The organism is Streptomyces sp. NPDC027189 (assembly GCF_055566975.1).
Genome location: NZ_JBVHRI010000026.1, coordinates 56,642 through 111,414 on the forward strand (window position 1 = coordinate 56,642; position 54,773 = coordinate 111,414).

A 54,773-nucleotide genomic window follows, 5' to 3' on the forward strand; every position below is an offset into this window, starting at 1 on the left:
GGCGCGGAGGCCACGCTTCCCCTTCAGCGCAACTGGATGATCACGACCGCGGACCGGCCACAAGAATTCCACAAAGAGGACTCCTAGCTTTCCGGGCGTGCGGGCAACCGCCCGTGAACGCAGAGGAGTTCGCCATGCCAAGGACCAGGACAACCGTCGTCTCGCTGGTCGCCGTCGGCACACTGCTCGGTGCCGCGGGCGCCGCGACGGCCGACGACCCACAGCCCACCCCGTCGGGCGCCCCCACCGGGGACGGCGCGTCCGCGCTCTGCAAGCGCGCACCGAAGATCGACCACCGGATCGACCGGATCCTGGACCGGCTGCACGCGGACGCGTCACAGCGTGGCTCCATCGCCCGTCTGGAACAGCGTGTGGCCAACGCCAAGTCGGCGGGACACACGGAGATCGAGACCTATCTGAACGGCCGGCTCACCTTCCGGCGTTCCCTCGTCCCCACCCTGGAAGCGCGACAGAAGGATCTGGCGGACGTGGAGAAGTGGTGCAAGACGCACGACAACGGAACCGACAAGTGATGCGCGCGCGCCACGCGGGCCTGGCCACCGGTGCCGCCCTGCTGCTGCTTTTGACAGCATGCGGAAGCCACGGTGAGAACACCAAGAGCCCCGCGCCTGCCTCCTCCACGGATCTCACGCATCTGCAGAAGCTGGTCGAGGGCGCCGAGTCGGCGGCGAGCTCCGCGGAGTCCGATATGGCACGGGGGTGACGCACGGGGTCGTGACTCGCCGGCCGTCGCCCACGAGCGAGTGGCGCCCCGGGTGCGCTCACGGGTCGTCGCCCACGAGCGGGACCCTCCAGCGAACACTCACGACTCGTCATCGCCGAACGGCTCGTCGCTCCAGCGGAACCATCCGTGGTTCCCCGCGATGTGCAGCAGAAACTCGGGGACGGGACCGTCCGGGGAGAACAGCGAGACATGCCGTCGGATCTCGTCGTACACCGCCTCCCACTCTTCCCAGGCGTCGTCCGACTCCGCCAGCCTGAGCTCGCGCGCGAAGAGCCCCTCGACCTCCGCGAAGGCCGGTCCAGCGGTGAACCTCCCCGACAGCCAGGGGAAGTCGGCCTCCTCGATCAGGATCTCCCCCACGGAGTCCGTCCCGCGCCGTACGTGCCAGATCTCCCCCTCGAACCCCACGTCCACGCTCCTTCGTCCGCTCACCCATGATCCTGCCGAGGATCCCACCCGCCACCGACAGCGGGTGGTGGGTGTCGAGGACGCTCGCGGGAGCTCGGCAGCGGCCGCTCGCCCGCCGCGGAGTTCGGCATCGACCTCGCCACCTCCCGCACGGACCGGCTGGCGAGCACCCTCAAGGCGGCGGCACCCGACGCCGTGATCAACTGCGCGGGCGCGACCGGCGGCGACACCGTGCCCCTGTCCGAGGTCAACTCCCGTGGTCCCGCGGTACTTTGCGCAGCGCTGCGGGAGGCCGCGCCCACCGCGCACCTCGTCCGCCTGGGCTCGGCCGCCGAGTACGGGCCTGGCACCCGGAACACGAAAACGACGGAGTCGGCAGCCACCTGTCCCCTCACTCCGTACGGCGCCACCAAGCTCGCCGGCACGGTCACCACCTCCGGACGCGACGCGGTGGTGCTGCGGGTGGGCAACCCGGTGGGGCCCGGGGCGCCGCCCACCGGGCTGCCCGGCCGGATCGCCGGGCTGCTGGGCGAGGCGGACCGGGATCCGGACGCGGTGATCAGGCCGGGTGACCTGTCGGCGTACCGCGACTTCGCGGACGTACGTGATGTGACTCGGGCGGCGGGCTGGTGCTGGATCGTGGGCATCGTCGGGCTGCTCGACCGGCGACGGCGGCCTGCGTCGGCACCCGACGAAGGGCACGGAGGCAGGGCCGAAGTCCGCCGACGTCGGCGGTTGTTCGGCTAACTGGCCGTCGGGGCGTTGCCGTTGTACGTGCTGCACCAGCCGATCGTCGTGGCGGTGGCGTACGTCGTGGTCGGTACGGGAGCCTCGATCCCGGTCAAATACGCGCTGATCGTGGCGGCTTCGCTCTGCCTGACCCTGGCCGCCTACGACCTGCTCGTGCGGCGCACCCCAATGACGCGTTTCCTGTTCGGGATGCGCCCGGGCGGGCCCCGGCCGACTCCCGACCCTCACGCGTGATGGCATGCCCTGGTCAAATCTGTCAGGCTTCCAGCAAACGCCTTCCTGACCCCAGGGGGACGGCAGCGGAAATCTCTCCCCAGCGATCGGGCAACCGATGCGCACAGCACAGCCCGAGGCCGCCCTCCGGCGCACCCAAGCCGGCAGGGCAGTCACCGAGCAGGCCGGAATCCCGGCCGCCTCAAAGGAGTTTCGCGTGAGACCAACCCCCCGCAAGGCCCTCGCCGCGAGCGTACTCACCGCCGCCGCGTTGGCCGCTGTCTCGCTCCCCGTCACCCCGGCGGCAGCGGCGTCGCCCGTGGCCCCTCAGGCCGCCGCCTGCACCCCGACCCAGGTGGTCAGCAACGGTGGCTTCGAAAGCGGCACCTCGCCGTGGACCCAGTCGTCATCCACCCTGATCACCAACCGCGCCGGTCAGACCGCCCACGGCGGCACCACCTTCGCCTGGTTGAACGGTGTCGGCAGCACGCACACCGACAGCCTTTCGCAGAGCGTCACGATCCCGGCCGGGTGCAGCAGCGCCACCCTCACCTTCTGGCTGCACATCGACACGGCCGAGACGACCTCGTCCACCGCGTACGACAAGCTGACGGCGAAGATCGGCAGTACGACGCTGGCGACGTACTCGAACCTGAACAAGAACACCGGCTATGCGCAGAAGTCGTTCGACGTGTCGTCGTTCGCGGGCCAGACCGTCAACGTCGCCTTCACCGGCACCGAGGACTCCAGTCTCCGGACGAGCTTCGTCCTCGACGACGTCGCCCTCAACACCTCCGGCGACACGCCCCCGCCGGCGGACTCCACGCGCACCCCGGCCGCACCCTCGTACACCGTCAGCCTGAGCAGCAATACGAGCGGCACCGTCTGGAACGGCCATGAGACCGCGGTCTTCACCAACGCCTCCTCGACCCCGCTCAGCGAGGTCTACCTGAGGCTGTGGGACAACTACCACGGCACCTGCTCCGCCATGCCGATCACGGTCAGCAACGTCACCGGCGGCACCGCGGGCGCCCTGTCGGTCGGCTGCACGGCCCTCAAGATCGACCTATCAACACCCGTGGCACAGGGGCAGACCGCCACGATCGGCTTCGACCTCGGCGTCACCGTCCCCAGCGGGGCCGACCGCTTCGGCCACGACGGAGCCTTCAGCTTCATCGGCAACGCCCTGCCCGTCCTCGCGGTCAAGGACGGATCCGGCTGGCACCTCGACCCGTACACCAACAACGGCGAGTCGTTCTACTCCCTGGCCGCCGACTTCAAGGTGACCCTCGACCACCCGAGCACCCTGCTGGTGCCGGCCACCGGCGCCTCGGTCGACACACCCGGCTCCAGCGGACGCACGGTCACCACGGCCACCGCCTCCAAGGTCCGTGACTTCGCCTGGGCGGCAGGCCCGTTCACCAAGCTCTCCGGTACGTCGACCGCCGGCACCCCGGTGAACGTCTACTCGGTCTCGGGCATCAGTTCGTCCGACGCGCAGTCAATGCTCACCACCGCCAAGACCGCCGTGGACGCCCACGCGGCACGCTTCGGCGCCTACCCGTACGGCGAGTTGGACGCGGTGATCGACAACAACTTCTGGTTCGGCGGCATGGAGTACCCGGGGTTCGTCCTCGACCTGGTCAGCACCACGGCGCTCACCCATGAGATCGGACACCAGTGGTGGTACGGGATCGTCGGCGACGACGAGTACAACAGCCCCTGGCTCGATGAGGCGTTCACCGACTACGCCACCGACCTGGCGCTCAACAAGACCGGCACCAACTGCTGGAACAGCGTCTCGTGGGCTTCGTCGGCAGAGAAGATCACCAACTCGATGGCCTACTGGGACGCCCACTCGTCCCGCTACTCCACCGTCGTCTACGGCTACGGCAAGTGCGCCCTGCACGACCTGCGCCGCCTCCTCGGCGACACCGCCATGGCCAAGCTGCTGAGGGACTACGCCACTTCGCACTGGTACGGCGTCTCGACCACGGCCGAGTTCAAGGCCGCCGCCCAGGCCGCCACGACCACGGACCTGACCTCGTTCTGGACCCAGCACCGCATCGACGGCTGAGACCGCACCGGTTCGCCGCGGTTGGCGCTCTTCGGCGTCACCCGCGGCGAACCTGTACATGACGCCCTGGGACCTCCCGCGCCGCGTGACCGTGCATTCCGCCGACCGCCTCCCGATCGGCGGCACCTCCGTCCAAGCCAGCAGCCGTGGCGGCCGAGCCGCGGGGCGAGCAATGGCTTGCATTGGCATGGACCTGCCCACGATCCCTGACTAACCTCATCGACGCACACTCTTGAGAGCGCTCTCGCCCTGCCCTTCCGCTCCACTCCCCCATGACCGGAACGACGAAAGGCAACTCCCTTGAGACGCAAGACTGTTCTGCGGGTCGGCTTGTCCGCGGCCCTGCTCGTGAGCACCGTGGCCGCCGCCCTCACCACCCAGGCGGCCGCCGCCGACGCCCCCGCCGCCGCTCCCTCCTCCGCGACCGGCACGCTGGGATCACCGGCCCTGATCACCGCCATGGAGCGGGATCTTGGCCTGTCGAACGGCCAGGCCACCGCCCGGCTCAAAGCAGAGGCGACGGCGCGCGCCGTCGAGCGGGCCGCCCGACGTGCCGCGGGCGGCTCGTACGGCGGCTCGTGGTTCGAGGCGGAGAGCGGCCGACTCACCGTCGCGATCGCCGACAGTGCGCGAAAGAAGGCCGTTGAGGCCACGGGCGCCCGGGTCGCTCTTGTCGAGCACACCGAACGGCGGCTCGACGCCGCCATGGCGAAGATCGACACCCTCGACGCCCCGACCGGCGTCAGCGGCTGGCATGTCGATCCCAAGAGCAACTCGGTCGTCGTCAACGTGGTCGTCCCAAGGGCGGATGACAACGATGTCCGGGCGTTCCTGACGCGCGCCCGCCAGGCCGGACCGGTGATCGTCCAAGAGACGCGGCAGGCGCCACGCACTCTCGCCGCCGGAACGGTCGGCGGAGACCCCTACTACACGGGCAACGTCCGCTGCTCCATCGGCTTCTCCGTGTACGGGGGCTTCGTCACCGCCGGACACTGCGGACAGCCCGGTGCCGGCGTGAGCGGCTGGGACCACAGCTACATCGGCAACTTCCAAGGTTCCTCCTTCCCCGACAACGACTACGCCTGGGTCAACGTCGGCAGCGGCTGGTGGACCGTGCCCGTCGTACTGGGCTGGGGAACCGTCTCCGACCAACTCGTCCGCGGATCGGCGGAAGCCCCTGTTGGCGCGTCCATCTGCCGTTCGGGCTCCACCTCCCACTGGCACTGTGGCACCGTGCTCGCCAAGAACGAGACCGTCAACTACAGCCAGGGCGCGGTGCACGAGATGACGAAGACGAGCGTCTGCGCCGAACCGGGGGACTCCGGCGGCTCCTTCATCAGCGGCGACCAGGCCCAGGGCGTCACCTCGGGCGGCTGGGGCAACTGCAGCAGCGGCGGCGAAACCTGGTACCAGCCGATCAACGAGATCCTGAACCGCTACGGGCTCACCCTCCACACCGCGTGACCGAATCCGCCGCCGGTGCGGCAGACCGTTCCGGCACCCTCCAGGTGCCGGAACGGTGCGCGGGGGCGGCGCGAGGACAGGGGCTGCCGACAGCGCTGCGCCGCGTATGCCACAGAGCGCAGCCGTGTCAGTGCGTACGGCTCTCGCCCTTATGCGGCCTGCCGCCGCACGGATGTTGACGCACGGGGCGACCTTGATCGTCACGACGACGCCGCCGTTCGCCGGTGGATCGGAATGCGCGGTGGGCTCGAACGGAGGAGCGTGGTCATGTAAGGAGGAGCGCCATGGCCAGCAGGGCCGCTTCCGGGAGGCGGGACGGTGAGGACCAGGGGTGGCTGCGTGGTTCGCCGCCTCCGCGCTGGGTGCGAGTGCTGCCGCCGGTACTACTGGCGGGGGTCTGTGCGGCCGAGCTCATCAGTCGCGAGCCGCTGGACATCGGATTTCTGCTGGGCGCCATTCCGTCGCTGGCCGTGCTCTCGTACGGGCCGGTGGCCACGGGCGTGTTCGGTTGCATCGTCGTCGTGCTGTTGAACGTCCCTGTCCTGCAGCTCAACCACCCGGGCAACACCGACCTGTGGACCATCAGCTTCATCGCCGTGCTGAGCGTCCTCGCGGCCCTGGTACGCAGCCGCAGGGACGAGCACCTGGTGACGGTACGTAGCGTCGCGGAAGCCGCCCAGCTCGCCGTTCTGCCGCCGCTGCCGGAGCGCGTCGGCCCCGTGCGCTGCACCGGTCTGTACCGGGCGGCACAGCGCGAGTCGCTGGTCGGCGGCGACTTCTTCGACGTGCGTGACGGGCCCTTTGGCGTCCGGGCCGTGATGGGCGATGTGCGCGGGCACGGGCTGGCGGCCGTGGGCACGGTCGCCTCGCTGCTCGGGGCCTTCCGGGAGGCAGTGCTCGACCAGCGCGACCTGGAGGCGGCCGCGGCCCGCCTCGATCGCAGACTGATCGTGGACTCCGCGGGAATCGAGCATGCCGAGCTGTTCGCGACCGCCGTGCTCCTGGAGTTCTCACCTGGCGCCGATACGGTGCGGCTGGTGTCCTGCGGGCATCCGCATCCGCTGCTGCTGCGCGGTGCGGAGGCCATCGAAATCGAAGTCGAGCCCGGGGCCCCGCTGGGTCTCGGGCTCCTCGACGCCGCCACCCCGCAAGGGCGCACCGTCCGCCTCGAGCCCGGTGACCGGCTGTTCCTGGCATCCGACGGAGTGTCGGAGGGCCGCGACAGCACCGGTGCCTTCTACCCACTGGCCGATCGTCTGGCCAAGTTCGCGGAGGATTCGCCGACCGCGCTGATCGACGGTGTGTGGGAGGACCTCGTCCAGTACTGCGGAACGATTCGCGACGATGTCACCATGCTGCTACTCGCGCCGCTGCAACGCCCCTGAGATTGTACCTACTAGTATGTACGATCGTGATCATGAAAGCGTGGGCCCACCGAAGAGGAGAACCGCTGACATGCCCTTCGTTCGCGTTGACGCGTTGGCGACCGACGGTGACCGACTCGACGCGCTCGGGCGTGCCGTGCACGATGCCTTGATCCAGACGATCGGCTTCCCACCCGACGACCAGTTCCAGGTTCTCGTAGGTCACGACGGCTCCAGCAGCATGCTGCGCTACGGCGACTACCTCGGCGTGCACCGCGACGACGGCATCGTGTTCGTCGCGATCACCATGCGCTCCGGGCACACGCCGGAGCAGAAGCAGGCCCTGTACCAGCGGATCGCCGAGCTCGCCCATGAGTACGCGGGAACCGAGCCGCGGAACGCGTTCATCACGGTGACCGAGAACGAGTCGATCGACTGGTCGTTCGGCCATGGGGTGGCGCAGTACGCCGTTCCAACCGATGTGGCCGACCCGCCATCGACGGTCGCCGGGAACCACTGCCGCGTCAGGGAGCCCTTGCGACCTTGAACCCGAGGTGACCGAAGCCGGCTCTCGAAGGAGCTGCCGATCCAGCTCGCCGACGAGATGGCCGTCCGCGTCGGCGTAGCGCGTTTCGTTCCGGAAAGGCGCGGGCCGGTGCGGCGACCATCTCATCGTCGAGTGCGATCATCTCGTGCTGTTGGTCCGCTGCAGAGCTGGTGCCCGAGATGGTGCCTCTATGGCCTTACTTGGATTCGACCCGTCCGAGCGGGTTGGGGCCGGCCGTCAGCGTGTCACGCGCAGCTTGCCAAGCGGGATCCCCGGGGTAGAGCTCGGTGCGGAGGTAGGCCCAGGTGAGCCGCTGGACCGCAGTGACTCGCTCGGGGCTCTCGTCCGTGGTCTCGGCGACGTCATATCCGGACACCCCGCCAAGCCCGTGCTCCGCGTCGAACAGGGTGAGCAGGGACTTGGGGCCCGGGGAGAGGAAGTACGGATCGGCGTGCCAGTCCGGGCCCGCAACCGACAGGTGGGCAGAGGTGTCTTTGTCCCCGGCCACCACGAGCGCGGGCGTCGTCATCTCGGAGAAGTCCGTGGTCAAGAAGAATGAGTAATTCTCGGCCGCGAACTCGCTGAGGGCATCGCCGCCCCTGCCGGGCGCGGCAAGCAGGACACCCGCCTTGATCCGGGGCTCGGCCAGGTTCACTTCCGTTCCGTCGTGCGGATCGGTGAGCCGGGCGCCCAGCAGCAGGCTCGCGGTGTGCCCGCCCATCGAGTGCCCGGCCACGGCGACCTTGCTTCGGTCAAGGCGCCCGAGGAGCTGCGGGACGGCGGCCTCGATCACGTCGAGCTGGTCGAGGATGCGCTTCATGTCCTCGGCCCGCGATCGCCAGTACAGAGGCGCCCCGGGGGTATCGGGATCCAGGCTCAGCGTCCTCGAACTCAGATGGGTGGGCTGGATCACGACGAAGCCGTGCGCCGCCCAGAAGTTGGCGAGGGGGGCATAGCCGTTCAGTGAGGAGAGGTGGTTCGAGTAGCCCTGACCGTGCGAGAGCAGGATGACCGGCAGTTCGCTCCCGCTCACGGGCGCGGAGACTCGTACCTCCAGGTCCACGGCTCGATCGGGAGCCCGCAGCACTACCGGACTGACCGAGACGACGGGAGCGGGCGAGCTGAAGGTGTCGGCTGTATATGTCGATTCACTCATGATGCGTAATTCCCTTCCATGGCCTCTGCCGCCGGTCCCATGCGGCCGGCGGCGGGTGAGGCGGTCAGGAGCATCCCGCTTCAGCTACACCGAAAGCGGAACACTGTTCCGTATAAAACATACGGAACAGTGTTCCGCTTTGTCAACGGCCGCCGGTAAGTAGAGCGTGGTGCCCACCGCAAGCCACTCCGGGGAGGTGCCGGCCCGAGGCAAGCGGTCTGACGCGCTGCGCAACCAGCAGACGCTGCTTGCCGCCGCCGCTGCGGTGTTCGTCGCCTCAGGCGTCGACGCGCCGATCCGAGAGATCGCGGCCAGAGCCGACGGCGGGACGGGCACGATCTACCGCCACTTCCCTGATCGTGCGGCTCTCGTCGTCGCCGTCTACCGCCACCAGGTCGAGGCCTGCGCAGAGGCCGGCCCGAGCCTGCTGGTCAGCGCCGACTCTCCGCTCGCAGCACTCCGTCAGTGGGTCGACCTGCCCCGTATGCGCCGAGGGAGAGGGCCCCGCGCATTCAGGCCGTCCCCGCGATGTCCAGCGCCGCGATGTACCCGAACGTCATCGCCGGACCGATCGTCGAGCCGGCGCCCGCGTAGCTGTGCCCCATGACCGCCGCGCTCGCGTTCCCCGCCGCGTACAGGCCGGGAATCACGGAGCCGTCCGCGCGCAGCACGCGCGCGCGGGAGTCCGTGCGCAGTCCGCCCTTGGTGCCCAGATCGCCGGGGACGATCTTGAATGCGTAGTACGGGGCCAGCCACAGGGGGGCCAGACAGGAGTTGGGGAGGATCGCGGGGTCCGTGTAGTAGTGGTCGTAGACACTGTCGCCGCGATGGAAGTCGGCGTCCTCGCCGTTCCGGGCGAGGCTGTTGAAGCGGTTGACGGTCGCGCGCAGGGCGGCCGCGGGTACACCGATGGCGGCGGCCAGGGCGTCCAGCGTCCAGGCCTTGTGCGCGGCGCCGGACGTGTACCACGCGTCGGGGAACATGAACGTCGGCACGACGTCCTTGAACAGGTAGCGGTTGCGGTAGTTCTGGTCGACGATCAGCCAGGCCGGGATGTCGGACGCGGTGGCGTTGCGCTCGTACATGGTGTGCACGACATCGCTGTACGGAGCGGCCTCGTTGACGAAGCGGGCTCCGGCTGCGTTGACCAACAGCCCACCGGGCAGGGTGCGTTCGGCGAGGCAGAAGTAGGGCTGGCCGGGCAGCGGGATCGTCGGGCCCCACCAGGCGTCGTCCATCAGGTCGAGCGCGGCGCCGGCCCGCTCCCCCGCCCGGATGCCGTCGCCGGTGTTCTCCTTGGCGCCCACCGTCCACGCGGTGCCGATCGGCTGCCGCTGGTACTGGGCGCGCATGGCCGCGTTGTGCTCGAAGCCGCCGGAGCCGACGATCACCCCGCGCCGGGCCCTGACCAGGCCTGATGTGCCGTTCTGGGTGACCACGGCGCCGGTGACGGCTCCGTTCTCCACATACAGATCGGACAGTGGGGTGTTCAGCCACACCGGCACCTGGGCGGCGAGCAGTCCGGCACGCAGGCCGGCCGCCAGTGACTGGCCCATCGTCAGGGGCTTCTGGCCGAGCAGTGCCGCCTTGGTGCCGCGGGCGAGGCATTCGGTGGCGACGGCGGCGCCCTTCGCGCTGACGGCGGAGAGCGTGAGCCATTTGTAGTCGGCGCTGAAGACCACCATGCCGCTCGGGACCGTCATGTACGACGGGTTCAGGCGGGCGAGTTCGGCGCCGAGGATGTTCCCGTCGAGCTGGTCGGGCTCGATGGAGCGGCCGTTGGGCAGCCCGCCGGGCAGCTCGGGGTAGTAGTCGCTGTAGCCCTCCATCCAGCGGAAGTGGAGCGGGCTGTTGGCCATGACGAAGGAGATCATGGCGGGTCCGTGGCCGAGGAAGGCCTGTTGACGGTCGGCGGAGACATCGGGGCCGACCACCGCGGAGAGGTAGGTGGCGGCCTTCTCCGGGGTGTCGGGGACACCGGCGGCGAGGATCACCGGGTTGTTCGGGATCCAGATGCCCGCGCCGGAGCGTGCCGCCGAGCCCCCGAAGGTGGCCGCCTTCTCCACGACGACGCAGCTCAGTCCCTGTTTCGCGGCCGTCAGCGCGGCGGTCATACCCGCCGCTCCGGAACCGATCACCACGACGTCGTACGTGCCGAGCAGGGGCAGGTCGGCCGCCTCGGTGACACCCGGGAGGCCTGCCGCGAGCACGAGCCCGGCGCCCGTCGCGGCGCCGAGCACCTGGCGCCGCGACGGGCCGGGCGCCGAGAAGGATTCGGTACGTCTGACGGGATCCGCGCTCGTGGACATGGCAGGGCGCTCCAGCGGGGCGAAGGAATGTGGGGCGAGCCGTGCTCCGGGAGCCAACTGGCTCCCGCCGCAGCTGTTCTGATGCAGCGTCAGAAAATGTTGCGCGGTGGTCTTGTGAAGTCAAGACACGCAGGGCTCATCACTCCAGACCACCCCAAGATCGGACACAAGTTACCTAGAGGTATGTAGTGACATAACAAGCAAGCAACAGTAGAACGTGTTCCCACTCATCGAGAGTGAGGAGCGTCACATGAGTGACACTGCCCAGCAAAACAAGGCTTCCAGGGGTGTCTCGCGCCGAAGATTCATTACTGGAACTGGTTCTATTATTGGAGCCGTGACTCTTGCGGGTCATCCCGCGGCGGCTCAGGAACAGGCCGTCATGGCGGCCGGACCGATCGCCTCCGGAGCCCATGTCCCCGTCCTGGTGATCGGCACCGGATACGGCGGCTCGGTCGCCGCCCTGCGGCTGGCCCAGGCCGGTATCGACGTACAGATGGTCGAGATGGGGATGGCCTGGGACACCCCGGGCTCGGACGGCAAGATCTTCGCCAACACGACGAGCCCGGACTACCGGTCGTACTGGCTGCGCACCAGGACCAAGCAGCCCATCAGCAACTTCCTCGGCTTCCCGATCGACAAGGACGTCCCCCGCTACACCGGGATTCTGGACGCCGAGGAGATGGGACAGATCATCGTGTACCAGGGGCGCGGTGTCGGCGGCGGCTCGCTGGTCAACGGCGGCATGGCCGTCACTCCCAAGCGGGAGAACTTCGGCGCCGTCCTCCCGTCGGTGAACGCCGACGAGATGTACGGCACTTACTACCCGCGCGCGAATGCCGGACTCGGGGTCGCCACCGTGGACCCGACGTGGTTCGACAGCACCGACTGCTACCAGTACGCGCGGGTCGGCCGTAAGCAGGCCCAGCGTTCCGGCTTCCCCTTCGTCTTCGTACCCGACGTGTACGACTGGGACTACATGGAGCAGGAGGCCGCCGGAACCGTCACCAAGTCGGCGCTGGCGGGCGAGATCCTCTACGGCAACAACTACGGCAAGAAGTCCCTGCAGAAGACCTACCTCGCCCAGGCCAAGGCCACCGGCAAGGTCACCATCTCACCGCTGCACAAGGTGACTTCGGTCTCCCCGGCCGCCGGTGGCGGCTACACGGTCCTCATCGACCAGATCAACACCACCGGCGACACCACGGCCACCAAGACGGTCACCGCGGACCGGGTGTTCTTCGCGGCCGGCAGCGTCGGCACCAGCAAGCTGCTGGTCAAGCTGCAGGCCACCGGAGCGCTGCCCGGCCTCAACGACCAGATCGGCAAGGGCTGGGGCGACAACGGCAACGTCATGTGCGGGCGCGCCAACCACCTGTGGGACCCGACCGGCGCACTCCAGTCGAGTATCCCCTGCGGCGGCATCGACAACTGGACCGCCGGTGGCGCGTTCGCCGAGGTCGCGCCGCTGCCCACCGGGATCGAGACGTACGCGTCGTTCTATCTGTCCATCACCAACAACCCGAATCGCGCCCAGTTCTCCTGGAACGCCGCCACCGGCAACGTCGATCTGAACTGGCAGACCGCCTGGAAGCAGCCGGCCATCAACATGGCCAAGTCGATCTTCGACAAGATCAACGCGAAGGAGGGGACGATCTACCGGACCGACCTCTTCGGCACGTACAAGATCTGGGGCGACCACCTCACGTACCACCCGCTCGGCGGCGCGGTGCTCAACAAGGCCACCGACAACTACGGTCGCCTGCAGGGCCATTCAGGCCTGTACGTCATCGACGGCTCGCTGATCCCCGGCAACACGAGCGTCAACCCGTTCGTCACCATCACGGCGCTCGCCGAACGGAACATCGAGAAGATCATCGCCACCGACCTCTAGTGCCGGCCGGACCTACCGGGCGGCCCGAATCCGTGCCTGATCCTCTCAACCGCCCGGGCCCGCTCAGTGGGTGGGCAGCACGCACACGGTGTCCAGGCCCAGCACATGGTTGAGCCGGCCGAACGCCAGCCAGGAGCCGATGCTCATGCTCAGCTCCACGATCTCGCGCTGGCTGTAATGCGCGGTCATGCGAGTCCAGAACTCGTCGTCCAGACCGTGGTGATCCAGTGCGTACCGCTCGGCGTACTCCGCGGCCAGCCGGGTGCGGTCGTCGAAGGCGTCGGTGGTACGCCACTGGGTCACCGCGTCGGCGAACTCCTCCTCGACCTTCTGCCCGTCCCGCTCCGTGCGCCAGTCGAGGCAGAACAGGCACCCGTTGATCTGCGCGATGCGCAGCCGTGCGGCCTCGAATTCGTGCAGTCCCAGGGTTGTGTGCTCGTACACCGAGAGCGAGAAGTTCGCGGCCGCCATGCCGATTCCGGGGACCATCTCGCCCCACACGTACCCGATCGGCTCCTGGCCCTCGGGGATGTCGATGTGCATGGTGGGTCACTTCCTTCCGAGTCTGCCGACTGCGGGACGCAGCGGGACGTCGAGCGCGTCATAGAGTCCGGGTTCCGCGTCCACGAGCCAGTCGATGGCGCCCACCAGTCGGCCGACCGCGGTGGCGTTCCCGCCCGCGGAGCGGTTCTCGCCTTCGTCGATGGCCTCCACGGTGACCTGGATGCGCGGACGGCCCTCGATGATCACGCGATGGGCTCCGTCGCCGTCCGGCGGTGTCGGCCAGTCCGGTGCGCAGGACGGGTGGATGCGGGTGACGTGCTCGATGACGATCCGGGGTTCGCCTCCGACGATCCCCTGCACCTCGAACCGGACCGCACCTTGGGTTCCGGCCTCGAACCCGCCCATCGTGAGCGTGCTCACCGTGGTCTCCAGCGGGCGCCGCTCCACGGTCTCGCGGATCTCGTCGATTTCGACGCCCAAGGCCCTGGCCATCAGCCGTATCTGCCCGCCCCACACCATGGTGGGGACCGACGCCACGAGCATCAGCGGTTCGTAGTCCATCGGCTGGCCCATGCCGACCAGATACCGAACGGATTCCTCCTGCTCGTACGTGGAGTAGTCGAAGATCTCCTGGCAGCGGATCGCGTCCACCTCGGTGCCGAGTCCGCTGATCAGCAGGGGCAGTACGTCGTTGCCCCAGCCGGGGTCGACACCCGAGACGAACAGGGACCCGCCGCCGTCCTCAATGGCGGCCAGCACCGGATCCCGGAACTCCGGCGGGGCATTGCGCTGGTCGTAGAGCGGGTAGAGCGCGGGGGTGACGACCACGGCACCGGCCAGGATCGCCCTGCCGATGTCGGCGAGGGCCTCGTCGGGCCGGATGTCGCCGGAGGCCGCGTACACGACGGCCTGCGGTCCGGTGGCCAGCACGGCCTCGATGTCGTCGGTCGCCGCGACCCCCAGTCCGTGGTCGAGCCCGGCCAGGTCACCGGCGTCGCGGCCGACCTTGTCGGGGTTGTGCACGAGCACGGCCGCGAGTTTCAGCGCAGGATGGGCCTCGACGGCGCGGATGGCCGCGCGGCCGACATTGCCGGTACCCCAGACCACCGTGGAAATCATGCGGCGGAGGGTAGCGAGAGGACCTCAAGGTTCCTATAGCCGTGAGCGGTGAAGATGTGCGAGGCGAGTGCCGGTCGGCCGGACGGCCGCGCCGCGGATCTAAGCTCGGCGCATGGCCAAGTACTTCGACGTGCACCCGGAAAACCCGCAGCGGCGCATCATCGGCCAGGTGGTCGACATCGTTCGCTCCGGAGGGCTCATCGTCTATCCGACGGACTCCTGCTTCGCGCTCGGGTGCGCGCTGGGCAACCGCGAGGGGCTCGACCGCATCCGCTCGATCCGCCAGCTCGACGAGCGGCACCACTTCACCCTGATGTGCCAGGACTTCGCGCAGCTGGGCCACTTCGTACGTGTCGACAACGCGGTGTTCCGTACGGTCAAGGCGGCGACCCCCGGCAGCTACACCTTCATCCTCCCGGCGACGAAGGAGGCGCCCCGCAGGCTGCTGCATCCGAAGAAGAAGACGGTCGGGGTGAGGATCCCCGATCATGTCGTCGCCCAGGCGCTCCTCGCCGAACTCGGCGAACCGCTGTTGTCGAGCACCCTTCTCCTGCCCCACGAGGACAAACCTCTCACCCAGGGCTGGGAGATCAAGGAGCAGCTCGATCACGCGGTGGACGCGGTGATCGACTCCGGTGACTGCGGCACCGAGCCGACGACGGTCGTCGACTTCTCCGGCCCAGAACCCGAGGTCGTACGTCTGGGGGCCGGCGATCCCGCACGGTTCGAGTAGTCCCGGCTCGCCCGCGGCACCTGCTATTTGGTGCCGACCGTGCGCAGTGCGGCGAGCACCAACGTACGGGTGACGATCACGACTTCGGCGAGGTGTACCTGCTCCCGCGGCCCGTGCGCCAGTCGCACGTCGCCGGGTCCGTACTGCACGGTGGGTACGCCCGCCGCGCTGTACAGCCGCAGGTCGCTGCCGTAGGGCGCGCCGTGTTCGTGCGGGCGGTGACCTCCGGTGACCTCGGCGTGCGCGCCACCGACCAACGCCGCGAGCGGGTGCCCGGCCGGCAGACGTCCGCTGGCGAACTGGCCGCCGGACCAGGTCACCATGGCGGGGTGGACGCGCAGCCACGCATCGTCCGCGCAGGCTTCGGCGACGCACGTCTCCAGTTCCGTACGCGCCTGTGCCGGGTCCTCACCCAGCCGGACACCCAGTCTTCCTTCGACCACGAGCAGGTCGGGGACGCTGCTGGCCCAGTCGCCCGAGCGGACCGTGCCCACGGACAGCGGGTAGGGGATGGGGTATTCGGCCATCAGGGGGTGCGGGTCGGCGTTGCGGCCGATCTCAAGACGGCCCAGTGCGCGATGTATCGGCAGATAGGCGTCGAGTGCGCTGACTCCCGCATAACGCGTGCTGCCGTGGGTGGCCTTGCCGGGCACCTCGATCCGGAAGGTCAGCGCCCCGGCGTTCGCGGTCACGAGCGTGGCGCTGGTCGGTTCGGTGATGACGCAGGCGTCACCGATGTGGCCGCGCTGGAGTGTGCCGAACGCGCCGAGCCCGCCGTCCTCCTCGCTGACCACGAAGTGGGCCGCGACACGGCCGCGCAGCTCGGCCCCCGCGGCGCGGATCGCAGCCAGGGCGGCGAGCACGGCCGCCACTCCGGCCTTCATGTCGCAGGCGCCGCGGGCTCGGACCACATCTCCGGCGCAGCGGGCGACGAACGGATCCCCCGCCCACTGCGCGCGGTCACCGGGCGGTACGACGTCGACGTGGCCCTGGAGTATGAGGGTCGGGCCATCTCCGCCGTTGCCCGTGCTGCCCACCAGCCCCCACGCCTCCTCGCGCGGGGCCTCACAGCCCGGAAAGTCGGGATGCGCGCGCAACTCGGGCACGTTCATGGACCACAGGTCGACGTCGAGATCCAGCCGTCGCAGGTGCCGGGCCAGGATGTGCTGCAGCTCGGACTCCGCGGCGCTGCCCGTCACGCTCGGAACGGCGAGCAGTTACAGCAGCACCCGGGCCAGGCTCACTTCGTCCACTGCTGCCAGCGCGGCCGCTTCCACATCGCTCAGGATCGCTGTCATGGCGATTCCGCTCCCCGCAGGTCGACGTCAGGACGACCGGAGACTATGACCGCCGGGTCGACGCAAACAATCGCCATAACCTGCCGGTCACAGGCGATCCATTGCAATATTCAGCATGCTCTGGAGAATCTTTGCGTGCTCGCCACTCCCCCTGACGCCCGGAGGCCGCTCGTGGACTCGATCGACGAGGAGATCATCCGCTGTGTACTGCGCAACGCCCGGTCCACCTACGCCGAGATCGGCAACGCGGCCGGACTCTCCGCGCCGGCCGCCAAGCGCCGTCTCGACCGATTGGTCGCGACCGGCGCGATCCGTGGCTTCACGGCCATCGTCGACCCGCAGACGCTGGCCTGGCGCACCGAGGCATTCGTCGAGGTCTACTGCCGGGGCAACCCCACTCCCGGTGAACTGCGCCAGGCACTGGAGGACATCCCGGAGGTCGTCGAGGCCTGTACGGTCTCCGGTGCCGCGGACGCGGTCCTGCACATGCTGGCCAGGGACATCACCCATCTGGAACAGGCCATCCAGCACGTCCGGGCCACCGCCCCCGTCGAGCGCACCGAAAGCGTCATCGTGCTCTCCCGGCTGATCGACCGGCCACGCCTGTGACCGGCCACGCCTGTGAGCGGTACGGGGCCGCGACGCGGCTCGTCCTCACGGATGAGTCACGTCGCGGCCGGGCGCGCAGATGTCAGGTGGTGCCGATCAGCTCGTCGTCAGAGCCGTGTCGTCCACGACGAAGCTGGTCTGGAGGGAGGAGTCCTCGACGCCGCTGAACTTCAGCGTGACGGTGGAACCTGCGAAGGAGGACAGGTCGAAGGACTTCTGGGTGTACCCGGTGGCCTTGTTGAGGTTGGAGTAGGTCGCCAGGGTGGTCGAACCGGCGGTCACCGTCAGCTTGTCGTACTGGGTGCTGGTGGTGGTTTCCGCGCTGTCGATGTGCAGGTAGAAGGTGAGGGTGGCCTTGCAGCCGGACGGGACCGTCACCGACTGGGACAGCGTGTCGGTGTGCGTGGAGCCGTAACCGTCCAGCCAGGCCTTGTACGAGCCGCCGTGGGCCGCCTGGCTGCTGGAGTTGGTGATGACACCGCTGGTGGCGGTCCAGCAGCTGTTCGGCGGCGTCGCCGAGGGTCTCCCAGAACGTCAAGGGCATGCCGATGTGGGACATCGGACACAGAACGGCTACCGGTGAACGGTCGCTGAACATCGCGGCGCTGCGGCTCGAGGAGGTGCCCTTCCTCGAGCCCGGTGGACGGTGCCGGGTGCGACTGGTACCCCTCGTTCCCTTCTGGTGGCTGCATCTTCAGCCGGGCCGCCGGATCACCATGCACGAGGACCGAACCATGGCCGGTACCGCGATCGTCCTGGACGTACGCCCGCCCGCAGGCCCCTCGGCGGGGTGATCGCCGGCCTCACGGCCAGCCGGCCCCCGGTACCTCGACCTCGGTGGCGAGCACCTGCCCGGAGCCGGGTGCCACCAGCTCGGACGCCGTCATCCCCTGCCATCCGGCGGCCACGATGAACAGGGTCGTTCCGTCGGGGCCGCCCAGTGCGCAGGCGAAGCCGCCCCGGTCCAGGTCGACCCTGTCCAGCACCGCGCCGCCCTCCGCGACGCGCACACAGCACCGGCCCGGCACATCGGCGTACCAGACGGCGTTCTGCGCGTCGACGCAAATGCCGTCCGGGGTGCCCTCGCCTAGGTCGGCCCAGACCCGCCGGCCGGACAGCCGGCCGTCCGCGCCGATGTCGAAGGCCACCAGGTTGTGCCGGTACGAGTCCGCCACGATCAGCGTGGAGTTGTCGGGCGTCACCGCCATCCCGTTGGGGAACGCGATGTCGTCGGCCACTTGGCGCACCGAGCCGTCCGGCGCGACCAACGAGACCGAGCCGGGCTTGAAGGCCTCCCCCGCCATCGGGTTGAAGTCGGCGCGATTGACGTAGGTGTTGCCGCGGCCGTCGATCACGATGTCGTTCCAGCCCGGCCTGCCCAGGTCCGCACAGGTGACCAGCGAACCGTCGGATTCCCGGCGCAGCAGTTGCCCGTCCGGCGACGAGACGATCACCATCCGCCCGTCGGGGAGCCAGGCGGTGCACAGCGGCAGCGATGCCACGCGTGCGACCACCTCGCTGCGGCCGGCCGGATCGAGGGCGACGACCTCGCCGGCCGACCAGTCGGAGAAGTACAACCGGTCACCGTGCCAGCGCGGCGACTCGACCAGTCCCCGTCCGCCGAGCAGCGTCCGCACCTCGTTCATCCTCATCGCAGCCCTCGTCCCGCGCCGGCCCGACGCCGACGTCTCAGTACCTCAACGAACGGTCACCGGCCGAATCGACAGGTTGCCGCGGGGCGGGTTCGGACTCTCGCCCGGTTCTGCTGTCCGGCGACGCGTCGGTAGGGCTCGCCTCGAAGCTCGCCGTATGGCTGGGCTCGCCTTACGACTGAGCCCGCCGTACCGCTCAGCTCGCCTTACAGCGCGAGGCCGCTCACTTTCCAGATCCGGGTGGCCACTTGGAGGTGAAAGCGAGTGTCCACGTCGTCCAGGCGCCGGCCGCTGACCTCCCGGATGCGTTGCAACCGGTAGCGCAGCGTGCTGCGGTGGACGGCGAGGGCGTGGGCCGTCTCGTCGTAGTTGCCGCCATGGTCGAAGTACTGGGCAAGGGTGCGCACCAGATCCGTACCGTGGGCCTCGTCGTAGTTCAGCAGCGGGCCCAGCCACTCGCGGACGAAGATGTCGACGTCCTTGGAGTCGTTGCCCCGCGCGAGGATGCGGTAGAGCCCCAGCTCCTCGTACACGGTGGTGCCGTACGGTTGCTCCGACTGCCGGCGGACGCCGAGCGAGCGGACGGCCATGTCGAAGGAGCGGGGAATGTCGGCCGTGGCCTCGCACCGGCCGCCGATCCCCACCGCCCCCTGCGAAGAGCCCAGTTCCTCGGCGGCGGCCTCGTACAGCCCCGCTTCCCGCGGCTCCCCCTGGACGACGAGGACCGCCATCTCGGAGCGTCGACCGATCAGCGAGCGCAGGCCCACTTTCTGGGCCGCATGGGCCACCGCTGCGATGAACCGGTCGTCGGCGGCCCTCCCCTGCCACCGCGCGGCCACCACGTACTGCGGCCCGTGCAGGTCGTGCCCGACGGCTCCCGCCCTGGCATAGGCTCCGACCTCGTCCGCGCCGGTGAGCAGGTCGTCCACCAGTTCCCGGCGCATGCGCAGTTCCGTCTCGGCCAGGCTGCGCCGGTGCGCCAGTTCCAGCGCCAGTGCCGTGCAGGCCTGCCCCAGAGTGAACTCCTCCGCCCGCCCCGCCGTGGCGGTGGGATCGACAAGTGCGATCGTGCCCAGCACCTCGCCGTGGTGGCGGGCCAGTCCGACGAGGCGGCCACCGTGCCGGACCGGGGCCAGTGCGCGCATCGCGTCCTGCAGAACCCGCTCGCGCACCGATGGACCGGGCTTGTCGCCGGCATCGGCAAGGCCGGGGCCCGCCCAGGCGAGAAGGTTCCCGAAGCGGTCCTCGACGCAGGTGGGGAAGCCGGTCAGTTCGTACACGGCGCGGGCGATGCCGTCCTCCCCCTCGTCGGCGAGACTCGACCGGGCGAGGACTTCATGCACGTTGCGCTGGCCCTCCAGCTCCGCCACGAGCGCGGTGAGACGTGCGTTGGCCGCTTCGCGCTCCTCGATCGCCCGGAACAGTTGCCTGGCGTACTCGCGGTCGCGGCGCCGGGCGTCGGCGTTGAAGAGGGCTGCGCCGGTCGGCTGGGCGAGGGCGTACGCGAGGAAGCGCGCATCGTCGGACGGCGGTGTTCGCGCGCTCACGACGAGGTAGCCGACCAGGGCGCCGGCACAACGCAGGCCCACCGCCCATCCCCAGCCGCCCTCCCAGAAGCTGATTTCGCCGTCCTGCCCGTGCAGTGCGGTCAGCTGGTCGGGGGTTTCGGACATGTCGCGCGGAGTGTGTCCACCGACGAGCTCGGCCGGTGGAGCCGCTCCGAGCTCGAAGCGTCCGTCCCTCAGCAGGTAGCCGCCCTCGGGCCGACAGCCGGTGAGGCGTGGTACCGCGCCCATGGCCAGGTGCAGGATCTCTTCGGCCGGACGGCCGTCCAGCATGGTCACGGCCAGCCCGAACACGTCGTACAGACGGGCCGACTGCCAGCGGTCCCAGGACGCCGGATCGGTGGTCGGGACCATGCCGCAGGGCCCGCCGGGTCCCCCGATCTCGTGGGCCGCACCGGGGGTGTCGTCGGCCGTGCCGGGCATGCCGCAATAGTAACTTTCGCCCCATCGCGCCGCTTCCTGTGCGCGGGAGGACGGAGGGACGGCCTGGGGCAGGCGCGGGACGGTGAGGGGACCTCCCTGGGGTATGCGCGCGGGATGGGGAGTGAGCCGGGCGGTCGCAACGGCCCGTGTTGTTGGGATTTAAGTCATTTCGGGTACGGGTGGCTTGTGCCCGCCGGACGAGCGGCGGGCCGGTAAATCGATCCGCCGGGGCCAGGCACCGCGGCCGCACGCCTGCGACGCTGGTGAGAGGGCCGCGCGGCCGGCCCGCCGACGCGCCGAGGGCCGGCCCTCGTCACCCGGCACGGACGAGAGCGGGGGTGGGGGCTGTTTTCCGGTCGGGCGGCGCACCACGGGCGGAGTGACCTCCGCGCTCCCCGCAGGACGTACGTCCGTTCCCCTGCTCTGGCGGGTGGAATCCGGGGGCGGAATTTGGCCCCGTCGGGAGCAGGCGTCCCCCCTTGGTCCTGTACCAGTCTGGCAGGGACAGGAACGACGAACCTCGAATCCGAGTTCGCATCGGGCCTCTCAGCGCGCCGACAGCGCGAGCGCCGAAGGCACTGCCGGAGTGCGCCGACAACACGGCCCCCTCACCTGAACACAGCCGCCAACACCGGGTGCGGGTGGATGCCTGGGTGGCAGGCGAAGGAGTTCCTCATGGCCAAGGCAGTCGGAATCGATCTGGGCACCACCAACTCCGTGATCGCCGTGTGGGAGGGCGGTGAAGCGACCGTCGTACCGAATGCCGAAGGCTCGCGTACGACACCCTCCATCGTCGCCTTCGCCGAAGGGGGCGAACGTCTGGTGGGTCAGCTGGCCAGGCGCCAGGCGATCCTCAATCCCAAGGGCACCATCTACTCAGCCAAACGGTTCATCGGCCGTCATTACGACGAGGTGTCGGACGAGGCCAAGGCGGTGGCGTACGACGTCGTCGAGGGCGAGGGCGGCGTCGCCCGCTTCAAGGTGCGCGACAAGCTGTACGCGCCCGAGGAGATCAGCGCTCAGGTGCTGCGCAAGCTGGCCGACGACGCGGGCAAGCAGCTCGGCGAGCGGGTCACCGAGGCCGTCATCACCGTGCCGGCGTACTTCAACGACGCCCAGCGCCAGGCAACCAAGGACGCCGGCCGTATCGCGGGGCTCGAGGTGCTCCGGATCATCAACGAGCCGACGGCGGCGGCACTGGCGTACGGCATGGACAAGAAGCAGCACGAGACGGTGCTGGTCTTCGACCTCGGGGGCGGCACCTTCGACGTGAGCATTCTGGACGTCGGCGACGGAGTCGTGGAAGTGCGGTCGACCGCGGGTGACAGCCACCTCGGCGGCGACGACTTCGACCGTCGGCTCGTCGACCTGCTGGCCGACACCTTCCAGAAGGAGAACGGGATCGATCTGCGCAAGGACCCGCAGGCGCTGCAGCGGCTGTTCGAAGCCGCGGAGAAGGCCAAGACCGAGCTGAGTTCGGTCACGCAGACGCAGGTCAGTCTGCCGTTCATCACCGCGGACGCCTCCGGTCCCAAGCACCTGACCGAGACGATCATGCGGTCCAAGTTCGACCAGATCACCGCCGATCTGGTGGAACGGACCCTGGAGCCGGTCAAGCAGGCGATGTCCGACGCCAAGATCAGTGAGAGCGACATCGACGAGGTCATCCTGGTGGGCGGCTCCACCCGTATACCCGCCGTGCAGAGCCTGGTCCGCCGGCTGACCGGTGGCAAGGACCCGAACATGAGTGTCAACCCGGACGAGGTCGTGGCGCTGGGCGCCGCGATCCAGGCGGGTGTCCTCAAGGGCGAGGTCAAGGACGTCCTGCTGCTCGACGTGACACCGCTGTCGCTGGGTGTGGAGACCCGCGGCGGCGTGATGACGAAGATCATCGAACGCAACACCACGATCCCGGTCCGCCGCTCGGAGACCTTCTCCACCGCGGAGGACAACCAGGAGGCCGTGGACGTCGTCGTCCTGCAGGGCGAGCGGGAACTGGCCGCCGACAACCGGGTCCTGGGCAGGTTCCAGCTGAAGGACATCCGCCCGGCATCGCGCGGTGAGCCGCAGGTCGAGGTCACCTTCGACATCGACGCCAACGGAATCCTGAACGTCACCGCACGGGACAAGGACACCGGCAAGGAGCAGTCCATCACCATCAGCGAGGGCTCCAACCTCGACCAGGGCGAGGTCGAGCGGATGATCCAGGAGGCCGAACGCCACCGCGGCGAGGACCAGGCGCTGCGCGAGGCCGTGGACGCCCGCAATGAGCTCGACGCCGTGGCCTACCAGGTCGAACGCCGGCTGAGCGAGCTCGGCGACGCCGTTCCCTCGCACGAGCGGGCCCGCGCGGACATGCTCGTGGCCGACGCCCGCGAGGCGGTCAAGCAGGAGGCGCCGCCTGACAGGGCCAGGCCGCTCACCTCCGAGCTGCAGCAGATGCTGGCCGCGCTCGCCGCCCACCAAGCGGGCGCGACCGCTCAGGCACAGGCCGGGACGGAGGACACCGCGAGCAGCACCGCGGCTGCCGACGACGACGTCATCGACGCGGAATTCGACAAGAGCTGAGGTGCGGTCATGGCCACCGGACAGGAGCCGATGACGCCCCCGGAGCAAGCGCAGCCGGTCGAGGACCCGACCGCGCAGCAGCCGGTCGAGAACACCGCGGCCACGCGGCAGCCGGAGGCGGACGACCAGGCCGCGGCCCTCGACGAACTCCGGGACCGCTGGCGCAGGGCGCTCGCCGACCTGGACAACCTGCGCAAGCGCCATGCGAAGGAACTGGAGCGCGTACGCGTTGAAGAGCGCGCCCGTACGGCGGCGGCCTGGCTGCCCGTCCTCGACAACCTCGAACGGGCTCTGGCCCACGCCGACTCCGATCCCACCGCCGTGCTGAAGGGCATCGAGGCCGTACGGGACCAGGCCGTCGAGGTGCTGCGCGGCCTCGGATACCCCCGCTACGAGGAGACCGGGGTGCCCTTCGACCCGACCCGGCACGAGGTCGTCGGCGTGGTCGACGACCCCGACGCCGAGCCGAACACGGTGGCCCAGGTGGTGAGTCCGGGCTACGGCGCGAACGGCAGGCAGCTGCGCCCGGCGTTCGTCGTGGTCAGCAAGCGGCAGGAGTGACGCCCCATGCCACGCGACTACTACGACGTGCTCGGGGTGTCGCGCGACGCGAGCTCCGAGGAGATCCAGCAGGCGTTCCGCAAGCTGGCACGCAAGCACCACCCCGACATCAACAAGGACCCGCAGGCCGAGGAGCGATTCAAGGAGATCAACGACGCATACAGCGTGCTGTCCGACCCCAAGACACGGCAGCGCTACGACCGCTTCGGCGAGAACTTCCGGCAGATCCCGGAGGACTACGACGAGCGGGTGGCCGCCGGAGCAGGCGCCCGTGGCGGCTGGGGCGCGAGAGGCGGAACCGGCGGAACCGGCGGCTCCAGGGTCCGTTTCCGCACCGCCGAAGGCGTCGACTTCGACGGCTCCGGCATCGACATCGAGGACCTGTTCGGCGGGATCTTCGGACGGGGCGGCGGCGGGGGCTGGGGACCGGTCCCCGGCGCCGACCAGGAGGCGGAGATCCAGCTCAGCGTCGAGGAGGCGTACCGGGGCGGCAAGCGAAGTGTCACCCTGGGCGGGCCGAGCGGGCAGCGGACGTACGACGTCACCATCCCGCGCGGCGTGGCCGACGGACAGCGCATCCGGCTGGCCGGAGAGGGCGGGAAGGGCAGTGGCGACGCCGCACCGGGCGACTTGTACCTGCGGGTTCGCATCAAGCCCGACGCGCGGTTCCGTCTGGAGGGTCGCGACATTCACGTCGTCGTCCCGGTGACGCCGTGGGAGGCGGCGCTCGGCGCGACCGTGCCGGTGCCCACCCCCGGTGGCACGGCCAAGGTCACGGTCCCCGCGGGCTCGTCCAGCGGTCGCCGGCTGCGGCTGCGCGGTGAGGGCATGCCCAACCCGCGGGGCCGGGGCGGGGACTTGTACGCGGAGATCCGCATCATGGTGCCGCCCGATCCCACCCCCCGCGAGCGTGAGCTCTTCGAGGAGCTGGCCGCCATGTCCGCCTTCGACCCGAGGAGGCCCCGATGACCACAGCCCCTGGTCCCGCCGGCGAGAGCCGCCGGACCGCCACCCCGGTCTCCCGGCCGGGCCTGAACGTGCTCGTCCGCACCACCACTGCCCTCGGGCCGGTCCGCCGGCTCGGTCTCGACGCCGTCGCCCGGCGCTCCGGTCTCCATCCGGACCTCGTACGGCGGTTCGTCGCCCTCGGCCTCGTCGACGCCACCCGGGACGCCACCGGGCGGCTGTGGTTCGAGCCGTCCACTCCCGCCACCCTCGCCCGCATCCAACGTCTACGGGCCGCGCTCCCCCTCAACTACGCCTCCCTCGGTCTGGTGCTCGATCTGCTCGACCGGATCAGGGAGCTGGAGGACGCGCTGAGGCGCAGCAACGCCAGCTCCAGGAGTGATGAAACGTGGATATGAACCGGCTCACCCAGAAGTCCCAGGAAGCGCTGCAGGAAGCGCAGACGATCGCCGGCCGGCTGAACCAGACCGAGGTCGACGGCGAGCATCTGCTCCTCGCCCTCCTCGACCAGCCGGACGGCCTGATACCGCGTCTGATCGACCAGACCGGAGCCGACACCCGTGCTCTGCGCACCGCCCTCTCCGACGAGTTGGCGCGTCGGCCGAAGGTGACCGGCCCCGGCGCCACCCCCGGACAGGTGTACGTCACCCAGCGGCTGGCCAAGGTGCTGGACGCGGCCGAGCAGGAGGCCAAGCGGCTCAAGGACGAGTACGTGTCCGTGGAGCACCTGGTCCTGGCGCTGGCCGACGAGGGCTCACGCACCGCGGCCGGACGCCTGCTCAAGGAGCATGGCGTGACCAAGGACGCGTTCCTGGCGGCGCTGACCCGGATCCGCGGCAACCAGCGCGTCACCTCGGCGACGCCGGAGGCGTCGTACGAGGCACTGGAGAAGTACGGCCGTGACCTGGTCGCGGAGGCGCGCAGCGGCAAGATGGACCCGGTGATCGGCCGGGACGCGGAGATCCGCCGTGTGATCCAGATCCTCAGCCGCAAGACCAAGAACAACCCGGTACTCATCGGTGACCCGGGCGTCGGCAAGACCGCCATCGTGGAGGGTCTCGCCCAGCGCATCGTGCGGGGTGACGTGCCCGACGGGCTGCGCGATCGCACGATCTTCTCGCTCGACATGAGTTCGCTGGTGGCGGGCGCCAAGTACCGAGGTGAATTCGAGGAGCGCCTGCAGGCCGTACTGAGCGAGGTCAAGGCGGGCGGCGGGCGCATTCTGCTCTTCGTCGACGAACTGCACACGGTCGTCGGCGCGGGCGGCGGCGCCGAGGGCGCGATGGACGCGGGGAACATGCTCAAGCCGATGCTGGCGCGCGGTGAGCTGCACATGATCGGCGCCACCACGATGGAGGAGTACCGCAAGTACGTCGAGTCCGACGCCGCCCTCGAACGCCGCTTCCAGCAGGTCCTGGTGGACGAGCCGAGCGTGGAGGACACCGTCTCCATCCTGCGCGGGCTGCGCGAGCGCCTGGAGGTCTTCCACGGAGTGAAGATCCAGGACACCGCGCTGGTCGCGGCGGCGACCCTCAGCCACCGTTACATCTCCGACCGGTTCCTGCCCGACAAGGCCATCGACCTCGTCGACGAGGCCTGCGCTCGACTGCGGACCGAGATCGACTCCATGCCGGCCGAACTGGACGAGATCACCCGCCGGGTGACCCGCCTGGAGATCGAGGAGGCGGCGCTCGCCAAGGAGAGCGAGCCCGCCAGCGCCAAGCGCCTGGAGGAGCTGCGCCGCGAACTGTCGGACCTGCGCGCCGAGTCCGACGCCATGCACGCCCAGTGGGAGGCCGAACGCCAGGCCATCCGCCGTGTACAGGACCTGCGCCAGGAGCTGGAGCAGGTGCGGCAGGAGGCGGAGGAGGCGGAACGCGCCTACGACCTCAACCGTGCCGCGGAGCTGCGCTACGGCACGCTCACCGAACTCGAACGCCGGCTGGCGGCCGAAGAGGAGCGGCTGGACACCAAGCAGGGTGAGAACCGGCTGCTGCGCGAGGTGGTGACGGAGGACGAGATCGCGGAGATCGTCGCGGCCTGGACCGGCATCCCGGTCACCCGTCTGCAGGAGGGCGAGCGCGAGAAGCTGCTTCGGCTCGACGAGATTCTCACCGAGCGTGTGGTCGGCCAGGACGAGGCGGTCAAGCTGGTCACCGATGCCATCATCCGGGCCCGCTCCGGGATCCGGGACCCGCGCCGGCCGATCGGCTCGTTCATCTTCCTCGGCCCGACCGGTGTCGGAAAGACCGAGCTGGCCAAGACGCTCGCCGCGGCGCTCTTCGACTCCGAGGAGAACATGATCCGCCTGGACATGAGCGAGTACCAGGAACGGCACACCGTCAGCAGGCTGGTGGGAGCGCCTCCCGGATACGTCGGTTACGAGGAGGGCGGCCAGCTCACCGAGGCGGTGCGCCGCAAGCCGTACTCCGTGGTGCTGTTCGACGAGATCGAGAAGGCCCACGCCGATGTGTTCAACACCCTTCTCCAGGTGCTCGACGACGGCCGGATCACCGACTCCCAGGGCCGCACCGTCGACTTCCGCAACACCGTGGCCATCATGACGTCCAACATCGGTTCGGCTCATCTGCTCGACGGGGTGACCACCGACGGCGAGATCAAGCCCGACGCGCGGTCCCTGGTGATGAGCGAGCTGCAGAGCCACTTCCGGCCCGAGTTCCTCAACCGTGTCGACGACATCGTGCTGTTCAAGCCACTGGGCATGCCGCAGATCGAGCACATCGTGGACTTGCAGTTCAACGACCTGCGCCGTCGGCTGGCCGAACGGCAGATCACCATCGAGCTCACCGAGAGCGGGCGCGAACTCATCGCGAAGCATGGCTTCGACCCCGTGTACGGAGCGCGGCCGCTGCGCCGGTACATCTCGCACGAGGTCGAGACGCTCGTGGGACGGGCCCTGATCCGCGGTGATGTGCAGGACGGCTCGACGATCCGCGTCGACGCGCAGAACGGCGAGCTGGTCGTCACCTACGGCGAGCCGTCCCAGCCGGACGTGCAGAGGGCCGCGTGAGTCCAGTGGCCACGAGCCGGAGCAGGACGATCGTCTGCGACCAGTGCGGCCGCAGAAACCGGGTACCGGCGGCGGCCGAGGGCGCCCCGCGCTGTGGGAACTGCCACTCCCCGCTCGCGTGGATCGCCGACGCCGGCGACCAGGACTTCGCGGAGATCGCCGAGCGGGCGAAGCCGTACGTCCTCGTCGACCTGTGGGCCACCTGGTGCGGGCCCTGCCGGATGGTCAGCCCCGCGCTGGAACAGGTGGCCCACCAGCTCGCCGGGCAGGTCAAGTTGGTCAAGGTCGACATCGACCAGAATCCACGGCTCGCCCAGCGCTTCCAGGTGCAGGCCGTGCCGACCCTGCTGCTGCTCGACAAGGGTGAGGTGATCTCCCGCAAGACGGGCGCGGCACCCGCTCCGGCGCTGCGGCAGTGGGTCGAGGAGAGCCTGGCGGTTCGCCGGTGAACGCGTACGCACGCGCTCGCGCCGCCGGTGAACTCCTCTCCCCGTAAGGAGAGTCGCCCTGCCGCTGGATCCGCACCTGTCGTCCGCACTGCCGGTGACACCGCGCACCCCGCAGGGCTGCGAGGAGTGTCTGCGGCTCAGCTTCCCATAGCTGCATCTCAGGCTCTGTCCGACCTGCGGGCACGTCGAATGCTGCGACCCACTGTGCCGGGTGTCTTCGCCGCGGGAGACGTCAGGAGCGGGTCGGTCAAGCGGGTGGCCTCCGCGGTGGGCGAGGGTGCCATCGCCGTCCGGCTGGTGCGCGAACACCGTGCGCGGGAGGGCAACTTGGTCCGGACAGCAGCGAAGAACTCGGGCGTCACCACGTCCGCGGCATGAGAGTGCATAGCATTGCGGGATGCCTCGACTCCAGCTCCTCCGCCTCGACCACGCGCCTGCTCTGCTTCGGTTCGAGCGGGAGAACAGGGACTACTTCGCCGCCTCGATTCCCGACCGGGGCGACGATTATTTCGCCCACTTCGACGCACGGCACGACGAGTTGCTCGCCGAACAGGTGGCGGGGCTGCACTTCCTCCACCTCGTGGTGGACGGCGGCGGTGCGGTGCTGGGACGTATCAACTTGATCGACGTGGCGGACGGTTCGGCGGAACTCGGCTATCGGATCGCGGAGCGGGCCGCGGGGCGGGGACTCGCCACGACAGCCGTGCGCGAAGTCTGCGCCCTGGCCGTAGCGGAGTACGGCCTGAGCACGCTGCGGGCCGTCACGACCCTCGACAACACCGGCTCGCGAACCGTCCTGGCCCGTACGGGATTTCAGTCCGTCGGCGAGATCCGGCTGGCCGGCCGCCCGGGCCTTCGCTTCGTCCGGGAGCTGCGGGACACCGACCGGGCGGAGCCGAAGGGGCGGACGTCGTCAGGGAATCGGTTCGACGGAGGGGTTGATCGGTGACTGGTAGGCGCCACTGGCCAGCATGCGCACCTCCCCCGCCGGGCTGATCTCGGCACGGAGGATGCCCGTCGGATCGCTGTACACCGGGTTGCCGCCCGGGCCGAAGCTGTCGGTCCTTTCGACGACCACCTCGTCCGTCACGACGCTGGTACCCGATCCGGGATGCGTGAAGGTCAGCCGGTAGTGGTCCATGGTCTTCATGACGCCCTCCCACGCTGGGAACGAATGCGGGCAAATGGGTACCCCTCCATGATGCGGCCAGATCCCCTCGACAGCAGCACTCGCGACAACGAGCGGCGCCGGCCCATGCCACACGGCCCCGGCGAGCTTCGTTCACATTGCGTGACGCCTCTCGCCTCCGGGCGTCGGGCAGTGTAGACATAGGCATATGGTCGGACTATTGGGTCGATCCCGGGCTCAGTCGACCCGCCGCCTCAAGACCCCTCGCGATCAGCACGGGCCACACGGAGGCGGGCACCGACGCAGCCCGTCCGCCCGGCTCCGGTCGGCGCTGGGCGGGCGCAGCGTCGCCGGGCAGGTCTTCCTCCTGCAAGTGGTGATCGTGCTGCTCCTGGTCGTGTCGGGCGTGGTGGCTCTGGTGCTCCAGGTGCGTCATGACAGCACCCAGGAGGCCCGCAACCGTTCGCTCGCGGTCGCCGAGACCTTCGCCAACGCACCGGGCACCCGCGCGGCCCTCAGCGCCCCCAATCCCACGGCGTTGCTGCAGCCACGGGCCGAAGCCGCCCGCAAGGCGTCGCAGGTGGACTTCATCGTCGTGATGAACACCGACGGGATTCGCTACACGCACCCCAAGCCCGACCGGATCGGCAAGAAATTCGTCGGAACCATCGCGCCCGCGCTGGCCGGTCACCCCGTCATCGAGGAGATCACGGGAACCATTGGGCCACTGGTACAGGCCACGGTCCCCGTCAAGGCGCCCGACGGCAAGGTGGTGGGCCTGGTGTCGGCCGGTATCACCACTGCGAACGTGGGCGGTGTCGCGGACCGGCAGCTGCCGCTCATGCTGACCTCCGCGGGTGTCGCGCTGGCCCTGGCCACCGGCGGGACGGCGCTCGTCAGCAGGCGCCTGCTGCGCCAGACCCGCGGCCTGGGGCCTTCCGAGATGACCCGGATGTACGAGCACCACGACGCGGTGCTGCACGCCGTCCGGGAGGGAGTGATCATCGTCGGCGACGAGAGACAGCTGCTGCTCGCCAACGACGAGGCGAACCGACTGCTCGACCTGCCCGACGACGCCGAGGGGCGGGACGTCCGCGACCTCGGTCTCGACTCGGACACCGCCAACTTGCTGGCCTCGGGACGCGTCGCCACCGACGAGGTGCACCTGGTCGGCGACCGGCTGCTGGCCATCAACCAGCGCCCCACTGATCTTCAGGGCGGCCCGGCCGGCAGTGTCGCGACGCTCCGTGACTCGACCGAACTGCGCGCGTTGTCCGGCCGGGCCGACGTGGCGCGGGAGCGACTCAAACTGTTGTACGACGCCGGGGTGGGCATCGGGACAACCCTGGACGTGGCGCGCACCGCCGAGGAACTGGCGGAGGTGGCCGTCCCACGGTTCGCGGACTTCGTCACCGTCGATCTGGCCGACGCCGTGCTGAACGGGCAGGAGCCGGACGTGGGCACCGATCTGCGCCGCACCGCGTCCGGCGGAATCCGTAAGGACGCTCCGCTGTATCCGGTGGGCGAGCACATCCGATTCGTCCCGTCCACCCCGCAGGCCTACAGCCTGCGCACCGGCCAGGCCGTTGTCGAGCCCGACCTCGGTGGGTCCCCGGGCTGGCTGGCGCAGGATCTGGAGCGCACCGGGCGGGTCGTGGACTACGGCATCCACTCACTGATCACCGTCCCGCTGCGGGTGGGCCCCCTGGTGATGGGCGTGGTCAACTTCTGGCGCTCGGAGAAGCCCGAACCCTTCGACGGGGAGGATCTGGCCCTCGCCGAGGAGCTGGTCGCCCGGGCCGCGGTCTCCATCGACAACGCGCGCCGCTACACCCGCGAGCACACCATGGCCGTGACGCTGCAGCGCAGTCTGCTGCCGCGCAACCTTCCCGAGCAGAGCGCCCTGGACATCGCGTATCGCTACCTTCCCGCGCAGGCCGGGGTGGGCGGGGACTGGTTCGACGTGCTGCCGTTGCCCGGCGCCCGTGTCGCCGTTGTCGTGGGCGATGTCGTCGGCCACGGGCTGCATGCCGCTGCGACGATGGGACGGCTGCGTACAGCCGTCCACAACTTCTCCGCCCTGGACCTGCCGCCCGACGAGCTCCTCGGCCTCCTGGACGAGTTGGTCGGCCGCATCGACCAGGACGAGGTGGCGGAGGAGGGCAGAGCCGCCGTCACTGGCGCCACCTGTCTGTACGCCATCTACGACCCGGCTTCCCGGCTCTGCTCCGTCGCACGGGCCGGGCACCCGCCGCCGGCGGTGGTGCGTCCCGACGGGAGCGTCGACTTCCCCGCGGTCCCGGCCGGTCCGCCGCTCGGGCTGGGCGGCCTCCCGTTCGAGGCGGCCGAGCTCGAGCTTGCGGAGGGCAGCCGCCTGGTGCTGTACACGGACGGGCTCGTCGAGGACCGGGATCGGGACATCGACAGCGGTCTCCAGCTGCTGCGTACCGCCCTCACCGGGGCCGACCGGTCGCCGGAGGACACCTGCCGGGCGGTGCTCGACGCCCTGCTCCCGTCCCGGCCGAGCGACGACATCGCCCTGATCGTCGCCCGCACCCAGGCGCTCGGTGCCGACCGGATCGCCGAGTGGCAGGTGCCGTCCGACCCTGCCGCGGTCGGCGAGGTGCGCGCCTCCGTCACCCGGCAGCTGGCGGAGTGGGGACTGGACGCGATGGCGTTCACCACGGAGCTCATCCTCAGCGAGCTGGTCACCAACGCGATCCGTTATGGCAGCAGTCCGATCCGGGTCCGTGTGCTGCGCGACCGCAGCCTGATCTGCGAGGTCTCCGACGGCAGCAGCACCTCACCCCACCTGCGCTACGCGGCCGCCACGGACGAGGGCGGACGCGGCCTGTTCCTGGTCGCACAGATCGCCGAGCGCTGGGGCACCCGCTACAACCCCTCCGGCAAGGTGATCTGGGCGGACCAGCCGCTGCCCTGAACGTGCCGCTCAGCCGTGGACCGGTGGCCCCTCACCAGCCCGCGTCACGACCACCGACGCCGAGCGGGCCACCTCGCCGACCTCGACCGGGGCGTGCTCCTCCGGCAGGAAGGGCACGGCGCCGCCACCATGAAGGGCTCCGGCGAGGGTCCGCCGAGCGCGGAGCCGAGCCGGGCTCAGCGGGCCAGACGGCCCAGCAGCGACGAGGCGGACAGGATGCCGAGGGCCGCGGCCAGCACGAGAACCCCGTAGTCGAGGGCCAGATGGGCATGCGTGCCCAGCAACAGGCCGCGCAGGGCGTCCACTTGGTAGCTGAGGGGATTGATCTTGCTGATGGTCTGGAGCCAGCCGGGCATGACAGCCACTGGATACAGGGCGTTGGAGCCGAAGAACAGCGGCATGGTGATGGCCTGGCCGATGCCCATCAGCCGGTCCCGGGTCAGTACGATGCCCGCGATCGTCATCGAGAGGCAGGAGAAGAAGGCCGAGCCGAGGACGACGGCCACCGCGACACCCAGCAGCCGCAGCGGGTTCCACGTCATCGCCACCCCGAGCAGCGCGGCGATGACGACGACCACGACCGCCTGGATCAGCGCCTTCACGCCCGCGGCGAAGGCCTTGCCGGTGATGAGTGCCGAGCGCGGAGTCGGCGTGACGAGCAGTTTGGTGAGGATGCCGGCGTCCCGCTCCCAGATGATCATGATGCCGTAGAAGATGGCGATGAACATGGCGGACTGGGCGATGATGCCGGGCGCCAGATAGTCGATATAGGGAATGCCGCCGGTGGGTATCGCCTTGATCCGGGTGAAGGTCTCGCCGAAGATCAGCAGCCAGAGCGCCGGCTGGACCGCCCGGGTGTACAGCTCTGTGCGGTCGTGACGGAGCTTCTGCAGCTCGACCGCGCACATCGCACCGACCCGGGCGGGCAGCACCTTCCAGCCACTCCGGGCCCGGGGCGGCACGAGGAGCAGGTCCAGGCCGGCGGGGTGGACGCGGTCAGCCGACACGGGTTGCGGTGCGACGCGTGTTTCGGACATCGCTGAAGTCTCCTGACTGCTCGTCGAGGCCGCTGCCGGCGATGTCGCGGAAGACGTCCTCCAGCGTGGGCAGTTCACCGTTGTTCGTGGCGCCACGTCGCTTGCCCAGGCCCGTCCGCAGCTCGTCGGGGGTGCCGAGGGAACGGACGCGGCCGCGGTGCATCAGCGCGACCCGGTCGCAGTACTGGTCGGCCTCGTCCATGTAGTGGGTCGTCACGAGCACCGTCATGCCCGTGGCGGCGCGCACGGCGTTGATGTGCTCCCACACGCTTGTCCGGGCGATCGGGTCGAGGCCGATGGTCGGCTCGTCGAGGATCAGCAGCCGGGGCGCGCTCACCAACGCCTGGGCGAGCTCCAGGCGGCGGACCATGCCTCCGGAGTACGTCTTGGCGAGCCGGTCGGCCGCGGCGGAGAGGTCGACCGCCGCGAGCGCCTGGTCGACGCGCGCCGCGCGCTCCCGGCGGGAGACGTCGAAGACACGGGCGAACAGCTCCACGTTCTCCCGCCCCGTGAGCCCGGAGTCGGCGGAGAGCTGCTGCGGTACGTAGCCCAACAGGCGTCGCACGGCCATGCGTTCGCGTGTGGCGTCGTGCCCGAAGACACGGACCATGCCGGAGGGAACGGGCAGGAGCGTGGTGATGCAGCGGATCGCCGTGGTCTTGCCCGCGCCGTTGGGCCCGAGCAGTCCGAAGACCTCGCCGTCACGGACGGAGAGTTCGAGCCCGTCGACCGCGGTGGTCTCACCGAAGGCGTACGCGAGCCCTGCACAGGTGACGGCGTCCGTCCCGGTATCTGCCGCGGCCGGCCCGTCGGCGGCACCCTTTCCCCCACCCGTCGGCGCGGCGTGTCCGTCGGCCGCGCCCCTCCCGCTGACCGTCGGCGCGGCCCTTCCATCGGCCGCGTCCGTCGCGCCGTCGGTCGCCTCGGCCCGGATTCCGTCCTGGCTGGGGTCTCCACCTCCGGTCGTGTTCCGCGTCATGTCTCCTCGGCCTCCTCGTGCAGGTTCGCCGCCAGCTTGCGCAGGGCCGGGAGGGCCACCGCCAGGGCCGCACGGTCGGCCTCGTCGAGACGGGCCACCTGGCGTCGTACGAGCGCCGCGCGGCGCTGCCGCCAGTCGCGCAGCCGCGCGTCGGCCGCCGGGGTGGGCAACAGCAGCGCGGCCCGCCGGTCGGCCGGGTCCGTTTCGCGGATCACATAGCCGTCCCGCACCAGCTGGTTGACCAGCGTCGAGACCGAATTGCCCGCCAGGTAGAGCTCCTTGGCGGCCTCCGACACGCGGATGCCGGGACGGGCCACGACCAGGCGCAGCAGCTCGACCTCGGCGCCGCGCAACCGCGGAGCGGTCATGCCGCTGCGCAGCCGCCGCCGGATCAGCCGCTGCACTCCGGCCAGGGTGTCGGCCAGCTCCTCGGGAAAGCTCTCTGACTCCACACTTCGAGAATAGCTCTGCATCAGAGGTAATTCGGAAAAGGGAGGGTCAAGAGCGTGCAAGCAGAGGGCCTGCGGGCACACCCCAGGGGCGTACCCGAGGGGGCCGTGTCGTCAGTGTTCCTCGAGTTCGTCGATGCGGACCGGTGCGCCGACGCCGACCGACTGGATGGCGGCGGGGGCAATGGACAGAGCGGACATGTTCTGCGCGCCCGCGTACCCGTCCCCGGTGAGATCTCCGTCGTCGGCTTCGACGACAGCCGTCTCGCCCGGCTCGCCCATGTCGACCTCACGACCGTCGGACAGGACATCGGGCGCCTCGCGCAGTTGGCGGTCGGCCGGGCCGTGGCGCGCCTGGAGGGCGAAGCGCCGCCCGAGGGCCAGGGGCAGGAGATAGTCATCGAGCCGCACCTCGAATCACGCGGGGTACCACCGCCGCTGCTCCCCCGGCCACCTGAGTCACCGGCGTTCCCGGCACAGGTGGCGATGAAGGGGTGCACCTCGCCCCACTGCCACTTACCGTCCAGTAATATCGCGCGACAGGCCCCCAGAGGAGGAACCGTGCCACGGTCGGAACGCTCGCCCTTGTTGCTCGCCGGCCTATTGGCCGCCGCGGGCGTCACCCACTTCGTCGCGCCACGGCAGTACGACGCGACCATTCCGCGCGCTCTGCCAGGTACGCCGCGGACCTGGACCTACGCCAGCGGTGCCGCCGAACTCGCGCTGGCGGCCGGGGTGGCGCTGCCCAGGACACGGCGTGTCGCCGGGCTGGCCACCGCCGCCTTCTTCGTCGGCGTTTTCCCCGCCAACGTCCAGATGGCGGTGGACTGGCGCCATCGTCCCGGCCCTCTCAAGGCGGCGGCTCTCGCGCGGCTGCCGCTGCAGGTACCGCTCGTCCTGTGGGCGCGCGGTGTCGCCCGGGGTGCGGAGGTCCGGTCATGACGTCTCGGGTGAACGTGGGTGACACGGTCGAGGACTTCACGCTGCCGGACGAGACCGGGGCAAGCCGGAGCCTGTCCGAACTGCTCGGCGACGGGCCGGTGGTGCTGTTCTTCTATCCGGCCGCCCTCACCGCCGGCTGCACCGCCGAGGCCTGCCACTTCCGTGATCTGGCCGCCGAGTTCGCCGCCGCGGGTGCGCGGCCGGTGGGGATCAGCGGCGACACGGTCGACCGGCAGCAGGAGTTCGCCGGGCGCCACACGCTCGGATTCCCGCTGCTGTCCGACACCGAAGGGACCGTACGGGAGCGGTTCGGGGTGAAGCGCGGCTTCTCCATGGCCCCGACCAAGCGGGTCACCTTCGTCATCGCACAGGACCGCACGGTCGTGGAGGTGGTCCGCAGCGAACTGCGGATGAGCGCGCACGCCGACCGCGCCCTGGCCGCGCTGCGCGACCATCGGAGCTGACGCACGCACGACACGGCGGAGTGCTTACGTGAACGGGGCCCGCCCCTTCGCGGATGGTGGGCGGGTCCCGTTCACTGCGCTTCATTTTCGACACCTCTTCCGGTCTCCGGCAGGGAGTGTGACCAGGCATGTCCGCGACACAGGGCACACCCCGTGTGTACGCCGCGCCTCCCGTGCGTCTCGCCCGCGAGGCGCCCTGTCGTGAGCCGGACCGAGCGGTCATGCTGGTCCCCGACGAGCCGACAGCGCGATCAACGGAGCCCAGATGACAGACCAGGTCACCCGTCTCGAAGTGAAGCCGGTCGCCGGCCATATCGGCGCCGAGATCACCGGAGTCGACCTGGCCGGGGAGTTGGCGGACGAGGTCGTCGACCGGATCCGGGCGGCGGTGCTGCGGTGGAAGGTGGTGTTCTTCCGGGCCCAGCGGCTGGATCACGCCTCGCATGTCGCGTTCGCACGGCGGTTCGGCGAGCCGATCCGTCTGAGGTCACGCGGCAGCGCCTCGCCCCGGGACTTCCCCGAGGTCGAGACGACAGCCGATCGGCTGGAACTCGGCGGCCGTTACGGCATGGACCACGACGAGTGGCTGCGCCGGCGCCGCCATTCGCTGCTGCGCGGATGGCACTGCGACCACGGCGCCCGCGTCGATCCGCCGGCCGCGACCATCCTGCGCGCCGAGACGGTGCCGCCGTACGGCGGTGACACGACCTGGTCCAATCTGGCCGTCGCCTACGCGGGCCTTTCGGAGCCCGTACGGAACTTCGTGGACGGTCTGCGTGCGGAGCACCGGCTCGGGGTCGGGTACCAGTCACGGCCCGGCGACGACGCGTATGTGCGCCATCTGCTGGACCATCAGATCGCCTCCGACCACCCGCTGGTACGGGTGCACCCGGAGACGGGCGAGCGGGCGCTGTTCGTCAACGGCTACTACATCGAGCAGATCCTCGGGGTGTCCCGCGCGGAGAGCCGGGCGCTGCTGGAGATGCTGCTGGAGCAGGCGACCCGGCCCGAGTACACGGTCCGGTTCCGGTGGGAGCCGGGCAGCGTGGCCTTCTGGGACAACCGGGCCACCATCCATCTGGCGCCGAGTGACGCGGCCCATGTCGACCACCCCCGGGTCATGCACCGCGTGATGCTCGCGGGCGATGTCCCGGAGGGGGTCGACGGCAAGCCGTCGGTAGCGATCGTGGGCAGCGAGCCGCAGCGCTGGTGAGCCCCGGCCGGCGGGCGTGAGGCAGGACGCCAGGACCGGGTGCCGTCAGAAGATGCCCTGTCCCGGGACCAGAATTCCGTTCGGGTCGTAGGTGTGTCTGGCAGTGGCCAGTTGGCGCCAGGCGGAGCCGAAGTGGTCACGCCAGTCCGACGGGCCGAAGGGGACGGAGCCGACCGGGTAGTGGGTGCCGCCGGCCGCGTGCACGGTGTCGTAGGCGGTGCGGTTGGCGGCGAGCAGACGGTCGATGGTCGCGGTGTCGTCGGGCGGGGTCGTGCGCAGAACAGCCAGAAGGTACGGCACGGGGTCGTCGGGGGTGCGCAGCAGCGGGGCGTGCAGTCGCTCGCGCAGCAGTGGGTACAGGAGGACGACGCCCGGGCCGAGGTCGGCCGAGGTGAGGTCGTCGAGCAGGGATCCGGCGAGAGCGGCGGCCTCGCGACCGGGCAGCAGCAGATTGAGCCAGGGGTGGGCGTACGCCCAAAGACCCGCTTCCTTCAGAGCGGCGACGCCGGGGGCGAGCCGGTCGAGGAAGTCGTAGTACGCGAGGTCGGACGTCTGCACACCGGACGGGTCGTGGCGCAGTCCGCGCAGCAGTGCGCTGTCGTCGGGGGCGGGACCGACGGGAGGGCCGTAGGCGACGGCTTCGAGGAGATAGCCGCGGAAGGCTCCGGCGCTGTCAGGGGTGACTTGGCCCTCGACATAGGCGAAACGGCCCTCCCGCACCAGCAGTCGCTGGTCGTCCAGGAACGTCCGCAGGTCGTCGTACGGGAGGAGATAGTGGCGTACGGTCTCGGGCGCGGGAACCAGACGCAGGGTGGCGCCGACGACGACCGCGCACTGGCCGAGTCCGGCGAGCACGGCGCGGAAGAGGTCACGCCGGCGCGTCGGGGAGCAGCGGACGAACTCTCCGGCGCCGGTGACGACTTGCAGTTCCGTGACGTTGTCGACCTGGGCGCCGTGCCGATGGGTCTGGCCGCCGAGCCCGCCGACCGACAGGGTGCCGCCGACGGAGAGTTCGAGATAGTCGGTGAAGGTGGGCGGGGTGAGGCCGTGGGCCAGGGTGGCCTTGGCCACGTCGCTCCACTTGGCGCCCGCCCCGACCGTGACCGTCGTACTCCGTGGTCCGACCGCACCGATGGCCGCAAGCGGCGCGGTCTCGATGACCAGGCCGCCGTCGACCTGTGCCTGGCCTTGAGTGGCGTGGCCCTGACCACGAGGGGCGACCCGCAATCCGTGCGCGTTGCAGAAGCGGATCATCGCGACGACGTCCCTGACGGAGCCCGGTCGCAGGACCGCGGCCGGACGCCGGTGGACGATGTGTCCGAAGTCGTCGGCGGCGGCGGTGCGTGATGCCTCGTCGGTGTGCAGGGTCCCGTCGAGCGGCGGGAGGTCGGTCAGCGGCCGGTCGGACGCGGTGACCGCCCAGCTGCGGGTGAAGGGGTCGAACCCGATCACCGCGGCGCCGACAGCCGCGAGGCCGTGCAGTGCGGTACGTCGCGAGGGAGTCCGGGGCATGCGCTCCTCCTGGGGCAGGCGGGATGCAGCGATCAACTCCGGCCGAGTCTAAGGCGATTGGGACTTGAGACGAGGGCGGACCACCGTGGATTCCCACCAACGGCCCCGTTTCGCGGTGACCGCATGAGGTGGGAAGAGTCCGGCCGCCGTCGGGCGAGGACGGCGGCCGAGTTCATGCCGGCGCAGCACGGTTCACACGCCGACGCGACGCGTCTCACGTGTCGACACGGCGCGGCTCACGCATCGATACGGCACGGCTCACTCGCCGGCGGGGCACGTCTCACGCGCCGACGGCGGCGCCGAAACGGGCGCCGCCGCTCAAGTCGCCCAGCGCTCCCAAGCCGTAGAGCCATGAAGCGCGGCGCATGCTGGTGCGGAGCGTGCCCGCGGGCCGCGCGGCGCCGCCCTTGAACGTAAACAACTCGGCGGGGGCGGCCGCCAACGCGCGGCTCATGCCGTCGAGGACGGGCCCTCCTTCGGCTTGTCCTCGTCGGTGTCCTTCTCCGGCGTACGCAGGTACCCCTGAAGTTCGAGGAGACCCTCCGCCTTCTCGGAGCGGCCGTCGGAGTTCTGGCCGTTCAGGTTCTGCCGGACCGAGTCCAGGATCGTCAGGCCCTGGGCGACCAGGCCGGCCGCGATCTCGCCGAGACCGTCGGCGCCGTTCAGGACATTGACGTTCGCTCCGGCGAGACCGCCCGCCGCTTCCTTCACGATCAACGGGAGCTGGTCGATGAGCATCCGGTCGAGGGCGACACGGTCGTGCGAGGCCGCTGCCTCGGCCTGGATCTTCATCCGTTCCGCCTCGGCTATGGCGAGCACCTTGATCCGCTCAGCCTCCGCCTCAGCGGGCTTCACGATCTCGCCCACCAGCTGCTGCTGGCGCAACTGGGCTGCCTTCTGGGCGAGTTCGGTCTGGGCGGCGAGCACTTCCTGCTGGGCGTGGGCCTGCGCCAACGGCCCGGCCTGGGCAGCCTGCGCCTGGGCGCGGTCCACCTCGGCCGAGTACTCCGCCTTCACGACCGCGGTCTGCCTGGCGTACTCGGCCTGGTTGCGCGCGGCCACCTGCTCTGCCTCGACCGAGGCCTGGGTGGCCTGTGCCTGCGCGATCTGGGCCTGCCGCTGGATGGCCGCCTTGTGCGGTGCGGACATGGCCTCGATGTAACCGACGTCGCCGTCGTCGATCGACTGGATCTGCAGTGAGTCCACGATCAGGCCGATCTTCGCCATCTCGACCTTCGAGGTGTCCAGGACCTCCGCGGCGAGCTTCTGCCGCTCGGTGACGATCTCCTCGACGGTCATCGAACCGATGATGGCGCGCAGATGGCCGGCGAAGATCCGGCCGGTCAGCACCGACATCTGGTCCTGGTCGGAGAGGAATCGCTGACCGGCGTTGATGATGCTCTCGTGGTCATTGCCGACCTTGAACGCGATCACGGCGCGGACGTGCAGCGCGATGCCCTGCCTGGTGACACAGGTCTCGGTGACCTCGGCCTCGCACATCGACAGGGTGAGGAAGCGGGTCTTGCGGAAGACGGGGAGCACGAACTTGCCGTGCCCCGTGACCACTCGGAACGGCGCGCCCCCCAATCCCCGCCTGCCTCCCGAGATCAGCATCGCCTCGTCGGGGGCGGGAACGCGGTAACCGAACATCCTGCTACTCCTTAACCGGCGTTGGCGGTATCCCCGCCCAACGCGTCCAACGGATCGGCCCACTCGATGACGTCGACCTCACGACATCCACGAGATTCGATCACAAGCACAGTCGCCCCTGTCGGCAGGGGCTCCTGAGACCAGGCAAGGAAGGTCTCGGATCCGCCTCTGACCCGCACGAGGATCTCGCCGGGACCCGCGGCTCCGCGGGTGCCGACGAGCAGTTCCCCCGTGCAGCCGATCACGGCCTCGTCCTGCACCACTGTCGGCCGCCCCCAATCGCTCTTGTTCTCCTTCCGACCTTAGACCTCACCTGCGTCGGGCGCCTACGCTCCTGTCGATCCTCGTTTCCGGCCAGGGGCGCGCACGCTCAGCTCCTGGTGAACCGGTAGGTCTTGCTGTCGGTCAGGACGCAGAAGCCCGGCGACACGACGATCACGCGCAGGGTGCCGGTGCGCCGGTCGTAGTCGATGCCCTCCGCCTCGAATGTGCCCGAGCAGGAGCTGCGCAGCGGGAGCTGGCGGAGCGCGGTGACATGGCCGGAGACGTCCGCCGAGCCGGGCTCGCCGCTCAGGTCGACCTGCAGCAGCGGCTTGGTGATGCCGAACAGCGTGCCCGCCGGGTCGTCGGAGGAACACAGCAGCTGCGTCGCGGTGACGAAGTCGCAGCCCTGTATGTCGCGGACCGCGTGGTCCAGGTTGATCGTGGACGCCTGGGGCAGGTTCGCCGAGGGGGTCGTAGTCGGGTTCACGCCCGGGGTCGGGAACACCAGCAGGCGGCTCATCGTGCCGTACTCGCCGGACACCATCCACGTACCGCTCGGGGCGATGGTGACGAACGAGTTGTTCAGCGCTTCTCCCGCGCTCAGCACGTGGACGTACTCCGACCAGCCGCCGCCCGGTGCCTGTACCCGGAACATCTTCGAGCCGCCGGAGTCGCTCTGGTACGGCTCGATGTAGTAGCCGTTGTAGGAGGCGTCCGGGTCGCCGACGTGATTCCAGCCGCGGCTGGACACGCCGGAGGGGATCGTACCGATGCCGGTGTAGCGGTTGGCGCTTCCGGCCGGGACCTCGACCGAGGTCAGGCCCTGGCTCTCGGTGAGCGGATCGGCACGGTCCGAGCCCACCTCGTTCCAGGTGTCGGCGGCCGTGGCGGGCGCGGTGGTGGCGACGGACAGGACGGCCGCCGTGGCGAGTGTGACGAGACCGGCCAGGACTGCGTGACAACGTTGCCGCGCGGGCATGCGCATGAAGTCGACTCCTCGGTGGGGGGTGTGTTCGGCGCACAGTCTGGCCCGACTTGATGGTCATGTACAGACCAATGAATGGACGTCAGTCGTCGGCTCCCCGTCCGGGAAGCGACTCACCGGCCCGGGGTCGACGCCCGTCCAGGAGGCGACGCCCGTCCAGGAGGCGACCCTCACCGACCCAGATACGACGCACCGTCCAGGAGGCGACGACTCACCGTCCACGAGGCACGTCACCGCCGAGGAAGCGGCGAGGGCGGCCCCTGAACCGGTGTCGCCACCCCGAGTTCCGTACGCGCACGCGACGCGGCCCCCAGCGCGACGCCACCGCTGCCGAGCCGGGCCCGTACGACCCGGATCGGCTGCCCGCTGACGGGCGGCTCGGCGGCGAGCGTCGCCAGGATCGACGGTTCGAGGAGATCCCACGCCCCGCTGACACCGCCGCCGATCACGAAGGTCGCGAGGTCCACCAGGCCCGCCGTGATCAGGAGGGCGCGGGCGATCCCCGCGCCCGCCGCCTCGTACACGGCGATCGCGTCGGGATCCCCCGCGACCGCCGCCTCGGCGACACCCCGCGCGGTGAGGTTCCGTCCCGTCCGCTCGCCGTAGCGCGCGGTGATGGAGCGGCCGGAGGCGAGTGTCTCCAGATGGCCCCGGCCGCCGCAGGTGCAGGGAAGCTCGCCGAAACCCGGGATGTGCCCTATCTCGCCCGCGGCCCCGTGCGGGCCGTCGACCAGCGTGCCGTTCATCCACAGCGCGCCGCCGACTCCGGTGCCGAGTGTCATCCCGAGTACGTGCGGTTCGCCCGCGACGGCACCTTTGGACACCTCGCCACGGAGGAAGGCGTTGACGTCGTTGTCGAGGAAGGCCGGTACGCCGAGCGCCTTCTCGATCGTCGCCGTCACCGGGAATCCGGCCCAGGCGGTGAACGAGTCGCTCGCCACGAGGATGCGCCCGGTATGGGTGTCGACCACGCCGGCCGCGCCGACTCCGACCCCGAGCAGGCGCGAGGGCACGCGGCCTTGGAGCAGCACGAGCGCGTCGAGTGCGGCGCGGATCATCGCCTGGCCGCCGCGGGCGGCCGGCGTGGGCACCTCGACGCTGTCGACCACGGCGAGGTCGGCCGTGCAGAGCACGACCTGTGTGGTCGTGCCGCCGATGTCGACACCGGCGTACACCTCGGGCGTAGGGCGGCCGGTGCGGGACGCCGTCACGCCTTGACCTCCGTGGCGGCGCGGCGTTCGTCGCGGCGACGGCGTTGCAGGACCGGGTCCGGTACGGGCACGGCGGCGATGAGGCGCCGCGTGTAGTCGGTGCGCGGATGCAGGAGCGTGGTCGCGGTGCTGCCCTCCTCTTCGACGTGCCCGGCACGCAGGACGACCACGTGCTGGGCGAATTGCTGTACGACGGCCAGGTCGTGGGAGACGAACAGGCAGGCGAAGCCGAGTTCGTCCTGGAGTTCGCCGATCACCTCCAGCACCGACTGCTGCACACTGACGTCGAGTGCGCTGGTCGGCTCGTCGGCGACCAGCAGCCGCGGCCGAAGGACCAGCGCGCGGGCGAGGCTCACCCGCTGACGCTGCCCCCCGGACAGTTCGCGTGGCCCCCGGTGCGCCAAGTCCCGTGGCAGACGCACGAGTTCGAGTACGTCCGCGACTCGGGCCCGGCGCTCGGCCGACGACATGCCCGCGCGGTGCACGCGCAACGGTTCGGCGACGCACTCCCCCACACTCATCCGGGCGTCGAGCGAGGCCACCGGATCCTGCAGCACCACGCCGACGCCCGACAGCAGGGCGCGACGCGCTCGTCCCCTGGCTCTGCCGAGGTCGACGCCGAAGAGCGAGACCGAGCCCGCGGAGGGCGGTACCAGGCCGAGTGCGACACGGGCCGCCGTCGACTTGCCGGAGCCGGACTCACCGACGAGGCCGACGGTCTCGCCGGGGCGAACCGTGAGCGAGACACCATCGAGCGCCCCTACCGCGCGGCGGCCTCGACCGAACCGCACCGACACCTCGCGGAGATCGACCACCGGGTCCTCAACGGGCCGGTCGCGAGCGCCACTTACCGGCTCGGTGAGGGACAGCCTCGGCACCGCCCCCAGCAACCGTTTCGTGTACTCGTCCGTGGGCCGCAGCAGCACCTCCTCCACCGGGCCCGTCTCCACGACCTCTCCCTGGAGCATCACCGCGACACGGTCCGCGAAGTCCGCGACGACGCCCATGTTGTGCGTGACCAGCAGCACCCCCGTGCCGGAATCGGCGGCGAGCCCCCGCAGCAGATCCAGGATCTCGGCCTGCACCGTGACATCGAGCGCGGTGGTCGGCTCGTCCGCGATGAGCAGGCTCGGCGCGTTCGCGATCGCCATGGCGATGACCACGCGCTGCCTCTGCCCGCCGGAGAGTTGGAAGGGGAACGCGGACGCCCGCCTCTCCGGCTCGGGGATGCCGACACGGCGCAGCAGCTCGACCGCCTCCCGGGCGGCGTCCTTGACCGGGACGGGCCGGTGATTGCGTATGACCTCGGCTATCTGCGCGCCGATCCGGGTGAGCGGGTCGAGCGCGGTCGCGGGTTCCTGGAACACCATTGACGCGGTACGCCCGCGAAGGCCCGCGAGGTCTGCCTCAGTCGCTCCGATGACGTCGGTCCCGCCGACGCGGACGCGGCCCGTGGCGCGGGCGCTGCCCGGCAGCAGCCCCATCGCGGCGAGCGCGACCGTCGACTTCCCCGAGCCCGACTCGCCGACCAGGGCGAGCGTTTCACCGGGTCGGACGCGCAGTGACACGTCGCGGACCGCGGGCACGTCACCCGTCTCCGTCGAGAACGTCACGCCCAGGCTCTCGATCTCCAGGATGTTCATCCCCGTCCCCTCACGTCGAACGCGTCCCGCAGCCCGTCCCCGATCGCGTTGAACGCGCACACGACGAGGATGATGGCAAGGCCCGGCGGAACGATCAGCCACCAGCGCCCGGAGTAGGCGGCGGTGAGCCCGGCCGACAGCATCCCGCCCCAGTCGGTGGACGGCGGTTGCACGCCCAGGCCGAGATAGGACACGTACGCCACGAGCAGGATCGCGTCGGCGACCTGGAAGGTCGCGGCGACCACGATCGTCGACACCGAATTCGGCAGGATGTGCCGGGCGATCGCCCGTCCGTGCGTGCCGCCGATGGCGCGGAGGGTCAGCACGTAGTCGCGGTTCTTCAGGGTGAGGGTCTCCGCCCGGACGAGCCGCGACGGCACCAGCCATGACACCAGACCGAGGATGACGATGAGTCCGGCGGTGTCCGGGGTGGTGATGGCGGAGACCACGAGCAGGATGAAGAGCGCCGGGATCGCGATCCCGGCGTCGACGACGCGCATCATGACCGCGTCGATCCAGCCGCCCGCATAGCCGGCGATCGCTCCCCAGAGCGTGCCGATGACGGTGGCGAGGATGCCGGCCGCGAGGCCCACGAGGAGCGACACCTTGCCGCCGTACATGAGCCGTCCGAGCTCGTCGTGTCCGACGGCGTCGGTGCCGAGCAGGTGCGCGCCGCTGGGCGCGAGATTCACCTGCGTGAGGTTCGTGTGAGTCTGGTCGGTCGAGTACAACAACGGGCCCAGGAAGGAGAAGAGCAGGAACAGGACGACGACCACGAGCCCGGCGACGGCGAGTCTGTTCCGCGCGAACCGGCGCACGGAGAGCCGGTACCCGGCGGCCGCCTCCACTGGTGGTGTCACCGGCAATACGGCGCTCATGCGCGGCCCGCCTTCACTCGGGGATCGATGACCCGCTGGACGACGTCGGCGAGCAGCGTGCCGACGACGGTCGCGACGGAGATGACGAGGACGCAGCCGAGCAGCACCGGATAGTCGGAGGACTGCGCGGCGCTCCAGAACAGCAGCCCCATTCCCGGGTAGTTGAAGAGCTGTTCGACCACGAGCGCTCCGCCGAAGAGCACCGGCACGTAGTAGCCGAGCATCGCGACGACGGGGGTCAGCGAGTTGCGGAACACGTGCCGCCACAGGATCGCGCGCGGCCCGGAGCCGCCGGCGCGGGCGGTCCGTACGTAGTCCTCGGAGAGGTTCTCCAGCGTCGCGGCGCGCATGTACCGGCTGAACACGGCGACCATGGACGCGGCTCCCGCGACGACCGGCAGGACGAGCGCGTTCGGCTGCGCGAGCACCTGCCCGAGTGTGTCGCCCTGGGGTGCCTGCGACGGGAACCAGGGCAGGAGCTGGGTGAACACGAGCACCAGTACGAGTCCGAGGAAGTACACCGGTGTGGAGTAGGCGACGAAGCCGAGCGTCGTGATGACGTAGTCGACGGGCTTGTTGCGCCGGACGGCCTGCCACATGCCGAGCGGAACCGCGAGAGCGAGTCCGACGAGTGCGGACAGCATGGTGAGGACGAGCGTCTTCGGGAGGCGCTGCTCGATGAGCCGGGAGACCGCCTCGTTCAGGGTGTACGAGGTGCCGAGGTCGCCGTGCAGAAGGGTGCGCAGGTAGTAGACGTACTGCACGGGGAGCGAACGGTCGAGGCCCTGCTCGTGGTTGAACTGCGCGATCTGCTGGGCGGTCGCCTGCGGGCCGAGGATTCCGCGCGCGGGACCTCCGGGCAGCGCGTGCAGGAGGCAGAAGACCACCATGGTCACGATGAGGATCACCACGAGCGACTGCAGGACGCGCCGGGTCAGGTAGAGGAGGGTGTCCATGCGGCGTCAGCTGGTCCACTTCCACTGTGCGGGGTGGAAGTTGGCGAGTGAGTCCTGCGCGAAGCCGCCGAGACCGTTCTTGACGACGGAGATCTGGTAGTCGGGCTCGGGCAGCCAGATCACCGGCAGGTCCTTGGCGACGGCGGCGCTGTAGTCCCGTACGGCCTGCGGCGAGCTGGAGGTCGTCGACGCGGTGATGAGCTTGTCGACCTCCGGGTTGGAGTAACTGCCGAAGTTCGAGCCGCCCTTGCTCTGGAAGAGGGAGTCACCCGTCGGGAAGGCGCTGAAGTACCAGCTGCCCGCGGTGCCGAAGAACGACAGCTGCCACTTGCAGATCGACTGGCTCGCGGTGCAGGGCGGAGTCTGGGACAGCACCGAGTTGACGGGCGCGGTCTTGATCGAGAACTTGATGCCGGTCTTCTCCAGCGAGGACTGGATCGCGCTCATCATGTTGTCCGTGACGGTCGAACCGGACTGCGACAGCACCTGCATCTGGAACTTGGTGCCCTTGGCGACGCCCGCACCGCACTGGTCTGAGCCGGTGCCGGGGTCGGTGCACACCATCACGCCGCCCTGCTCCGTCCAACCGTGGCCGGCCAGCAGTGTCTTCGCCGCTGAGGTCGAGAACGGGTACGGGTTGTCCTTCTGCGTCGGGGAAAGGAAGTCCGACGACTGGGCCTGTGGAATCGGGCCGTAGCCGGGGACCGCGGTGCCGTTGAAGATGACCTTCGCCAGACCGGCCTGGTCGATCGACTTCTGGACCGCCTGGCGGGCGTACAGCTGCTTGAACACGGCGCCCATGGACGGGTTGTTGAAGTTGTACGGCATGTACGTGATCGCCCAGCCGGACCATGGCTTCACCGTGTACCCCTGTGCGGTGAACCGGTCCTTCTGGTCGAGGTCGGTGGCCTCGATGTAGCCGTAGTCGACGCCGCCGGAGCGCAGGGCGTTCTTCTCGGCGTCCGCCGTCGTGAAGGGGAGCAGGTTCACCGTCGCGATGTTCGCCTTCTCACCGCCGTCGTACTTCTTGTTGGCCGCGAGGACGACCTTGCCGGACGTCGAGAACGACTTGACCGCGTAGGGGCCGCTGATGGTCTTCCACAGCGCGTTCTTCTCGTAGCCGGAGATGTTCTTCGCGGCCGTGTTCAGGTACGTCCAGACTTTCTTCGCACCCGCGGCCGTCCGATCGGCGTCCGACACCGTCGCCGACGCGCCCGTTCTGTCCCAGGCGTGCTGCGGCAGCGGGGTGATCTCGCTCAGCTCGTTGGCCAGCATCCACTGGGAGTTGTAGGCCTTGTCGAAGGTGATCGTGAAGTGACGGTCGTCGATGGTCTTGAACGAGGTCCAGTTGTCCGGGGACTTTCCGGGGGTGTAGCCCGCCCACTGTGCCTTGTTGGCCTTGATGAGGTTGAACCAGAACTCGACGTCGCGCGAGGTGATCGGCTTGCCGTCGCTCCAGCTTCGGTCGCCCAGCGTGATCTTGACGCTCTTGCCGTCGGACGCGAAGTCAGCCGCGGTGGCGATGGACGCCTTCTTGTTCCAGGCGACCTCGCCTGTGGAACCGTCGTACGCGACGAGCCGCTCCCACAGGCTCGCGGCGATGGAGATGTTGTTGGTGTTGAGGTGCGCCGCGGTACCGACCGGCAGGATCCAGTTCGGCGTGAAGTTCGCGGGCAGCGCGTAGTTGATGGAGTCGCGTGACGCGGACGACGTACCGCTCGTGCCGGAGCAGCCCGCGAGCAGCAGGGTGCCCGCCGAGACGACGGCACCGGCGACGAGTGTCGGGCGAGCAGGGGACATGGCTCTCCTCGGGATGAGAGATGGCGTGTGGCGGAGCCAGTCAACGACCCGAACCATCGAAGAAACAGACGGCTCCCTGTAAAAAGTCTGTTTCTGCTGTTCTGGAAAAAGTCGGGAGGCGATCCTTTGGACGTACGCTCCCCTTCTCGGACCCCACGTCGGAAGTTACTTCGTCCATGTCTGAAAAAAGTGTGTCGCACCGCAGGGGCGTCACGGGCGTCTCCTCACTGGCCGAGCGCGTCCTCGAACTCCTCGCCTCCGGGCAGGCGACCACCCGCACCGAACTGGCCGATCTGCTCGGTGCCGCGCCGTCGACGATCTCGCTCACCGTCGGCCAGTTGGTGACCCATGGGCTGGTCGCGGAGCAGGGCACGCGCTCCTCCACCGGAGGGCGTCCGCGCAAGGTGTTGCGGCTAGGCGGCAGCGAAGGATTCGCGGTCGCGGCCGAACTCGGCGGCCGGCACGCGCACGTCGGCGTGGTGCTGCCCGGCGGCGGGCTCACCGATGTCTCGACCGTCCCGTTCGCGACGGCCGAGGGTCCCGAGGCGGCGCTGCCCGGACTCGCCGAGACCCTGCAAGCACTCGCCGAGCAGCACGGCAGGGAACTGCTGAAGGGGGTCGGCCTCTCCCTCCCGGGCCCGGTCGACGTCGCCTCCGGCGTGGTGACGCTGCCGTCGCGGATGCCGGGCTGGAACAGATTTCCCGTTCAGGCTTGGCTGGAGGACTGGTTCGGCGTTCCGGCGGCGATCGAGAACGACGCCAACTGCATGGCCGTCGGCGAGCACAGCGTCCGGCCCGCCGAGTGTCGCCAGTCGATCATGGTGAAGATGGGGTCGGCCATCGGCGCGGGCGTCATCGTGGACGGGCGGCTGTACCGGGGCGGGACCGGCGCGGCGGGCGAGATCACCCACGTACGCGTCGAAGCCGGCCACGACATTCCCTGCTCCTGCGGCAACACAGGATGCCTGGAGACCGTCGCCTCGGGTGCCGCGCTGGTGCGCATCCTGCGCGAGCGGGGCCTGGACGTCGCCACGATCGAAGACGTCGTGCGCCTCGCGCACGACGCCGACCCGGAGGCGACACGCGCTGTGCGCCAGGCCGGCCGCTACCTCGGCATGGTGCTGGCCGCGAACGTCAACTTCTTCAACCCCGATGCCGTGTACGTCGGCGGCATCCTCTCCACGCTCGAACCATTCGTCGCCGCCGTGCGCAGTCAGTTGTACGAAGGCTGCCATCCCCTGGTGACCCAGCATCTGGTGATCGAGCGGGCGAGCCTCGGCGCGGACGCGGGGCTCGTCGGCGCAGGCCAGTTCGCCCTCCAACGTGCGCTGGCCCACGCGCTCCAGGCCGTCACCGGAACCGGTGTCTCCGCCCCGCACCCCGAAGCGCGGCACGGCGCCGCGCGCACGGACTTCTGACACGGAGCACCGATCGAGGAACCGCGCCACCACGAGGAGAACGCGCAGTCCTGCCGCACGGAGCACGAGCAGCCATGTGGCAAGGAGCCCGAGCAGTCGTGCCGCAAGGAGGACGAGCAGCCGTGTCGCAAGGAGGAGCCGTGCCGCAACCCCGCACCCCCGTCGCCCACCCCGTCATCGCCATCGCCGGACTCGGCATCGAGTCGTCGACGTTCTCGCCGGCCCGGACCGAGGCCCCCGCCTTCCATCCGCTGCGCGGCGCGCACGTCCTGACGCGCTATCCCTTCCTCGCGCCCGGGACACCGCTGCTCGACGCCGCCGCGTGGCGCGGCGCGCTCGTAGGCAAGGCGTTGCCCGGCGGCACCGTGACCGCCGCCGCGTTCGCCGAGCTCTCCGACGAACTCATCGCGCGGCTCGCGGCGATGCCGCGTCTCGACGGCCTCTGGTACGACGTCCACGGCGCCATGACGGTGGAAGGGATCGACGACGCCGAGGCCGTCCTGCTCGCCCGGATCCGCGAGACGGTCGGTCCGGACGTGATCGTGTCCACTTCCATGGATCTGCACGGCAATGTGTCACGCGAGCTCGCCCATATGAGTGACCTGATCACCTGCTACCGGATGGCCCCGCACGAGGATCACCTGGAGACCAAGGAGCGGGCCGCGCGCCATCTCGTGGACCTGCTCACCACCGGCGCTCCCCGGCCGGTCAAAGCCTGGATCCCGGTGCCGGTGCTGCTGGCGGGCGAGCAGACGTCGACGCGCATCGAACCCGCCAGGAGCGTCTACGCGGCGGTCGACGACGTGGAGGCAATGGACGGCGTCACCGACGCCGCGATCTGGGTCGGGTACGCCTGGGCCGACGAGCCGCGCAACCGTGCCGCCGTCGTCGTCACCGGACCGTCCGAGGCCGCCGCCACGGCGGGCGCCGAACGGCTGGCCCGCGGCTTCTGGGAGGCACGGCACGCGTTCGCCTTCGTGGCGCCGACCGGGTCACTGGACGAGTGTCTCGACGAGGCGCTCGCCTGTTCCCCCGACGCGCGGCCGTTCTTCATCAGCGACACCGGTGACAATCCGACCGCGGGCGGCGCCGGCGATGTCACCTGGGGGCTCAAGCGGGTTCTCGCCCGGCCGGATTTCAAGGACGCGTCCGGCCCGACGGTGATCTACGCCTCGGTGCCCGGCCCGGCGGCCGTCGAGGCGGCGGAGAAGGCGGGTGTCGGCGCGACCGTCACGGTCACGGCCGGTGCCGAGGTGGACGACCGGCACGCGGGGCCGCTCACCATGACGGGGGTCGTGCACGCGGTCCGGCACGGCGACCGGGACGCGAAGACCGAGGTGGTGCTGCGGGTGGGCAGCGTGTATGTGATCATCACCAGGCTCCGCAAGCCGTACCACCACGAGCACGACTTCACCGACCTCGCGCTCGACCCGCGCGGCGCGGACATCGTCCTCGTCAAGATCGGTTATCTGGAACCGGAACTGTTCGACATGTCGGTGGGCTGGAAGCTGGCGCTCACTCCGGGCGGCGTCGACCAGGACCTCGTCCGGCTGGGCCACCGCCGCATCCGCCGCCCGATGTTCCCGTTCGACCCGGAGATGGCCGAACCGGATCTCACGGCCCGGATCATCCCGCCCTCGGACGCGCGGCTCACCGGGGAGGACGAGTGAGCCACCGGGTCGCCCTGGAGACCACCTGATCACCGAAATCTCCTTGATTCCGTTGATTCCGTAAATTCCGTTGCTCCCGGCCGTCCGCCGGGCAGGGAAGAGCCCTGCCCGGCGTCACGCGGCGGTCAGTCGTTCACGCAGCTGTTGCCGAACGCCGGGTTCAGCAGGCCCAGCACGTCGATGGAGTTGCCACAGAGGTTGAGGCCGAGGTCGACGGGGACCTGGATGACGTTGCCGGACACGACTCCGGGACTGCCCACGGCGACACCGACCGGGTCGGGGTCGGCGGCGGCGGCCCCGGCGGCGGCCAGAAGGGCCACGCTCGCCAGCCCGGCGGCAGCCATCAGACGAATACGCATTGCAAGCTCCGTTCAGTCGCAGGTGTGCGATTCCCTCCACCATCACCTCCAGGAGCGGCGGCCGATATCGCTGTACGCCCGAACGGGGCCCCTCCCACCGAGGAACGCCCCCTGAGCTGCGTCTGCGCGGGATGCGTCGCGCGGGGTGCGCGGAATGCCCGTAGCGTGAGAACAGGTCAGGTGGAAGAGGGAGAAATCATGACAACCAGCCAACCCGATTCGCCCGCGCCGTCCGACGACAAGGCGACCCCCGACGCGCTGCTGCACACCGGCTCCGGCGGCGACGTGACCGCCGAGGATCTGGTGCTCGCCACGGGCCGCGACATCACTCCGAAGAACCTCGCCTGGGCCGAGCGAAAGCTGCAGGAGGAAGGCCCGGCGGCCATGGACAAGCTGCTCCCGTAGCTTGTCCGCAAGCTTGACCGGCTCCGGTGCGGCGGAGCCGGTCAAGGACCCATCTGTCGGAAACAGGGGCCGGGTGCGGTGGGTCAGGAGGCGGGGCACTCCTTCCAGGCCAGGTGGTAGATGGTGCTGATGTCACCGTCCGTCGAGTCCATGGTCATGAAGCTGCTGCTGCCGGGCGCGGAGGTGCCCGCGTTGACGCGCAGCTCCGTGTTGATGTTGAAGTTCCGCTGAACACCGCAGGGCGCCCAGACCAGCTGTGCCCAGTCGGTGGTGTCCGTGGCCTGCCAGTTGTCGTTGTACGGGCCTCTGAAGGGGTGGGCGATGGCGGCCGTGTTCGGGGAGCCCTGGAAGTAGTACGAGGCCTTCTCGGTGCTGCTCGCGCCCTGCTGGAGTGCGGCGAAGCCGCGATAGTCCGCGCTGGCGATGGCGTACGTGAAGCCCTGCGGAACGTGGACGATCAGGTTGAGCTGGCAGTTCTTGCGGAACGCGGTGGGGTCGGAATTGCCCCCGACCTGGGCGAGGTAGTCGCTGTAGGTCACCGTGAAGGCCGTGTTGTCCGGGGAGACCGCGACGGCGGCGGTTCCCTGGGGACAGCCGGAGCCGTTCACCGTGGCGACCTTGATGACGATCTTGTCCGGGGGCGGGTCGACGAACCCGGAGGACGGGTCCTGGTTCGGGAGTGCTGAGGCGAACAGGGCGGCGATCGCGCCGCCCAGAAGCAGCCCACCAGCCATGGTGCTCCAATCCGTTGCGTTGGCGTTCCGGCGGCAGCACGGGATGTGTGCCGTCGTGGAATGGGGGGTGCGGTTCCGCGTGCGCGGGGAACCGTCGCAGACCAGTGCGTTGGATCAAGCGTTGAATCATGCGCATGACAAAAGCGCATGCGCACTTCACCCCCGGTTGTGAAGGAGCCGTGAAGACCGGGAGTGACGGCATCGTACGTACGCGCGCCCGGGGCGGCCAGGGTCATCTCCAGCCATTCGACACCGGCCATTCGACGCCGGCCGTTCGTCGCCGCCGACTGCGGGCGCGCGAGCCGGGTCACCGACCGTAGCGGCCGACCAGCGTGCCGTATGCGGCGGTGTGCCCGGTGAGCGCGCGCTTGACCTCGTCGGCCGAGGCGTCCTTGGGCAGGATCGGCTTCGCGTCGGCGGCGAAGACCGAGAAGACGTAGCGGTGGGGCTTGCCCTTGGGTGGGCAGGGCCCGCCGTAGCCGCGCTTCCCGAAGCTGTTGCGGCCCTGCTCGGCTCCGTTCGGCAGCTCACCCGTGCCGAGCGCCGTCTCGTGCGGATCGATGCCCCATACGACCCAGTGCACGAAGGTGCCGTGCGGGGCGTCCGGGTCCTCGACCAGGACGACCAGCTCGGCGGCGGCGCCCGGCACACCGTCGAACTCCAGCGGTGGTGAGACGTTCTCGCCGTCGCAGGTGTAGCGGCGCGGGATGGTCGCGCCGCTCGCGAAGGCCGTGCTGGACACCGTGATCGTCTTCGACGCGTGGGGCGTCGGTGCGGCGGATGCGGCAGCGGCACCTCCGCCGCCCCCGCAGCCGGCGGTGAGCCCGAGCGCGGCTGCCGCCATGATGGTTCCGGCCTTCCGGCGGCTCGTACGGCGCATGTACGCCACGTTAGCGCCGGGGCGCCGAAGGGGCAGCGTGACGGCGGACGCAAGCGTCGTGACGGGGGCGGCACACCATGTACGGCCCGGCGTGCGGTGCGTGGCGCGGGTGGCCAAAAGTCGTATGCCGACGCCGAGTTGAGGTGGCGGAGCCGGGCGGGGGCCGTGCCGGTTCGTCTACGTTGATGTTCGGCCGTCGAACATCGCTGCGCAGGAGGCGCTCCCCGTGTCAGACCCTGATCCCCAGCTCGTCGCCGCCGCCGAGATACGCGCCCGGATCGACACGAGCAAGCCCCACTCCGCGCGTTTTTGGAACTACTTCGTCGGCGGCAAGGACAACTACGAGGTCGACCGCGAGATCGGCGACCGCATCCAGGAGATCTTCCCCGGCCTGGTGGACGTGGCGCGCACCAGCCGGCATTTCCTGGGCCGCGCGGTCCGGTATCTGGCGGTGGACCAGGGCATCCGGCAGTTCCTGGACATCGGTACCGGTCTGCCGACCGCCGACAACACCCATGAGGTGGCGCAGCGACTGGCACCGGACGCGCGGATCGTGTACGTGGACAACGACCCCATGGTGCTCGCGCACGCCCGTGCCCTGCTGACCAGCGCGCCCGAGGGCGCGACCGCGTTTCTCGACGCCGACCTGTACGACACCGAAGCCATCCTCAAGGCCGCCGCGGGCACGCTGGACTTCTCCCGGCCGGTCGCCCTGATGATCCTCAATACGCTCGGCCACGTCGCCGAGTACGAGCGGGCGCGGGCCCTGGTCTCCCGGCTCATGGACGGCCTTCCGCCGGGCAGTCACCTCGTCATCTGTGACGGCACCGCCACCAGCGAGGGCATGAT

At 69.9% G+C, this 54,773-nt stretch carries 53 protein-coding genes and 5 pseudogenes (2 of these 58 running past the window's edge); 32 read left to right on the plus strand and 26 right to left on the minus strand.

Features of this window, described 5'->3' with window-relative positions; genetic code table 11:
* The 3 genes in view from ACZ4RZ_RS40140 to ACZ4RZ_RS40150 are tightly spaced (at most 47 nt apart) and all read left to right on the plus strand, a layout consistent with a single transcriptional unit that may run on beyond the window.
* Positions 1-87, plus strand: the 3' end of a protein-coding gene (locus tag ACZ4RZ_RS40140; protein ID WP_467752299.1) for a sensor histidine kinase. Its footprint begins 1,398 nt before the window's first position; the window shows 87 of its 1,485 coding nt (coding positions 1,399-1,485); the start codon falls outside the window, past its left edge; it ends in the stop codon at positions 85-87.
* 47 nt (positions 88-134) lie between these two features.
* Positions 135-533: a hypothetical protein gene (locus tag ACZ4RZ_RS40145; protein ID WP_467752301.1), complete on the plus strand. Its 399-nt coding sequence runs from the start codon at positions 135-137 to the stop codon at positions 531-533.
* Positions 533-724, plus strand: a complete 192-nt coding sequence (locus tag ACZ4RZ_RS40150; protein WP_467752303.1) for a hypothetical protein — start codon at positions 533-535, stop codon at positions 722-724. The genes ACZ4RZ_RS40145 and ACZ4RZ_RS40150 overlap by 1 nt, the downstream gene beginning before the upstream one ends.
* 99 nt (positions 725-823) lie before the next feature.
* Here the strand turns inward: ACZ4RZ_RS40150 and ACZ4RZ_RS40155 are convergent, their stop codons facing one another.
* Positions 824-1,153, minus strand: a complete 330-nt coding sequence (locus ACZ4RZ_RS40155) for a hypothetical protein (RefSeq protein ID WP_467752305.1) — start codon at positions 1,151-1,153, stop codon at positions 824-826.
* 84 nt (positions 1,154-1,237) lie between these two features.
* On the opposite strand from ACZ4RZ_RS40155, the pseudogene ACZ4RZ_RS40160 reads away from it, so the two are divergent.
* From ACZ4RZ_RS40160 to ACZ4RZ_RS40185, 6 genes and pseudogenes are all read left to right on the plus strand, one after another.
* Positions 1,238-1,777 (plus strand): annotated as a pseudogene (locus ACZ4RZ_RS40160) (NAD-dependent epimerase/dehydratase family protein); the annotation flags it as partial.
* A 138-nt stretch (positions 1,778-1,915) separates the two neighbouring features.
* Positions 1,916-2,137 carry a hypothetical protein gene (locus ACZ4RZ_RS40165; RefSeq protein ID WP_467752306.1) on the plus strand — a complete coding sequence of 74 codons (222 nt, stop codon included), beginning with the start codon at positions 1,916-1,918 and terminating at the stop codon, positions 2,135-2,137.
* Positions 2,138-2,333: 196 nt separating this feature from the next.
* Entirely contained in the window at positions 2,334-4,193 is a 1,860-nt protein-coding gene (locus ACZ4RZ_RS40170; RefSeq protein ID WP_467752308.1) for a M1 family aminopeptidase, read from the plus strand.
* A 300-nt stretch (positions 4,194-4,493) separates the two neighbouring features.
* Positions 4,494-5,657, plus strand: coding sequence for a S1 family peptidase (locus ACZ4RZ_RS40175; protein WP_467752310.1), 1,164 nt, complete (start codon positions 4,494-4,496; stop codon positions 5,655-5,657).
* A 284-nt stretch (positions 5,658-5,941) separates the two neighbouring features.
* Positions 5,942-7,042 carry a PP2C family protein-serine/threonine phosphatase gene (locus tag ACZ4RZ_RS40180; protein WP_467752312.1) on the plus strand — a complete coding sequence of 367 codons (1,101 nt, stop codon included), beginning with the start codon at positions 5,942-5,944 and terminating at the stop codon, positions 7,040-7,042.
* Between the two features lie 70 nt (positions 7,043-7,112).
* Positions 7,113-7,568: a tautomerase family protein gene (locus tag ACZ4RZ_RS40185; RefSeq protein WP_467752314.1), complete on the plus strand. Its 456-nt coding sequence runs from the start codon at positions 7,113-7,115 to the stop codon at positions 7,566-7,568.
* Between the two features lie 196 nt (positions 7,569-7,764).
* Here ACZ4RZ_RS40185 and ACZ4RZ_RS40190 read toward each other — a convergent pair whose 3' ends face one another.
* Positions 7,765-8,724, minus strand: coding sequence for an alpha/beta hydrolase family protein (locus tag ACZ4RZ_RS40190; RefSeq protein ID WP_467752316.1), 960 nt, complete (start codon positions 8,722-8,724; stop codon positions 7,765-7,767).
* A 169-nt stretch (positions 8,725-8,893) separates the two neighbouring features.
* On the opposite strand from ACZ4RZ_RS40190, the pseudogene ACZ4RZ_RS40195 reads away from it, so the two are divergent.
* Positions 8,894-9,202: pseudogene (locus ACZ4RZ_RS40195) on the plus strand (TetR/AcrR family transcriptional regulator); the annotation flags it as partial.
* Positions 9,203-9,236: 34 nt separating this feature from the next.
* Here ACZ4RZ_RS40195 and kstD read toward each other — a convergent pair.
* On the minus strand, positions 9,237-11,033 hold the full coding sequence (gene kstD, locus ACZ4RZ_RS40200; protein WP_467752317.1) for a 3-oxosteroid 1-dehydrogenase: 1,797 nt from the start codon (positions 11,031-11,033) through the stop codon (positions 9,237-9,239).
* Positions 11,034-11,283: 250 nt separating this feature from the next.
* Between kstD and ACZ4RZ_RS40205 the strand changes: the two genes are divergently transcribed.
* Positions 11,284-12,927: a GMC oxidoreductase gene (locus tag ACZ4RZ_RS40205; RefSeq protein WP_467752319.1), complete on the plus strand. Its 1,644-nt coding sequence runs from the start codon at positions 11,284-11,286 to the stop codon at positions 12,925-12,927.
* Between the two features lie 63 nt (positions 12,928-12,990).
* Here the strand turns inward: ACZ4RZ_RS40205 and ACZ4RZ_RS40210 are convergent, their stop codons facing one another.
* Complete coding sequence (locus ACZ4RZ_RS40210) at positions 12,991-13,470, minus strand: carboxymuconolactone decarboxylase family protein (protein ID WP_467752321.1); 480 nt, start codon at positions 13,468-13,470, stop codon at positions 12,991-12,993.
* A gap of 6 nt (positions 13,471-13,476) precedes the next feature.
* Complete coding sequence (locus ACZ4RZ_RS40215) at positions 13,477-14,550, minus strand: NAD(P)H-dependent amine dehydrogenase family protein (protein WP_467752322.1); 1,074 nt, start codon at positions 14,548-14,550, stop codon at positions 13,477-13,479.
* A 112-nt stretch (positions 14,551-14,662) separates the two neighbouring features.
* Here ACZ4RZ_RS40215 and ACZ4RZ_RS40220 point away from each other — a divergent pair, with 112 nt between their 5' ends.
* On the plus strand, positions 14,663-15,283 hold the full coding sequence (locus ACZ4RZ_RS40220; protein WP_467752324.1) for an L-threonylcarbamoyladenylate synthase: 621 nt from the start codon (positions 14,663-14,665) through the stop codon (positions 15,281-15,283).
* 23 nt (positions 15,284-15,306) lie between these two features.
* Here ACZ4RZ_RS40220 and ACZ4RZ_RS40225 read toward each other — a convergent pair whose 3' ends face one another.
* A complete protein-coding gene (locus ACZ4RZ_RS40225) occupies positions 15,307-16,500 on the minus strand; it encodes an ArgE/DapE family deacylase (protein WP_467752423.1) in 1,194 nt (397 codons plus the stop codon).
* A gap of 216 nt (positions 16,501-16,716) precedes the next feature.
* Between ACZ4RZ_RS40225 and ACZ4RZ_RS40230 the strand changes: the two genes are divergently transcribed.
* Positions 16,717-17,190, plus strand: coding sequence for an Lrp/AsnC family transcriptional regulator (locus ACZ4RZ_RS40230; RefSeq protein WP_467752326.1), 474 nt, complete (start codon positions 16,717-16,719; stop codon positions 17,188-17,190).
* A 96-nt stretch (positions 17,191-17,286) separates the two neighbouring features.
* Here the strand turns inward: ACZ4RZ_RS40230 and ACZ4RZ_RS40235 are convergent.
* Positions 17,287-17,694: pseudogene (locus ACZ4RZ_RS40235) on the minus strand (M4 family metallopeptidase); the annotation flags it as partial.
* Here ACZ4RZ_RS40235 and ACZ4RZ_RS40240 point away from each other — a divergent pair.
* Both ACZ4RZ_RS40240 and ACZ4RZ_RS40245 read left to right on the plus strand, forming a co-directional pair.
* Positions 17,621-17,773, plus strand: coding sequence for a hypothetical protein (locus tag ACZ4RZ_RS40240; protein ID WP_467752327.1), 153 nt, complete (start codon positions 17,621-17,623; stop codon positions 17,771-17,773). The pseudogene ACZ4RZ_RS40235 and the gene ACZ4RZ_RS40240 sit on opposite strands and share 74 nt — an antisense overlap.
* 70 nt (positions 17,774-17,843) lie before the next feature.
* Positions 17,844-17,984: a hypothetical protein gene (locus tag ACZ4RZ_RS40245; protein WP_467752329.1), complete on the plus strand. Its 141-nt coding sequence runs from the start codon at positions 17,844-17,846 to the stop codon at positions 17,982-17,984.
* 9 nt (positions 17,985-17,993) lie between these two features.
* Here ACZ4RZ_RS40245 and ACZ4RZ_RS40250 read toward each other — a convergent pair whose 3' ends face one another.
* On the minus strand, positions 17,994-18,842 hold the full coding sequence (locus ACZ4RZ_RS40250) for an SMP-30/gluconolactonase/LRE family protein (protein ID WP_467752331.1): 849 nt from the start codon (positions 18,840-18,842) through the stop codon (positions 17,994-17,996).
* 206 nt (positions 18,843-19,048) lie between these two features.
* Positions 19,049-20,830: a PucR family transcriptional regulator gene (locus ACZ4RZ_RS40255; RefSeq protein ID WP_467752333.1), complete on the minus strand. Its 1,782-nt coding sequence runs from the start codon at positions 20,828-20,830 to the stop codon at positions 19,049-19,051.
* 675 nt (positions 20,831-21,505) lie between these two features.
* Between ACZ4RZ_RS40255 and dnaK the strand changes: the two genes are divergently transcribed.
* The 8 genes and pseudogenes from dnaK (at position 21,506) to ACZ4RZ_RS40295 (ending at position 29,354) form a co-directional block, all read left to right on the plus strand.
* A complete protein-coding gene (gene dnaK, locus ACZ4RZ_RS40260; RefSeq protein WP_467752335.1) occupies positions 21,506-23,398 on the plus strand; it encodes a molecular chaperone DnaK in 1,893 nt (630 codons plus the stop codon).
* A gap of 9 nt (positions 23,399-23,407) precedes the next feature.
* Complete coding sequence (locus tag ACZ4RZ_RS40265) at positions 23,408-23,959, plus strand: nucleotide exchange factor GrpE (protein ID WP_467752337.1); 552 nt, start codon at positions 23,408-23,410, stop codon at positions 23,957-23,959.
* Positions 23,960-23,965: 6 nt separating this feature from the next.
* The gene (locus tag ACZ4RZ_RS40270) at positions 23,966-24,928 is read left to right on the plus strand and encodes a DnaJ C-terminal domain-containing protein (protein WP_467752339.1); all 963 of its coding nucleotides are present in this window, start codon (positions 23,966-23,968) and stop codon (positions 24,926-24,928) included.
* Complete coding sequence (locus ACZ4RZ_RS40275) at positions 24,925-25,323, plus strand: chaperone modulator CbpM (protein ID WP_467752341.1); 399 nt, start codon at positions 24,925-24,927, stop codon at positions 25,321-25,323. The genes ACZ4RZ_RS40270 and ACZ4RZ_RS40275 overlap by 4 nt, the downstream gene beginning before the upstream one ends.
* Positions 25,314-27,956, plus strand: coding sequence for an ATP-dependent chaperone ClpB (clpB, locus tag ACZ4RZ_RS40280; RefSeq protein ID WP_467752343.1), 2,643 nt, complete (start codon positions 25,314-25,316; stop codon positions 27,954-27,956). Before ACZ4RZ_RS40275 ends, clpB begins: the two co-directional genes overlap by 10 nt.
* Before the next feature lie 5 nt (positions 27,957-27,961).
* Complete coding sequence (gene trxA, locus ACZ4RZ_RS40285) at positions 27,962-28,405, plus strand: thioredoxin (RefSeq protein WP_467752425.1); 444 nt, start codon at positions 27,962-27,964, stop codon at positions 28,403-28,405.
* Between the two features lie 189 nt (positions 28,406-28,594).
* Positions 28,595-28,783, plus strand: a pseudogene (locus ACZ4RZ_RS40290) (hypothetical protein); the annotation flags it as partial.
* A gap of 19 nt (positions 28,784-28,802) precedes the next feature.
* Positions 28,803-29,354 (plus strand): GNAT family N-acetyltransferase, encoded by a 552-nt coding sequence (locus ACZ4RZ_RS40295; protein WP_467752345.1) that lies wholly within the window; start codon positions 28,803-28,805, stop codon positions 29,352-29,354.
* Here ACZ4RZ_RS40295 and ACZ4RZ_RS40300 read toward each other — a convergent pair.
* Positions 29,319-29,555: a DUF6296 family protein gene (locus ACZ4RZ_RS40300; RefSeq protein ID WP_467752347.1), complete on the minus strand. Its 237-nt coding sequence runs from the start codon at positions 29,553-29,555 to the stop codon at positions 29,319-29,321. The two genes, ACZ4RZ_RS40295 and ACZ4RZ_RS40300, sit on opposite strands and share 36 nt — an antisense overlap.
* A gap of 187 nt (positions 29,556-29,742) precedes the next feature.
* Between ACZ4RZ_RS40300 and ACZ4RZ_RS40305 the strand changes: the two genes are divergently transcribed.
* Positions 29,743-32,475, plus strand: coding sequence for a SpoIIE family protein phosphatase (locus tag ACZ4RZ_RS40305; RefSeq protein WP_467752349.1), 2,733 nt, complete (start codon positions 29,743-29,745; stop codon positions 32,473-32,475).
* Between the two features lie 176 nt (positions 32,476-32,651).
* Here ACZ4RZ_RS40305 and ACZ4RZ_RS40310 read toward each other — a convergent pair whose 3' ends face one another.
* Genes ACZ4RZ_RS40310 through ACZ4RZ_RS40320 form a run of 3 tightly spaced genes read right to left on the minus strand, consistent with a single transcriptional unit; the run spans position 32,652 to position 34,943 of the window.
* On the minus strand, positions 32,652-33,512 hold the full coding sequence (locus ACZ4RZ_RS40310) for an ABC transporter permease (RefSeq protein WP_467752351.1): 861 nt from the start codon (positions 33,510-33,512) through the stop codon (positions 32,652-32,654).
* The gene (locus ACZ4RZ_RS40315; protein ID WP_467752353.1) at positions 33,472-34,491 is read right to left on the minus strand and encodes an ABC transporter ATP-binding protein; all 1,020 of its coding nucleotides are present in this window, start codon (positions 34,489-34,491) and stop codon (positions 33,472-33,474) included. The genes ACZ4RZ_RS40310 and ACZ4RZ_RS40315 overlap by 41 nt, the downstream gene beginning before the upstream one ends.
* Complete coding sequence (locus tag ACZ4RZ_RS40320; RefSeq protein WP_467752355.1) at positions 34,488-34,943, minus strand: MarR family winged helix-turn-helix transcriptional regulator; 456 nt, start codon at positions 34,941-34,943, stop codon at positions 34,488-34,490. Before ACZ4RZ_RS40320 ends, ACZ4RZ_RS40315 begins: the two co-directional genes overlap by 4 nt.
* Positions 34,944-35,057: 114 nt before the next feature.
* On the opposite strand from ACZ4RZ_RS40320, the pseudogene ACZ4RZ_RS40325 reads away from it, so the two are divergent.
* The 4 genes and pseudogenes from ACZ4RZ_RS40325 to ACZ4RZ_RS40340 all read left to right on the plus strand — a co-directional run.
* A pseudogene (locus tag ACZ4RZ_RS40325) lies at positions 35,058-35,264 on the plus strand (substrate-binding domain-containing protein); the annotation flags it as partial.
* A gap of 237 nt (positions 35,265-35,501) precedes the next feature.
* A complete protein-coding gene (locus tag ACZ4RZ_RS40330; protein WP_467752426.1) occupies positions 35,502-35,882 on the plus strand; it encodes a DoxX family protein in 381 nt (126 codons plus the stop codon).
* Positions 35,879-36,346: a peroxiredoxin gene (locus ACZ4RZ_RS40335; RefSeq protein WP_467752357.1), complete on the plus strand. Its 468-nt coding sequence runs from the start codon at positions 35,879-35,881 to the stop codon at positions 36,344-36,346. The genes ACZ4RZ_RS40330 and ACZ4RZ_RS40335 overlap by 4 nt, the downstream gene beginning before the upstream one ends.
* A gap of 265 nt (positions 36,347-36,611) precedes the next feature.
* Entirely contained in the window at positions 36,612-37,559 is a 948-nt protein-coding gene (locus ACZ4RZ_RS40340) for a TauD/TfdA dioxygenase family protein (RefSeq protein ID WP_467752359.1), read from the plus strand.
* A 45-nt stretch (positions 37,560-37,604) separates the two neighbouring features.
* Here the strand turns inward: ACZ4RZ_RS40340 and ACZ4RZ_RS40345 are convergent, their stop codons facing one another.
* The 10 genes from ACZ4RZ_RS40345 to ACZ4RZ_RS40390 all read right to left on the minus strand — a co-directional run bounded on the left by ACZ4RZ_RS40345 (position 37,605) and on the right by ACZ4RZ_RS40390 (position 48,458).
* Entirely contained in the window at positions 37,605-39,071 is a 1,467-nt protein-coding gene (locus ACZ4RZ_RS40345; RefSeq protein ID WP_467752361.1) for an FAD-binding protein, read from the minus strand.
* 280 nt (positions 39,072-39,351) lie between these two features.
* Positions 39,352-39,525 (minus strand): hypothetical protein, encoded by a 174-nt coding sequence (locus ACZ4RZ_RS40350; RefSeq protein ID WP_467752362.1) that lies wholly within the window; start codon positions 39,523-39,525, stop codon positions 39,352-39,354.
* Positions 39,522-40,721 carry an SPFH domain-containing protein gene (locus tag ACZ4RZ_RS40355; protein WP_467752363.1) on the minus strand — a complete coding sequence of 400 codons (1,200 nt, stop codon included), beginning with the start codon at positions 40,719-40,721 and terminating at the stop codon, positions 39,522-39,524. Before ACZ4RZ_RS40355 ends, ACZ4RZ_RS40350 begins: the two co-directional genes overlap by 4 nt.
* Positions 40,722-40,732: 11 nt before the next feature.
* Complete coding sequence (locus tag ACZ4RZ_RS40360) at positions 40,733-40,984, minus strand: hypothetical protein (protein ID WP_467752364.1); 252 nt, start codon at positions 40,982-40,984, stop codon at positions 40,733-40,735.
* Between the two features lie 107 nt (positions 40,985-41,091).
* Entirely contained in the window at positions 41,092-41,970 is an 879-nt protein-coding gene (locus ACZ4RZ_RS40365; protein WP_467752366.1) for a hypothetical protein, read from the minus strand.
* A 230-nt stretch (positions 41,971-42,200) separates the two neighbouring features.
* On the minus strand, positions 42,201-43,145 hold the full coding sequence (locus ACZ4RZ_RS40370) for an ROK family protein (protein WP_467752428.1): 945 nt from the start codon (positions 43,143-43,145) through the stop codon (positions 42,201-42,203).
* A 32-nt stretch (positions 43,146-43,177) separates the two neighbouring features.
* Positions 43,178-44,824 carry a nickel ABC transporter ATP-binding protein NikE gene (gene nikE / locus ACZ4RZ_RS40375; RefSeq protein WP_467752368.1) on the minus strand — a complete coding sequence of 549 codons (1,647 nt, stop codon included), beginning with the start codon at positions 44,822-44,824 and terminating at the stop codon, positions 43,178-43,180.
* Positions 44,821-45,702, minus strand: a complete 882-nt coding sequence (locus ACZ4RZ_RS40380) for an ABC transporter permease (protein WP_467752370.1) — start codon at positions 45,700-45,702, stop codon at positions 44,821-44,823. Before ACZ4RZ_RS40380 ends, nikE begins: the two co-directional genes overlap by 4 nt.
* Entirely contained in the window at positions 45,699-46,658 is a 960-nt protein-coding gene (locus ACZ4RZ_RS40385; RefSeq protein WP_467752371.1) for an ABC transporter permease, read from the minus strand. The genes ACZ4RZ_RS40380 and ACZ4RZ_RS40385 overlap by 4 nt, the downstream gene beginning before the upstream one ends.
* Positions 46,659-46,664: 6 nt before the next feature.
* Positions 46,665-48,458, minus strand: coding sequence for a peptide ABC transporter substrate-binding protein (locus tag ACZ4RZ_RS40390; RefSeq protein WP_467752373.1), 1,794 nt, complete (start codon positions 48,456-48,458; stop codon positions 46,665-46,667).
* Positions 48,459-48,634: 176 nt separating this feature from the next.
* On the opposite strand from ACZ4RZ_RS40390, the gene ACZ4RZ_RS40395 reads away from it, so the two are divergent.
* Positions 48,635-49,876 (plus strand): ROK family transcriptional regulator, encoded by a 1,242-nt coding sequence (locus ACZ4RZ_RS40395; RefSeq protein WP_467752375.1) that lies wholly within the window; start codon positions 48,635-48,637, stop codon positions 49,874-49,876.
* A gap of 140 nt (positions 49,877-50,016) precedes the next feature.
* On the plus strand, positions 50,017-51,546 hold the full coding sequence (locus tag ACZ4RZ_RS40400) for a M81 family metallopeptidase (RefSeq protein WP_467752377.1): 1,530 nt from the start codon (positions 50,017-50,019) through the stop codon (positions 51,544-51,546).
* Between the two features lie 125 nt (positions 51,547-51,671).
* Here the strand turns inward: ACZ4RZ_RS40400 and ACZ4RZ_RS40405 are convergent, their stop codons facing one another.
* A complete protein-coding gene (locus tag ACZ4RZ_RS40405) occupies positions 51,672-51,905 on the minus strand; it encodes a chaplin (RefSeq protein ID WP_467752379.1) in 234 nt (77 codons plus the stop codon).
* Between the two features lie 198 nt (positions 51,906-52,103).
* Between ACZ4RZ_RS40405 and ACZ4RZ_RS40410 the strand changes: the two genes are divergently transcribed.
* Entirely contained in the window at positions 52,104-52,310 is a 207-nt protein-coding gene (locus ACZ4RZ_RS40410) for a hypothetical protein (protein WP_467752381.1), read from the plus strand.
* An 83-nt stretch (positions 52,311-52,393) separates the two neighbouring features.
* On the opposite strand, the gene ACZ4RZ_RS40415 is transcribed toward ACZ4RZ_RS40410, so the two are convergent.
* Both ACZ4RZ_RS40415 and ACZ4RZ_RS40420 read right to left on the minus strand, forming a co-directional pair.
* On the minus strand, positions 52,394-53,044 hold the full coding sequence (locus ACZ4RZ_RS40415) for a DUF4360 domain-containing protein (RefSeq protein ID WP_467752383.1): 651 nt from the start codon (positions 53,042-53,044) through the stop codon (positions 52,394-52,396).
* A 307-nt stretch (positions 53,045-53,351) separates the two neighbouring features.
* Positions 53,352-53,924: a YbhB/YbcL family Raf kinase inhibitor-like protein gene (locus ACZ4RZ_RS40420; RefSeq protein ID WP_467752385.1), complete on the minus strand. Its 573-nt coding sequence runs from the start codon at positions 53,922-53,924 to the stop codon at positions 53,352-53,354.
* A gap of 226 nt (positions 53,925-54,150) precedes the next feature.
* Here ACZ4RZ_RS40420 and ACZ4RZ_RS40425 point away from each other — a divergent pair, with 226 nt between their 5' ends.
* A protein-coding gene (locus tag ACZ4RZ_RS40425) for an SAM-dependent methyltransferase (protein ID WP_467752387.1) crosses the window boundary here: on the plus strand, positions 54,151-54,773 show its 5' portion. 199 nt of this gene lie beyond the right edge of the window; only the first 623 of its 822 coding nucleotides appear in the window; it begins with the start codon at positions 54,151-54,153; its stop codon lies off the right edge, out of view.

Bases quoted from the DNA above. Each gene is read 5' to 3' on its own strand.
- ACZ4RZ_RS40145 (WP_467752301.1), top strand. From the start codon at position 135: ATGCCAAGGACCAGGACAACCGTCGTCTCGCTGGTCGCCGTCGGCACA.
- ACZ4RZ_RS40150 (WP_467752303.1), top strand. From the start codon at position 533: ATGCGCGCGCGCCACGCGGGCCTGGCCACCGGTGCCGCCCTGCTGCTG.
- ACZ4RZ_RS40180 (WP_467752312.1), top strand. From the start codon at position 5,942: ATGGCCAGCAGGGCCGCTTCCGGGAGGCGGGACGGTGAGGACCAGGGG.
- ACZ4RZ_RS40185 (WP_467752314.1), top strand. From the start codon at position 7,113: ATGCCCTTCGTTCGCGTTGACGCGTTGGCGACCGACGGTGACCGACTC.
- ACZ4RZ_RS40190 (WP_467752316.1), bottom strand. From the start codon at position 8,724: ATGAGTGAATCGACATATACAGCCGACACCTTCAGCTCGCCCGCTCCC.
- kstD (WP_467752317.1), bottom strand. From the start codon at position 11,033: ATGTCCACGAGCGCGGATCCCGTCAGACGTACCGAATCCTTCTCGGCG.
- ACZ4RZ_RS40205 (WP_467752319.1), top strand. From the start codon at position 11,284: ATGAGTGACACTGCCCAGCAAAACAAGGCTTCCAGGGGTGTCTCGCGC.
- ACZ4RZ_RS40210 (WP_467752321.1), bottom strand. From the start codon at position 13,470: ATGCACATCGACATCCCCGAGGGCCAGGAGCCGATCGGGTACGTGTGG.
- ACZ4RZ_RS40215 (WP_467752322.1), bottom strand. From the start codon at position 14,550: ATGATTTCCACGGTGGTCTGGGGTACCGGCAATGTCGGCCGCGCGGCC.
- ACZ4RZ_RS40220 (WP_467752324.1), top strand. From the start codon at position 14,663: ATGGCCAAGTACTTCGACGTGCACCCGGAAAACCCGCAGCGGCGCATC.
- ACZ4RZ_RS40250 (WP_467752331.1), bottom strand. From the start codon at position 18,842: ATGAGGATGAACGAGGTGCGGACGCTGCTCGGCGGACGGGGACTGGTC.
- ACZ4RZ_RS40255 (WP_467752333.1), bottom strand. From the start codon at position 20,830: ATGCCCGGCACGGCCGACGACACCCCCGGTGCGGCCCACGAGATCGGG.
- dnaK (WP_467752335.1), top strand. From the start codon at position 21,506: ATGGCCAAGGCAGTCGGAATCGATCTGGGCACCACCAACTCCGTGATC.
- ACZ4RZ_RS40265 (WP_467752337.1), top strand. From the start codon at position 23,408: ATGGCCACCGGACAGGAGCCGATGACGCCCCCGGAGCAAGCGCAGCCG.
- ACZ4RZ_RS40270 (WP_467752339.1), top strand. From the start codon at position 23,966: ATGCCACGCGACTACTACGACGTGCTCGGGGTGTCGCGCGACGCGAGC.
- ACZ4RZ_RS40275 (WP_467752341.1), top strand. From the start codon at position 24,925: ATGACCACAGCCCCTGGTCCCGCCGGCGAGAGCCGCCGGACCGCCACC.
- ACZ4RZ_RS40295 (WP_467752345.1), top strand. From the start codon at position 28,803: ATGCCTCGACTCCAGCTCCTCCGCCTCGACCACGCGCCTGCTCTGCTT.
- ACZ4RZ_RS40300 (WP_467752347.1), bottom strand. From the start codon at position 29,555: ATGAAGACCATGGACCACTACCGGCTGACCTTCACGCATCCCGGATCG.
- ACZ4RZ_RS40305 (WP_467752349.1), top strand. From the start codon at position 29,743: ATGGTCGGACTATTGGGTCGATCCCGGGCTCAGTCGACCCGCCGCCTC.
- ACZ4RZ_RS40310 (WP_467752351.1), bottom strand. From the start codon at position 33,512: ATGTCCGAAACACGCGTCGCACCGCAACCCGTGTCGGCTGACCGCGTC.
- ACZ4RZ_RS40315 (WP_467752353.1), bottom strand. From the start codon at position 34,491: ATGACGCGGAACACGACCGGAGGTGGAGACCCCAGCCAGGACGGAATC.
- ACZ4RZ_RS40335 (WP_467752357.1), top strand. From the start codon at position 35,879: ATGACGTCTCGGGTGAACGTGGGTGACACGGTCGAGGACTTCACGCTG.
- ACZ4RZ_RS40340 (WP_467752359.1), top strand. From the start codon at position 36,612: ATGACAGACCAGGTCACCCGTCTCGAAGTGAAGCCGGTCGCCGGCCAT.
- ACZ4RZ_RS40345 (WP_467752361.1), bottom strand. From the start codon at position 39,071: ATGCCCCGGACTCCCTCGCGACGTACCGCACTGCACGGCCTCGCGGCT.
- ACZ4RZ_RS40350 (WP_467752362.1), bottom strand. From the start codon at position 39,525: ATGAGCCGCGCGTTGGCGGCCGCCCCCGCCGAGTTGTTTACGTTCAAG.
- ACZ4RZ_RS40355 (WP_467752363.1), bottom strand. From the start codon at position 40,721: ATGTTCGGTTACCGCGTTCCCGCCCCCGACGAGGCGATGCTGATCTCG.
- ACZ4RZ_RS40365 (WP_467752366.1), bottom strand. From the start codon at position 41,970: ATGCGCATGCCCGCGCGGCAACGTTGTCACGCAGTCCTGGCCGGTCTC.
- nikE (WP_467752368.1), bottom strand. From the start codon at position 44,824: ATGAACATCCTGGAGATCGAGAGCCTGGGCGTGACGTTCTCGACGGAG.
- ACZ4RZ_RS40380 (WP_467752370.1), bottom strand. From the start codon at position 45,702: ATGAGCGCCGTATTGCCGGTGACACCACCAGTGGAGGCGGCCGCCGGG.
- ACZ4RZ_RS40385 (WP_467752371.1), bottom strand. From the start codon at position 46,658: ATGGACACCCTCCTCTACCTGACCCGGCGCGTCCTGCAGTCGCTCGTG.
- ACZ4RZ_RS40390 (WP_467752373.1), bottom strand. From the start codon at position 48,458: ATGTCCCCTGCTCGCCCGACACTCGTCGCCGGTGCCGTCGTCTCGGCG.
- ACZ4RZ_RS40395 (WP_467752375.1), top strand. From the start codon at position 48,635: ATGTCTGAAAAAAGTGTGTCGCACCGCAGGGGCGTCACGGGCGTCTCC.
- ACZ4RZ_RS40405 (WP_467752379.1), bottom strand. From the start codon at position 51,905: ATGCGTATTCGTCTGATGGCTGCCGCCGGGCTGGCGAGCGTGGCCCTT.
- ACZ4RZ_RS40410 (WP_467752381.1), top strand. From the start codon at position 52,104: ATGACAACCAGCCAACCCGATTCGCCCGCGCCGTCCGACGACAAGGCG.
- ACZ4RZ_RS40415 (WP_467752383.1), bottom strand. From the start codon at position 53,044: ATGGCTGGTGGGCTGCTTCTGGGCGGCGCGATCGCCGCCCTGTTCGCC.
- ACZ4RZ_RS40420 (WP_467752385.1), bottom strand. From the start codon at position 53,924: ATGCGCCGTACGAGCCGCCGGAAGGCCGGAACCATCATGGCGGCAGCC.